Source organism: Enhygromyxa salina, from assembly GCF_002994635.1.
GTDB lineage: Bacteria > Myxococcota_A > Polyangia > Nannocystales > Nannocystaceae > Plesiocystis > Plesiocystis salina_B.
Map to the genome: position 1 here is coordinate 1 of NZ_PVNL01000096.1, position 57,107 is coordinate 57,107.

Genomic DNA, 57,107 nt, shown 5'->3' on the forward strand with positions numbered 1-57,107 from the left:
GATCGATGATCGAGCCCGAGCCAGGCACCAGCGTCCCGCTTCCCCGCCCCGGCCCCGAGCAGCGCTCGCGCTCGATCATCGATCTGCGTGACCCCTTCGATCGGCCGCCGCCACGCCCTCGCCCGCGTGGCGAGCGACAGCGCGACGACATGCGCATGCTGATCCCGGATCTCAAAGATCCCTTCGCGCAGGGCGCCCGCCAGGTCCGCTCGACCACGCTCGAGCGCCACGTGCCCAACGACATCCGCGATCCGTTTCGCGCGCGATCGCAGCCTGAGCGCTCGCCTTGCACCAAGACCACGGAGGACGGCACAGTCGTCCAGGCCCCAAACAACAGCAAGGGCACCAACCAGCCCTCCGGCGCGCCACCGGCCTGTAAACAATCAGAGCTCGATCTGCACGATCCGTTCACCCGCGAAGCCGCGCCCTGAGCCTCACGCATTGCGCGGCACGAGCAGCGAGCGACGAGTCACATCGACCGGTCCATCCCCGCCGCGATCGCCCGTCCTGAAGCTGGGGAATTCCCGTATCCTCCAGGCCATGATCTCTCGCTCGTCTGGCTTTGTTGGCGTCCCCTTCTTGCTCGCGCTGTCGCTGCCGCTCGCGGCTTGCAACGATGATGTCCCGGGAGACATCGACTCTGGCAGTGACACGAACGGCGAGTCCGATGAGACGGCCGGCGAGCAGGAGTTCGTCGAGGCCGAGTTCCTCGTGCGTGAGAGCGTCCGCCAGCTGCACATCACCCACGCCGAGCCAGGCGTCGAGCTGCGCGTCGTCGATGCCAACGGTGAGGAGGTCGCTCGCGCCACCACCGACGCGCTGGGCAGCTTGATCTTCCGCTTGCTCGAGCCCGGCACCGGCTACTCCGTCGAAGAGACCGGCTCGGTTCCCCGCGAGGCTGCCCGCGATCTGCTGGTCATGTCCGCAGAGAACAGCCTGCCCGATCAGGACTTTTACGACAGCCAGGTCCTCGAGCCGGGCTACCAGTACATCACGACCCGCGACGGCACCCAGCTGGCGGTCTACGTGTCGCTGCCCGGCCCGATCGAGGACGGCCCGTACCCGACGATCGTCAATTACTCGGGCTACGACCCCGGCCAGCCCGGCGGCTCGCTCGGCGATCAATTCGACCTGGGCGGTCTCGACCTCGAGACCCTGTGCCCAACCTTTCCGGTGATCTGCAACGCGCCCAACCACCCCTCTGGGATCCTGGCGGGGTTCCTGGGCTTCGCCAGCGTCGGCGTCAACATGCGCGGCACGGGCTGCTCGGGCGGCGCGTACGACTTCTTCGAGGAGCTGCAGGTGCTCGACGGCTACGACGCCGTCGAGATCGTCGCCTCGCAAGACTGGGTGCTCGACAACAAGGTCGGCATGGCCGGCCTGAGCTATCCGGGGATCAGCCAGATGTGGGTGGCCCAGGCCAACCCGCCCAGCTTGGCCGCGATCGCGCCGCTGTCGATCTTCGCCCACACCAGCGACTCGACCCTGCGCCCGGGCGGCCTGACCAACTACGGGTTCGCGCTCAACTGGGCCGAGAACGTGCTCGACGGCGCCCAGCCCTACGGCAAGGGTTGGGAGCAGAGCCTGGTCGACGGCGGTGACACGATCTGTGAAGAGAACCAGCTGCTGCATGGCCAGTACGTCGACGTGCTGCAGAAGGTCGCCGACAACCCCTACTACACGCCCGAGGTCTACGACGCGCTGACGCCCCTCGAGTTCGTGGGCAACATCGACGTGCCTGTGTTCGTGACTGGTGCGTGGCAGGACGAGCAGACCGGGGGTCACTTCGCGCCGCTGTTCAACGCGTTCTCGGGCTCGCCCATGGTCAAGTTCACCATGTTCAACGGCGTCCACGCCGACGGCTACGTGCCCGAGCACCTGATCCACTGGGCCGCGTTCTTCGATTTTTACCTGCGCGAAGAGATCCCCATGATCTCGGATCCACTGCGCAACATTGGGCCGTCATTGTTCGGCGCGCTGCTCGGCGACAACGTCGAATTTCCCCCCGATCCCTACGCAATGTACGGCTCCTACGACGAGGCGCTCGCGGCCTTCGAGGGCGAGGATCCGATCAAGGTCAAGTTCGAGATGGGCAACTCGACCGACTACGAGACCGGGATCCCACAGAGCGCGTGGGAGATGAGCTTCACCGAGTGGCCGCCGGCCGAGGTCGTGCCCGAGCGCTGGTACTTCCAGCCCGACGGCTCGCTCTCGCTCATGGCCCCGCCCTCCAACGGCGGCGGCTCGAGCTTCCACATCGACAGCAACGACGCCGACACCAGCACGCTGCCCAGCGGCGACATCAACACCCCGCTGCCACCGTGGAACTGGAAGCAAGACGAGACCGACACCGCCGCGGTGTTCCTGAGCGCCGAGTTCCCGACCGACGTCGTAATGGTCGGCCCAGCCAGCGCCGATCTGTGGATCCGCAGCAGCGTGGGTGAGGCCGATCTCGAGGTCAACATCTCCGAGGTCCGCCCCGACGGCCAAGAGATGTACGTGCAGAGCGGCTGGCTGCGCGCCAGCGAGCGCTCACTGGCCGCCAACTCGACCGATCTCGAGCCGGTCCAGACCCACACCGAGGCCGACCTGCAGGCGGTGCCCGACGGTGAGTACGTGCTGGCCCGCGTCAACGTGTTCCCGTTCGCCCATGCGTTCCGGGCGGGCTCGCGGATCCGCATCTCCGTCGACACCCCCGGATCCAGCCGCGCCGAGTGGCTGTTCGAGCTCCACGCAAGTCAGACCGACGACGCGCGCATCGACATCGGGCACTTCGGCGGCGGCGAGAGCTCGATCTTGTTGCCAGTGATCCCCGGGCAGGTGGTGCCGACCCTGCTGCCGCCCTGCCCGTCGCTGCGCGGCCAGCCTTGCCGCGATCACGTCGACTTCACGAACACGCCCGCGAACTAGCGCGAGCGGGCATCCAAGGCGGGCGTCGGCGGCTCTACAGGTCGCCCGCCTGCCCGCGACCGGCTCGGTTCAGCGCGTTGCAGAGGTCCCGCAGCTCCGACGCGATCCGCAGCCGTCGCATCACCCCCGACGGACTCATGTCCAGCTTCGCGTCCAGCCTGTGCTCGGGTCGCAGATCCGCCAGGTCGCTCGCACGCTGGAGCCTGGCGCGCACGTCCTCGGGCGCCATCGACACCGGGCTCATCGATCCTGCTCCTCGAGGTTCTGAATGTCGAGCGCGTCCTGGGGCCGCCCCGCGGCGGCCTTCATCTGGATTAGCGCCTCGCGAGAGATCACCCAGACCGATGCACCATCGAGCTCACTCACCTCCAGCGGCTTGCGGGACGCCCACACCGACTCGAGATTCTCGTTGACCAGGAGCAAGTCGAGCGTCAGCAGCGTACCGTCGTCGAGCTTGCTGACCCGCTGCAGCTGCATCCCGTCCCTGAAGGTCATCGGCAACGCCCGGAATCGAAACCCGAGAGGCTCGACGGCCGCCATGATCGGGTCAACGGCCTCAGGCCGAACGAGTAAATCGATGTCTTGCGTAGCCCGCGGCGCGCCCCAAACGGCGACCGCGAGCCCGCCGACCAGGCCGTATTCGATGCCGGCGGCGTCGAGCGTCCGAACGATGCCAGCGAGCTGCTCGAGCAACGTCATGACGCCATGCTACCACGACCCCGAGGGCTTGGATTGGCGGCCCTAGCGTCAGCGGGCCGTTACGCGGACCTTGGTCCGGCTGAGCACCATCATGGTGATGCCGCCGCCGATCCCAAATACACCGACGAGACCCGCGCCTGCCCAGACCCCGTTGGCGTTGGACCTGGGCATGTCGACGAGGAACGGCCCGGCGACCATGAAGCTGCTGGCGACGACCGCAGAGATCGCCAGCACGTAGCCGCCGATCGCCATCCCCTTCGAGCCAGGCTTGACGCTCAGGTCATAGCCAGACGCGTTGCCGGGCAGACGAAACCGATTCGAGCCCCGGTACTTGTCACCCGCGACGAAGAACTCGCCGCCAGGGTTCTTCAGCACCATGTCGCAGGGGCTCATGCAGATCTCGCTGAACCCGATCGCCCGCGCCGAGTAGTTGCCGCTGTACGCGACCGCCTCGCCGTCGATGTGATACAGCACGACCGGCTCGCTGCCGCGGGTCTGGTCGATGTGGATCGTGGGCCCCTCGACCGGCGCGGGCGAGGGACTTGGCGTGCCCCCGGGCTGCGGCTGCGCTTCCGGCTGCGGCTGCGCTTCGGGCTGCGGCTGTACTTCGGGCTGCGGCGGCTGGGGCTGAGGCGGAGGTGGCTGCGGCTGCGGCTGCGGCTGCGTGATCGAGACCCGCTCGAGCGTGCCGTCGCGGATGATCTCCGAGATGTCGACCCACAGCACCCGCTTCGCTTCGGTGGCGCCGGCCGGCAAGATCACCACGTAGCCACCAGGCATGTACTCGACGATCTGCCCCTTGATGAACCCACCCGAGTGCAGCCGGACCTCGTCCAGCTTGGGCGCGGGCGCGGGTTCGGGCACAGTCCCCGGAGGGGGTGGGATCGCCACCGCAACGGCAGGGGCGATTGTGGTCGTTACCAACGCGGCGACCGTGAGCAGGGTCGTGATGATTCTGATTTTCATGACAGTCTCGCTGTCTAGAACGGAGACTCACCGGCGTAGACCGAGAAGCTCATATCGCTGATGTAGAGCGGAGGATCATCTGCCGACGCCTCCAGCGGCCCGTCGCAGTCGAGGACCCCGGACACGCGGCGATGATCTTCTTGGACCCAATCCACGATCTCCGACTCGGTGATCGTCACCAGACACGTGGCGCCCGAGCCAGTCAGGCTGTCGACGTGGAACCAGCCGCTCAGCGTCGCGGAATAAAAACTGACGATCGCGGCGTGGGTGCCAATGGTCAGATCCCCCTCGACCAGGGTGATCCGCAGCTCCACGCCGTCGTTGGCCGTCCATGAGAGTCCGCCGGGCACGATCAGCGAGGCGCTGCTGTTGGTGGTCGCCGTGCAGGTCGAGTTGTTCTCGCGCAGGGCGTAGGTGTAGTCGAGCGCGCCGCTCACCACGAAGTCGGCGGTGCACTCGTCCGGCACGCAGCCGGTTCCCAGCAGCAAGCTCGACAGCAAGCAGCTCGACAACAACAGGGGGCGGCCAACCGCGGAAGCTCTGGGTGTCACGAGCGAAACTATGCCCGGGACCGCAGGCGGCCACAATACCCCCCGTCCATACCCCGACTCCGCGTCGGCGACGCTGAACACGAGCGCTCTGCGGTGATAGCTCACGCGCCAGCGCTTGTCTGCGCGCCCCCAGCCCTTGTCGGCCTCGCTGCCCCCGTCCTACCGTCGCCACGCCCCATGTCTGTCCAGCTCGATAGTTACCTCGAAGGTGCCTGGAAGTCCGGCGAAGGCGCCCCCCGCAGCCTCATCAACCCGACGACCGAGCAGGAGCTCGCGCGCATCGTGTCGGTCAGTGCCTCGCTGCGTGACGCGATGGCCCACGGCCGAGAGGTCGGCGGCGCCAACCTTCGCAAGCTCTCGTTCGCCGCCCGCGGCGAGCTGCTCGAGACCATGGCCAAGGTGCTCCACGACGCCCGCGAGGAGCTGATCGAGGTCGCGATCCAAAACGGGGGCAACACCCGCAAGGACGCCAAGTTCGACATCGACGGCGGGACCGCGGTGCTGGCCCACTATGCCTACCTCGCCAAGCAGTTCGGCGAGCAGGCGTGGATCGTCGAGGACGAGCCGGTCGAGATCTACCGCGGCGCCAAGATCCGCGCCGAGCATGTGCTCGTGCCGCGCCGTGGTCTGGCGATCCACATCAACGCGTTCAACTTCCCGGCCTGGGGCATGCTGGGCAAGGCGGCGGTGTCGCTGCTCGCGGGTATGCCCGTGCTGTGCAAGCCCGCGACCAGCACCGCGTGGCTGGCCCACCGGATCTTCACGCTGCTGCTCGACGCCAACTGCTTCCCGGCCGGCAGCTTCCAGCTGTTGATGGGCTCGGCTGGCGACATGCTCGACCACGCAGGGCCCCAGGACGTGATCGCGTTCACGGGCTCGCAGGGGGTCGGCACCACGATCAAGACCCACCCGCAGGTGATCGCCGCGGGCACCCGGGTCAACTTGGAGGCCGACAGCCTCAACGCCGCGGTCATCGGCCCCGACGTCGAGTCTGGCAGCGAGCTGTTCGATCTGGTGATCCGCGACCTGGTCACCGAGATCACCCAAAAGGCCGGACAGAAGTGCACGGCCACGCGCCGGGTGCTGGTGCCCGAGTCCGCGCTCGAGTCCGTGCGCGAGGTCCTGTTCGATCGCCTGAGCGCGATCGCCAGTCAGACCGGCGATCCAGCCGACAAGGCCGTGCGCATGGGTCCGTTGACCTCCAAAGACCAGCTCGCCGACGCCCGCGCCGGGATCACCAAGCTGCTCGCCGACACCGAGCTCGTGCACGGCGACCCCGAGCGCAGCGGCGGCTTCGTGGGGGTCGAGGCCGGCAAGGGGTACTTCCTCGAGCCGATCGTGCTGCAGGCCAAGCCGGGCACGGTCATGAGCGCCGACGCGAGCTTCCACCAGCACGAGGTGTTCGCGCCCGTGACCACCCTGCTGCCGTATGACGGCGAGCTCGAGAGCGCGGCGAAGATCGTCGGGCTCGGCAGCGGCAGCCTGGTGACGACGGTCTACACCGATGATCGCAAGTGGCTGGCCGGGGCGGTCGCGGAGCTCGGGCCCTACCTGGGCCGGCTGGTGGTCGCGAACGAGAAGATCGCCAACGCCTCGATGTCGCCAGGGTGCGTGTTTCCGGTCGCCAACCATGGTGGTCCGGGTCGCGCGGGCGGTGGCGCCGAGCTCGGCGGCGTCCATGGCATGAGCCTGTACATGCAGCGCGTCGCGGTCCAGGGCGGCGCCAGCCAGCTCGCGCGACTGCTCGGCAAGTAGTCGGCGCGGCTCCGGGGCCACGAGAAGACCCGGTGGGGGTGCCGTCGCGGTCCGACGACACGCTCGCCGGGCGCCCTGGCGAGCCGTGAGCCGTGAGCCGTGAGCCGTGAGCCGTGAGCCGTGAGCCGTGAGCCCAGCCGGCTCAGGTGATCGGCACAAACTCGTCCCACCCGCGTCGCCGCAGGTAGTTGCCCCAGACGCCCTCGCAGACGCTGTCGTACTTGCACGTTCGACACTCGGCCCGCTTGTGCCGGGCGTTGTCGTCGAGATCGCTGCGCCGGATCTGCACGAGCTCCCCTGCCCGGCCGCCGGTTCGCTCGCCGAGGATCTCTTCGCTCAGCAGCCCATGCGTGTCCTCGTGCTCGTAGTGGACGTAGGCCTCTACGTAGCCGCGATTCACGTCGGGCATGCCCTCGGTCGTGCACAGCGGAATGTCGACCAACACCGCGTTGACCGGGTCCTCGCGCTGGCCTTGCTCGGCCAAGAACTCGCGCGCGACGGCGGCGATCTCGAGGTAGGTCGGAAACAGCAGATCAAAGTAGGTGTCCGCCCGCCCGTTCGCCTGCATGACGTTGAACACGACCTGGTCGACGCCGTGCGAGCGCAAGAAGCGATAGATCTCGCCCATGTGCGGGAGGTTGCGCCGGGTGATGACCGTGCTGGTGTGCAGCTCGATCCCGTAGCGCTTGAAGCTGGCGATCATGTCGAGCCCGCCCACGGTCTGCTCGAAGCAGTCGGGCGTGCGGGTCAGGCCCTCGTGGAGCTTTTTGGTGTGACCGTGGATCGAGATGTAGAACCGGTTCATGCCCAGGGCCATGAGCCGCCGGGCGTACTTCTCGTGGCTCAGCGCGCGGCCGTTGGTCATCATCGAGATGCAGCGGGCCCCCGCGTCTTTGGCCATCTTCACCCAGTGGTGCAGGCGCGGGTTGGTGGTCGGCTCGCCCGAGGTGAAGCAGACCTCTTCGAACTGCTCGTGCTGGCTCAAGATCCACGTGACGGTCTCGTCGGTGGTCTGCGAGTTGGTCACGTAGCGCTGCTCGCGATCCTCCTCCATGCAGAACACGCAGTTGTTGTTGCAGACCGCACCCGTGAGGATGTGAACCCGCGCAGCGCGACTGGAGATCCGCTCGGCGACGGTCTCCGACGTGCTCGAGCCGGCTGCTTCAGGCTGCGATGGAGATGGTTGATCGAGCATGGACGTTGAACCTCAAACCAAGCCAAAGGCGGACACAGGTACCTGCATCCGCCTGTTGCTCTCAGCTCGGGCGAGGGCTTCTCGCCCGCTTGCGAACGCGTTCGTGGACCGGGTCACGGTGGGCAGCGGCTCACCAGCTGCCGTGCGAGCCGTGCGAACCATGGCTGCCGTGCGAACCGTGGCTGCCGTGCGAACCGTGGCTGCCGTGCGAACCGTGGCTGCCGTGCGAGCCGTGGCTGCCGTGCGAACCGTGCGAGCCGTGGCTGCCGTGCGAGCCGTGCGAGCCGTGCGAACCGTGGCCGGGATCGCCGGGTGCTTCGAACATCGCGACCGAGCGCGAGGTGTCAGCGAACGCGACCGCGTTGTCAGAGATCTCGCGCTGTTCCGAGTTGAGCAGGGGGCTGGCTTTGCGCCCAAACACGGGAAGCTCGAGCTCGACGGGGTTCTTCGGATCGTTTGCCATTTTTAGAGACCTCTTCAGGAGTAAGGCTGAAGGATGCGCTCGAACCCTATCACGAGCGGCGGGGCGTTGTCGTGATTTGATCGGGACTCGACCACCAGATTTTTGCCTGAACCGACCAAAAACCAGCCACCTCACGCCCGGGTGGGTCGATCCCCCAACGGAAGACGGCGCCCGAGTGGGCGCCGTGATGGCCGCGGCTGCGCGGCTCCCGTGAGCGATGTCGCCGAATTACGCCTCGCTGGGCGCAGCCTCTAGATCGGACTCGAGCTCCGGGGTCCGCCCAGGCTCTTGAACGAAGTGCTCACGCGGTCGGATCGTCGTCCAGCGCTCGAAGATGGCCATGACCTCGGGGTCGTTCTCGGCCAGCTTCTCGAACAGGTAGTCCTGGATCCCCTTGTGAACTGCGCACACGTTGTTATCGCGCATCCGCCCAAACACCGAACCCTGCGCCTTGTAGTTGTAGGCCGCGTTCGTGCCGCAGTAGGGGTTATAGGCGCAGTTTACGCAATCGGGCTGCTGGTCGAGGTTGGTGGCGATCACCATCGCGCGGATGGTCTCGTGGCCAACGATCTTTCGGTACGGCGTGTCGACGTCACCCAGACAGAAGGTCTGATCCTGGGTGGCCGCGAGCATCCGCCCCTCGTCGCAGCTGTAGACCTTGCCGTCGTAGCTGTAGGCGAGCTGACCGATCCCGGCGCCGGCCGGGTTGCGGTTGTCGAGGAAGTTCGGGTCCTCGCCGCGCAACATCTTGGTCAGGAAGATCGCGGCGTAGCGCTCGAGGATCTCGACGCCCTGCTTGTTGAGCTCGATCATGTAGTCGACGGACTTGCGATAGAACTCGAGGTACTCGCCGCGCGGGTACTCGAGCCGCAGCCGCGCCCGCTCGGCGAACCCGAACGGATCGACCGGCCGCAAGAAGATGGTCTTGCAGCCCAGCCCGACGTAGGTGTCGACGACCTCTTTCCACTTGCCGAGCGTGGCCTTGGTCGTCGTGAGCAGGGCCTCGACGTGATACAGCGTGGGGTCGAGGCCGATCTCGATGTAGGCCTCGTTGACCCGCTTGATCCAGCCGGCCGCGGCCTGGAACGCGTTGTGGCTGACGGGCAGCTTGCGCTGGGCGTTGTGCAGCTCTTCCGGCCCGTCGATGCTGGTGCACAGCTGGACCTTGTTGGCCAGCAGGTACGCGAGCTTCTCTTCGGTGAGCAGCGCGAAGTTCGAGACCATCGTGAACTCGAGGCGCTTTTGGATCTCTTTGTTGCGCTCGGTCGCGTACTCGATGATCTCTTTGACGACCGGGAAGTTGACGAGCGGCTCACCGCCCTGGAACTCGATCGTGATGAACCCGTTGGTGCTCGACAGGGCCAGATCCACGGCCTTGCGCGCGGTCTCGATCGACATGTCGGTGTCGACCTGGTCCATGTTCGCGCGCGAGGCGTGGCAGTACACGCAGGTCTCGTTGCAGCGCAGCGTGACGACCATGACGTGCAGCAGCGGGCCGCCGTGGACGAAGTACTTGCGAGCCTTGACCCGCTCCGAGGCGGCCTGAACGTCGTAGTTGCTGCGCAGGAAGTTCTTGTCGAGCAGGCGCTCGTGCAGCGGCGAGTCGGGCGTGGACTCGCCACGGGCGAACTGAGTGAATTCCTCGACGGTGAGGATCAGCCAGTTGCCCTCGAGGTTGGTGATCAGGATCGCGTCGTCGCCGATCTGGCGCCAGCGAAAGAATGCCTGGGTACCGGGGCGGGGTTTGATCTCGGCGAGGTTGATCGGCTTCATGACATGGCTCTTCTCGGTTCGGGGGAGTTCAGCTGACGCCGCCGCGGTCGACGGTCAGGCCCAGCACGAAATTGCCGAATTCACCGACGATCTGGCGGGCGGCGGCCTCGTGCTTGGGGGTGACTTGCACGACCCAGTGGGCTTCGGTCTCGCTGAGCGCGAAGTCGGCGAAGCGGCTCCAGGTCTTGACCGCCTCGTCGATGGCCTCGCCTGCGTAGACCTCGCGATCGAAGCGAAGCTCGGTCACGCCGAGGCCTCCTCGGTGTCGGCCTTGGGCTCGGCGTCGGCGTCGGCCTCGGCCTTGGCCTCGGGGCTGGGACCGGGGCTGGGCCGCCCGTGCTTCTCTTCCCAGGACTGCGCGATGCCGAGCGGGTCGTCGAGCGCCTCGTCGGTGAAGTCGAAGTCGGCGAGGTCGTCGAGCGAGGGCTCACCCATGGCCCCGGCGATCGCCTGGACGGTCACGGTCTCGATCGCGACCCGGTTGTCCTGCGTGACCTGGTGTCGCCAGGTACACGACAAGAGCTCGTTGGCGAACTCGCCGACGATGCGGCGCAGGGCCTCGACCTCTTCGACCGACTCCTTGGCCGACAGGGTGATCCGGTAGCTACCGGCCGCCGGGCGATCGATGAACACGTAGCAGCGATCGATGAAGATGTAGGAGGCGCCGTACACCGCCTGCAGCGGGTAGAGCTCGCTGTCGACCGTCATGCTCACCGAGCGATCCGTGCCGGAGACGGAGGCGATGGCCTCGGGGATGTCTGTGAATGAAGTCTGGTTTTCGCTGCTCATCTGAACTACCCGTTGGGGTCAAAAGTTCGCGGCCGAGGGTATCAGCTACGTCGCGCGGCATCACCCGGTGAGATCGCCGAAGCACCCTCGAGCTCGCGCCAAGCTCACACCACCCTCGAGGCCCGTGAGGGTTGTGACGCAACGTACACCACTGTCATGGTGACTGCGTGCCCTTCACGCGGACGCGCAACAGCCACTGGTTGCTCGCGTGCGGGCCGACCTCGTGACAGGCGATCGGTGCCAGGCCAAATTCCGCGGTGAAGGGCTCGAGCACCCGCGCGGCCTCTGTGGAGCTGTCGTTGCGGTAGTGCTCGAACTCGGCTCGGGACCGCTCCGCTCGGTGAGTCTGGTCCCGGGTCCGGGCCAGGCCGAACGCGACGTTGTCGACGATCGTCAGGGTCCCGCCCGCGCGAATGCGCGGCAGCAGCTCGGCGAGGATCGCCGCGGGCTCACGCAGGTGGTTCCACGCGCGCAGGATCAACACGTGGTCGAAGCGGCGCTCGGGCTCGAGCTCGAGCTCCTCGCCGCCGGTCTGGCGCAGCTGCGCCCACGGCCAGCGCTGGCGCAGCGCCGCGATCGCGCCCGGGTGGGGATCGACACCGAGGTAGTTGATCGTCCCGGCGATCGCGAGCGGCGCGAGGATGTCTTCGTAGGGTCCCTCGCCGCAGCCGAGATCCAAGACCTCGCCGCGCAGGTCCGCGAGCACCTCGCGGACCTTGGCGTCATCGCGGGTGAACACGTCCTCGAACAGCGGCTCGAACATGCCCGTGCACGCGCCAAAGCTGGGGCAGCCCTCGCACAGCGGGCTGCGGACCAGCTGGACCAGATCGCGGGCGAAGTCGTCGGGCGCGGGCTTGGTCGACACGTCGAGGTACAGCTGGCCGAGATCGTGCTTGATCTCGATGATCTCCTGATCGGAGAAGTCGCGGCTCTCGGCCCGAAACCTCGCGATGCGCTTGCCGTTGCGGACGAACAGATCGCGGCCGCGATCCCAGGGTGTGACCCCGAGGGGGCTGCGGTCTGCCCCCTTGGACAGACCGTTGACCAGCGGACAGTCGGCGTGGGTCGAGCCCTCGAACCCGACGCTGACCAGCTTCTCGAGCTTGTAATTGTACGAGTTCGAGCGCGGTCGATCCCGATGCGGGTGGACCTCGGTCGCGCCGTAGACCTCGTGGTAGCCCTTGTAGAGCCCCGGACACGGCCCCCGCAGCGCGCACCCGTGGCACGGGGCCGCGTGGGTCTTGTTGAGATCGTCGACCGGAAAGAAGTCGGGCTCGCCGACCTCGATCATGGTCCGATACGCGTGGGTCTTGAGGTCGTCGAAGCGATCTTCGTAGCCCGGCAACAGACACAGCGGGATCGCCCCGTGGCTGAAGCTCGGCCCCGGCTGGCCGAGCTCGGCGACCCGACGATCACCGTGCTCGATCGCCTGCATCACCCGCTCGGCGACCAGCTCGACCCGCGGCATCAAGTGCTCGAACAGCTTGTCGCCGCCGCCCTTGGGCTCGACCATGGAGAACTTGACCTCCACGTCCGGGTAGGGCAGCAGCGCGTCGACCAGGCCGATCAAGTGCTCGACGTTGTGGCGGGTGATCACACAGTTGACGGCGAAGTCGAGCCCGCGCCCCGACAGCTGCGCGACCGCCTTGTAGGCCGCATCGAACGCGTCGCTGCGGACCATGAGGTTGTGGATCTTTCGGGTCCCGCCGTGGAGCGACAGGTACACGTAGCGCAGCCGCCGAGCGATCAATTTTTCGACGAGCTCGGGGTAGGCCAGCATCTGACCATTGGTGACCAACCCAAAGTCGAGGCCCAGCGACGCGGTGAGCGACGCCCAGTGGACCAGCTCGGGTCGGATCGTCGGCTCGCCACCCGACAGCACGACCATCTCGTGACCGAGCTCGGCGGCGCGACGGATCTTGTGATCGACCTCGGCGGTCGACCCCTGGATGTGGCGGACCTCGAGCGTGTGACAGAACGAGCAGTGCTCGTTGCAGGCGTAGCCGACCTTGATCAGCGCCTTGGTCCCGCTTCGCGATCCGGACGACGCTCCCAACGCATGCGCTCGCTCGCGCTCGCTCGCTTGGCCTGGGCGACTCACGTCCGCGCAGTGTAGCGGAGGGAGCCGCGGGTCAGTGGTTGGCGTCCTCGAACACTCCCCGAACACGCCCCGGACATCCATGGCGGGGGCGATCGCCCAGACCGCGGCCGGGGCGATCCCCGCGGATCCGCGCATGCACCAGTAAGTCTGGCCCTGTGCGCATTCGACCGATGGGGATCAATGCTGGATCCGCGCGTGGGATCAGCGCGAATGGCCTGCGAGCCGCCAGTCATTCGCCCGCGCCGATCCTGGCAGACCGCCCCAAGACCCTGTCAGTCAGGTCCTGCGTGCACCGACGGTCCCCCCACCCGCGGTCGCTCGCAACCCACGCCAAACGCGGACTCACCGGCAGTTGGGGCTCGCCCCGACCGCTCGAAATTCGCGGCCGTGCTCTGAACTTTGCTTGACGCGGAGGGCCGTGCCGGGCTAGCGTCGATTCCGCTGGAGTCCCATGACGTACGAGCAATCGACCTTTGAGCGTAACTTGATCGGCCGTCGTCAGGCCCTCTGCACCCTCGCCGGTATCACGACGGCTGTCGCTGGCATTGCCCTGGTCGGCGTGGGCACTGCTCGCGCCGCTGGTTTGTCTGTCGACGGTGGTGAAGAACAATCTGCGGCGAACACCGTGACCGCGCAGGAAGCCGTCCAACAGATCGAGTACGACGCCGCCACGGCGCGCGAGCTCGCGATGGTGGAAGCGCTGATCCCCGCCGGCCTCGACATGGGCAGCTGGTCCATCGAGAAGGTCCAGGCGCCTCGCCTCGGCGCGATCGCGGTGGTCATGCGCACGCCCAGCGGCGACGCGTTTCAGGTCGACATGCTCCGGCGTGACGCGAGCGCGGCGGGCCTCGCCGACACCAAGCACTTCAGCCTGTTCATCGCCAACAGCGGCGACGGCTCCACGTCCACGGACGAGTGGCAGGCGCGCGGTGTCAAGGTGCTCGCGCACCACATCTCGCGAACCGAGCGCAGCGGCGCGCCGCTCCCCGAGCTGATGACCTTCAGCCAGCGCGAGCGCCAGCACCCGTTCGGCAACTACGGCGTCCTCGGGTAGGCTGAGTCGCCCACGGGACAACTCCCGCTCCAACAACAAAACCGCCGGGCCCCGCTCGGCGAGTACCCACGGCGAGACTCGGCTCGCCGTTTGTATCTCCCCAAGTGCCGTCTTCAGAGTCCAGGGCCATCGTCCGGCTGAGCTTCGCCTGCGACAGCGCGTGTGTGTTCTGCGGGCAAGATGGCCGGTCCGATCCGCTCGAGGTCGACGAACAGCAGCTCGCCGCGGTCCGCGAGCAACACGATGAGCTGACCTTCGTCGGCGGCGAGCCGGCCCTCGATCCCCGGCTACCCCGGGCGATCGCAACGGCGCGCGCGCTCGGGTTCACGGCGATCGGGCTGCAGACCAACGGCTGGGCGCTGGCGACCGAGCCGGGCTTGTTCGACTCGCTCGTCGAGGCGGGGCTCTCGGATCTGCACCTGTCGATCCACGGTCCGACTGCAGAAGCCCACGACTTTCACACGGGCCGCCCGGGCAGCTTCGCCAACTGCTTGGAGATCCTCGCGCGCGGGCAACGGGCAAACCTCCCGGTCGTCGTCACCACGATCGTCACCCGCTCGAACCTGCGTGAGCTGCCCAAGCTGCCGCCGCTGCTCAAGCGTCGCGGTGTCTCGGCGTGGCTGCTGCAACCCGTTCGCCCCTATGGTCGCGCCGCCGATGGCTTCGCGCGGATCGTCCCGCGCTTCGGCATGGCGATCCCGTGGGCACTGCATGCGCTCGAGCAAGCGCGACGCCACGCGCTCTCGGCCTGGATCCGCGGCGCGCCGCTGTGTTCGCTCGGACCGTTCGCCGCGGCCGCCCTACCCGACGAGACAGCTTCATCGCCCGGCGCCTACGCCCCCGCGTGCACGCAGTGCCCCGCACGATCCCGCTGCGGTGGCGTCGATCCGGCTTACCTCGCGGTGTTTGGTGGCAGCGAGCTACGGCCTGGACCAGCGCGCCCGATCGGGCCGTTCGATCAGGGCCGCCAGCGATTGATGCGAATGTTCGTCGGGGTTGGCGAGCTGGTCGAGCGGCCTCCGCAGCTGCGCTCCCCCGCCGCGCCCGAGGCCAAGGGTGAGAGTCAAAAGGCCCTGCGCCTGCCCGTGCTCCCGAGCGACAATGATCGCGAGCCGTGATGCCCACGCCCAAGCTCGCGCCACGTGATCTGACGATCCCCGAGCCCGGCTCGAGCACCGCCCGCGACGCGCTGTCCGGTTCGATCCGCAAGGCGATGCAGGATCTGATGCGGCTGAGCACCGGTCCCGATCCAGAGCTGCGCGCGTTCAAGCCCACGCTCAAGCGCCTCTTGTCCGAGTCCCCTGGCGCCGTCGCCAGCGTGCTGCGTACACCCACGGTCTCGGGCTTGCTTCGCTGCTTGCGACGCCGCGCCCCCGAGCTCGAGGTCTCCGCTGGCGTCGCTGAGCTGCTCGCAACCATCCACACCGACCTCGCGTTCGCTGGCGCCCTGCGTGAGCCGGTCTCGCAGCGGCGCTTGCCCAAACAAATCGTGAGCCTGCCTGCGCGCCGCGTCATCGAGATCCCCAGCGAGGTCGAGCGCGCCGAGTTTCACGATCACGCGCTGGTCTTGATCAGCAAGCGCGGCCGGACCACGATCGCGCTCGAGCAGGCTGCAACTGACGAGTCGAGCTTCGTCGAGATCACCAAGGGTCTGCTGTTGGCCCGCGTCGACAACAACCCGCTCGCCATGTCCGAGGCCCACCCCGACAAGGCCGGCAACCGCCTGGATCTCGGCGGCCACCCGACCCGAGAGTGGGCCGACACGCTCAGCCGCGGGCTCGATCTGATCGATCAGTACATGCCCGAGCTGCGCGCCGAGATCGATCTGTTCCTGCACCAGATCGTGCCGGTCGGCTACGACGCCCACACCCACCTCTCGGCCTCCTACCAGGAGGTGATCGGCACGGTCTACATGACCTTGCACCCGCAGCTGATGACGATGGTCGAGGCCACGATCCACGAGTTTCAGCACAACAAGCTGCACGCCCAGCTCGAGCTCGATCCGCTGCTGCACAACGCCTTCCACCCGCTCTACAGCTCGCCGGTTCGCCCCGACCCGCGGCCGCTGCAGGGCATACTCCTCGCCGTTCATGCGTTTGTTCCGGTCGCCCGGCTGTATCAGCTGATGCGCGAGGCCGGGCACGAAGGCACCGATCGGCCCGACTTTCAGCGCCGCTACGCGCAGATCCTCGCGGGCAACCATGAGGGCACGAGCGTGTTGCTCGAGCACGGTCAACCGACCGACGTCGGCCTCGGACTCCTCGATGAGCTACGCCGCTGGGACGCGAACCCCTGGTAGGTGGGGGGATCCGCAACTTCTGGTGGGGGTCGTGTTCGGGGGTCTATCTGTGGTTCGGGGCGGCGCGCACGACCCGTGAGGGTTTGTTGTGCGCGCTTTCGTTTTTGAGAGGGCGGCGACACGCTTGGGATTGGGGGGGCTGTGCTTTGTTGGTAGCGGATTGTGGGCGTGAATTGAAAAAGGGGCCCCGAGAGGGACCCCTTTGATCGGGCTGTGATGTGGGCGGTCGGGCTAGTTGTCGACGCGCTGGATCGCCAGCTGGTAGTTGTTGCAGGTGTTGTCGTTCTGCACGCGGAACACCCGGATGTAGACCTTGTTCGGCCACGCGATGTTGTTCTGCGGCGCCGGGGCGGCGTGGTTGTCGAAGAACCACCACTCGCGGGTTGGCGGCGCACCGTTGCCGTACTGAAGCGCGAGGCTGCCAGCGAAGGCCACGCCCTGGCACGAGCGGAACACCTCGAACCGATAGTCGTTGCCCTGGTTGACCGCGAAGCTGACGCGGATGCTGCCCGTGTTCGGGCGGATGCCGGCGGCGTCGTTCTCGTTGAAGTCGACCGAGTACCAGTCCTCGCGGCCGTTGCCGATGAGGTTGTCGAGCTGCGGGATGGTGCCGACGACGGCGTTCTGAAGCTGGTTGCCCTCACCGATCGCGCCGAGGTAGCCCTGCGGCGCGTTGGAGCAAGCCGCGAGGCTGCTGGTGCGCGAGGTACCCTGGCACTCGCAGCCGTTGTTCACGACCTGGTCGAGGTCGAAGTACTGCTCGACGCAGCCACAGATCTTGCAGCCGTCGACGCCGGGCTCGGGCGGCTCGCAGCACCACCCACCCATGGGCGAGACGTTTGGAGCGACGACGCCCATTGGCGGGCACATCTCGCCGGGCGGGGCGTTGTCCACCTCGCCAGCGCAGTTCTCTGCGAGGCCGTTGCAGATCTCTTGAGTGTCGTTGAGGCCGACGTTGGCGTTGGCGTCGTCGCAGTCCGGGCCGGGCTTCTCGGGGCTGTATTGATCGCAGCCGACCCACACGTTGTCGTTGTCGTCGTCGCTGCAGTTGGCGCAGCCATTGGGCGTGAAGACGTTGAAGTCAGCGTCGTCGCAGTCGGGCCCGGGCTTGCCCTCGTCGAAGACGTCGCAGCCAACCCAGTAGCCGTCGCCGTCGGCGTCGGCACAGTTCGCGCAGCCGTCTACGGTGTGGTTGTTGAAGTCGCTGTCGTCGCAATCCGTGCCCATCGGGCAGTTGTTGCCGTAGCCGTCTTGGTCGAGGTCGAGGCACTCGCCATCGCCGTCTCCATCGCCGTCTCCATCACCGTCGCCGTCGCCGGGATCCCCATCGCCATCTCCGGGATCGCCATCGCCATCGCCGGGATCGCCATCGCCATCTCCGGTGCTGTTGCTGTCCGCCGTCTCGTCGCCTGTGTCGCCTGTGTCGCCCGTGCCGGCGGTCGTCGACGCTGAGGTAAACGTCGTCGTCGCATCTGCCGTTGCATCGTCATTGCAGGCGGTGCCGACCAGTGCGAGGGAGAGGATGAGGCTAGTGGGGAGCGTGCGAGAAACCATGGCGTGGACGTCCAGTTAACCGAAGGGCCGGCTCTACTCATACCAGAAACTTGCCGGTTATTGGTCGCGATTCTCGATCGAATCCAACACGTTGCTCGCCATGTTGCCCGCCACGCTAGCGCTGTTCCCGCTAGACCGGTCTCGGCTGTCACATTCTCGCTCAGACACCGGTTCAGGTCGCGTCCGTCGGCCAATCACATCACTCCGGCGACCGCCCGGACGCCCGCGCTTTCGCGCTCTGGTGCTCGCGTTCCGACCGTCGGTCCAGGGTCGACACCAGGGCATGGGTGGGTCAGTGAGCAACCCGCGCGACCTCGCTCTGCGCGCGACACATCGACCGGGCCGAGATCTCACGAGCCGACAGTCGAACCTGGCAGACCGAACAGCCGATCCCGGGACCCGAGATGGGCCCCCGCCCACAGCCTGGCCAAAGCATGGGACAAGCAAGGCGCGCATGCCCGGCCTGCTCGACGTGATCCTTGGCTACGACTGCAACGTCGCCTGCGACTACTGCACGATCACGCCAGCGATGCGCAAGCGGGCGCTCACGCCCGCGGCCGTGGTCGCGGCGATGCGACGCGGCCGCGCGCAGGACTATGATCGGATCGCGTTCACGGGTGGCGAGCCGACGATCCGCACGGATCTCGTCGCGCTGATCAAGGCCGCGCGCCAGCTCGGCTACGACGACATCAAGCTGCAGAGCAACGGGCTGTTGTTCTCCCCGGCCAACGTGGCGCGCCTCGTCGACGCGGGGGTGACTCGCTTTCACGTCTCGATCCACACCCACGAGCCCCAGGCCTACGACGCGCTGGTCCAGCGCGCGGGCGCCCACGCGCTGATGGAGCAGGGTCTGCGCAGCGCGGTGGACTCGGGTCGCCACGTGGTCGCGGACGTGATCATCAAGTCCGATACCTACCCTCGCCTGGCCCAGGCGATCGAGTGGATCGCCGCGCGCGGGGTCAACGAGGTCCACCTCTGGTATGTGTCGCTGACCGACGGCAACGCCGAGCACGTCGAGAGCATGCCGCCGATGACCGAGGCCATGCCCGAGATCCGCCGCGCGCTCGCGATCGGTCGCGCGCGGGGTCTCGAGATCTCGTCGTTGCACATTCCCCGCTGTCTGCTCGGCGAAGACTGGACCCACGCGTGGGATCCCGGCTCGATGCGCGTCCTCGTCGTCACCCCCGACGCGACCTTCGAGCTCGAGGACAGCCGCCTCGCCGGACAAAACCACGTCCCGGCGTGCGCGGGCTGTCGGTTCGAGGGGATCTGCCCGGGCGTGCGCGACGACTACCTGGCGCGGTTCGGCGACGCCGAGATCGCGGCCGCGCGCGACCAAGCACCGACGCTCCCGGGCGTCGTTCGACTGCCCACAATCGCGTCGCGGTAAATGCCTACCCCTCGACGCCCTCTTCGCGGAGCCGCTGCTTGACCCGCTCCGAGAACCCGGCCGGCACCGACTCGTGGCGGCGCGGATCGCTGAGCGGGCGGACCAGATCTTCGGCGGAGATCAACCATGGCGGCTCCGGGACCTGATCGAGCTCATAAAAGCCCCCACAGAAGCACGCGTGCGGGCAGGTCTTGCAGACCGGCTTGCGAACCCGCCGCTCGGCCAGATACTCGGCGAGGTTCACCGTCTCGTTGTTGACGAACACCATGTGCCGCTCGAGCTTGGCGAGGTCGCCCTGCATCAGCTCGCGGTGCTTGGGCATGAAACAAAACGGCAGGTTGATGACCTGGAACCGGATCTTGCCGGCCCACGCGTCCATCACCGCGACCGCGTTGTCGGCTGCCAGCTGGGTGTCGGGAGCGACCCAGCTGGTCGCGCGGCCAAATGGGGTGAGGAACTGGATGTTCATCCACCGCAGGCCCAGGTCCCAGCACAGCTGCGCGAGCCGATCGACCTTGTCGTGGTTGCCCTTGGTGACCGTGATGTTCATGCCCAGCTCGACGCCCTTGGGGGCGTAGCGCAGGCAATTGCGGATCCCGTCGGTGGTCTGCTGGAACGCCTCGGCGACGCCAACCTGCTGCGCGTGGGTCCGGGCGTCGTGGCCATGGACCGAGAACAACAGCGTGGTCAGCCCCGAGTTGACCAGCGACGAGGCGTACTTGTCGTAGACGCAGCGGCGCCCGTTGGTGGTCACGTTGACGCGCTGGTAGCCCATCGCCCGCGCCGACTTGATCAGCGGGATCAGCTCGGGGTTGAGGGTGGGCTCGCCGCCGTCGAAGTCGACCATGACCACGCCCTGCTTGCGGTACTCGAGCAGCTTCTCGCGCTGCCGCGTGGGGTGACCGTCGAGCTGCGTGCGGGTCCCGACCGCACAGAAGGTGCAGTGGTTGTTGCACACATAGGTGACGTTCATGATCAGCTTCTTGGCCCCCTGCGAGGCGTTCAAGCGCTGTTGGAACGTCCACATGAAGGTCTCGAGCGTGGCCTGATCGACGCCGTCGCCGGTGCCATCGCCCGAGCAGTTCGAGGGCGCGGTCTGAAAGTACGGGCCCCAGTCTTCGATCGTCGGGATCACCGGGAGCTTGTGCCCGCTGCGCGCCTCGGCGATCGCGGCCAGCTCGGTGCCCGGCAGCGGGGTCGCGTACTGGACCGCCGGCCAGGCCTGAAATTCGTCCCACAGCCGCAGCGCAAACCCCAGCGTGCCGTTGATCTCTTCGGCGCGCTCGCCCGGCAGGCCGATCATGTAGTGGATCATGAGCGGCACGCCGGCCTCATGGGCGTGCTTGGCCGCGTCCTCGACCGCGCGCAGATCCAGGCGCTTCTTGACGACCTCGGTCACGACCCGCTGCACGCCCGACTCGGCGCTGACGCTGAGCATGTTGACGCGACCGCGCATCTGCTCGAGGTGGCGCGGCAACAAGTAGTCGGCGCGCATGCCGTTGGGGCAGTCAAACTTCAGATCGAGCGCGACCACTTCCTCGAGGAACACGTCGAAGTGGCGCTCGTTGACGTTGATGAGCTCGTCGCTGACCTCGAGCCGCGTGGTCCCGAGCGCGGCCATGAACCGCAAGTACTCGCGCAGGCGCTCGGGCGAGTACCTGCGCTGCAGCTTGGGCTCGCGGGCCTGCGGCTCGGGCCCGCCTGACTCGGCGTCCGCGACCCAGGGCTTGCGCGCCTCGGGGTTGCTCGAGCAGTGAATGCAGGTGAACGGGCAGCCGCGGCTGGTGACCAGCGGCATCGTGCGGCCGTCGATCGGGAAGGTCCACACCGGCCGCCCGAGCTCGGCGACGACGCTGTGCTTGAACTGATCGTAGGCCGCAAGATCGACCCGCCCCCAGGCCGGAAACGGCAGCTCGTCGAGCTTGGGCGAGGCCCCCCGATGGCTCCCGCGCGGCCGCGCACCGGGCTCGTTTGGGTTCGCGAAGTAACTTGCGAGCAGCTGCGGGACCGTGACCTCGGCCTCGTATTTAATGTAGGCGTCGACCTCCGGGTAGCTGGCGAGCACCGCGTCGCCCGGGAGCTCGATGTAGTGCTGACCCGACTGGTAGCAATCGGCGAGCAGGATCGGCGCGGTATCAAAGCGCGCACGCAGACCCTCGAGCAGCGCCGCGAGCACGTCGTCGCGATGTGGCGGTCGATGAAACACCGTGTACGCCAGCACGATCGCGGCGAAGTCCTGATCCGCCGCGAGCCTCAGCACCTGGGCGAGCGCCTGCTCGACCTCGACACCGAGGTGCGCGCGACCGTCCTCGCGCCACCGCAGCTGCGCGCCCGGGAGCGCGAAGCTGTCGACGAGCTCGACCTGGGCTGGATCGAGCTCGCGCTCGAGCACGGCCGCGAGCTGCACCGCGCCTAGATCCGCGAAATACGGATAGTCGATGAAGTCCCGCGCGACGCTGACGGGCGGGTGGATAACCAGGACGCGGGGTTCGCCCATCGTCGCGCAGCATATCACGCCGTGCAGGCCGGACCGTCGGGCCGGAAACCGTCAACCTCACGCGTCTGGGCTCAATCGGTGAGGGTAGTGAGAAGCCCGACCTTCGCGCCTGGTGCATGAGCGGGTTCGGCCCTCGCGCAGTCGCCATGCTTCGACGCCAGCACGCGCGGGCGAGTATGATGCCGGCGATGGACGGCGGAACTGCGCAATCCCAGGCTCTCAAGGAAGTCGAAAAAGAAGACGCCGCGCATCAGAAGCGCAATTGGGTCCGGCTCACCTTCGACTGCAACGACCACTGCGTGTTCTGCCTGGACGCGCACACGCACAACGGCACCAACCGCTCGCGCGAGGAGGTCAAGGCCCAGATCCTCGATGGCCGTCGCAAGGGCGCCGAGCGGCTGATCCTGTCGGGCGGCGAGCCAACGATCCACCCGGACTTCGTGCAGTTCGTCAAGCTGGGGCGCCTGGCCGGGTATAAAAAGATCCAGACCGTCACCAATGGCCGGCTGTTTGGCTACAAGGAGTTCATCACGCGCAGCATCGACGCCGGGCTGGGTGAGATCACCTTCTCGATCCACGGCGTCAACGCGCGCATCCACGACGCGCTGGTCGGCAGCAAGGGCGCGTTCGAGCAAGAGGTTCGCGGCCTCCAAAACGCGCTCGACGACGGCCGCGTGATCGTCAACATCGACGTGTGCGTGAACCGGGGCAACGTCAAGACGCTCCCGGATCTGCTCGAGAAATTCACCAACATGGGGGTCTACGAGTATGACCTCCTGCACGTGATCCCGTTCGGCAACGCCTACACCGAGGGCAAAGAGACGCTGTTCTACGACCTCGAAGAGATGCGGCCGTACTTGCTGAAGGCGTTCGAGTACTCGAAGCGGCCGAACATGCACATCTGGCTCAACCGGTTCCCGGTCCCGCACCTCGAGGGCTACGAGAACCTGATCCAGGATCCCTACAAGCTCAACGACGAGATCCGCGGGCGCAAGGAAGAGTACGAGCTGCTGATCGACCACGGCGTCCCGCTGGACTGCCGCAACCCGCATCGCTGCTCGCACTGCTACCTCGAGCCGATCTGCGACGAGCTCGAGGACGTGCGCGCGACCGTGGCGACCTCGAACTTCGAGGTGATCCGCTACGACACGGAGTGGGACGCGGCCCAGGGCGCGGTGTTTGGCGGCGATCCGGCCTCGGCCGAGCGCAGCAAGACCCGGCGCAAGATGGTCGAGATGCTGGCCGACGCCGAGGGTGACGGCAGCCAGATCGCGGCCGAGGCCGCCGCCGCTGCGTTTGGGATCCCCCAAGATCAGGTCGAGCACCGCAAGCTGCGGCTGCCGCTGCTCGGGGTCGGTCCGGGCAGCGCCTACAAGAAGCCCGAGTACCCGCCGCTGCCCACCCAGATCGAGCGCGCGGGCGCCAAGTCGCTGTGGTTGGTGTCGCCCGATCTCGCCCATGCCCAGGCCGACGCCGAGCAGATCGACCAGCTGTTCACCGGGACCACGCAGCTCGAGCTTCAGCTCAGCGACTACGCGGGCGTGGCCGAGCTGCTCGCGGCGTCCCCCACCCTGTTCGGCAGGCAGGTCACCCGGGTGATCGTGCGAACGGCAGCCGACGCCGAGGCCATGCTGGCCGTCGACGCCTCGTTCGAGGTCTGCGTGGAGCTGTCCAAGCACGTCGAGGCGTGGCTGCTCGAGGTCGCGGCGCGCGAGCAGGCGCCCGCCCGCCTGGCCCTGCGCCAGCCCACCTACGAGCGCCAGACCGAGTCCGGCGAGCTCGACCTCGACCTCCCGGTGTTCTTCTCGCAGTTTCAGCACGCGGTGCCGGTCGACGACGTGCCCAGCTGCGTGATCGGTCGCCCGGCTCGCACGCGCCGCGAGCAGCTCGACACCAGCATGATGAACCTGCAGGGCAAGCTCGAGATCTTCCGCTACATCAAGCGCTACATCATGGATCGCTACTGGCGAAAGTCGCTGCGGTGCAAGACCTGCGTCTACACCCAAGACTGCCGGGGCATGCACATCAGCTACATCCGCGCGCATGGGTTCGCGCTCATGCAGCCCGTCGAAGCCCAGTAGCCAACGCCGTCCGAACCCGGGCCCGCGGACCTGAGAGAGAACTGCCTCGTGAACACCAACACGATGATGCGCAGGCGCAACATTCGAGTGACCGAGCAGCTGCTCGGTGAGCTCGACGCCAAGCGCTACGACTCGGCCTTGACCCACCGGATCCTCGCGGCCCCGAGCGCGCTCCCTCGCCTGCTGCGGGCCTGCTACCTGGCCCAGAACCACCAGTACGGATCGGCCCGGGCCGACGTCGAGCGGGCCCTCGAGGTCGGCCGCGGCAACCCGGTCGTCGAGCTCGTCGCCGCGATGGTGCTGTACTCGACCCGCGACTACCAGCGCGCGCTCAATCAGTTCGAGAGCGCCGCCAAGCTGTCGAGCAACGCCGCGCACCGGGCCTATCAGCAGATCATTGGCGCGGCCGGGAGCCTCGGTTGGGAGCACGACGTCCGCCGGGCGCTCGAGGCCGGGATCGCGGCCGAGCCCGAAGATCCAACCTGGCACGCCCAGGCCGTGCGCTTCTTCGTGCGCGGCCGCTACTGGCAAAAAGCGCTCGAGCACGCGCTGCGGGCCCTCGAGCTGGCGCCGGAGGCCTCGCGGATGTGGATGGAGGCCGCCGGGCTCCACGCTCAGCTCGACCAGCGCGAGCCAGCCGCGGCCGCGCTCGCCCGGGCCCTGGCCAACATCCCGGCCGATCAAGAGCTCGCGTATCAGCTCGAGGGCGCCCGCGTGGCGATCGACGCCAGCGAATTCCCGACCGCGTTCGCGTGCCTGAACCGGGCGATCGAGCTCGAGCCGAGCAACCCCGATCACCACGTCAAGCTGGCCGAGCTGCACAGCTGGCGCGGCGACGACGAGCTCGAGCTCGCCCGCGCGCAGACCCAGCGCGCGCTGGAGATCGATCCAGAGTATGCGCCGGCCGTGCGCATGCAGGGCGCGCTGCAGGTCCTGTCGCAGCAGTACGACGAGGCCATCGCGAGCTTGAGCCGCGCGATCGAGCTCGACGCCCAAGACTACCAGGCGCACGTGTGGCTGAGCGAGGCCTACCTCCGGACCAAGCGCTACGACCAGGCCCACGCCCAGCTCCACCATGGGACCATGAACGCGGGCGGGTTCTTGTTCGTCGCGTGGCTGCTGCGCTACCTGATCGTCTCGTACGACGAGCAGACCCCGCCCGACACCAACATCCCCAATCGCCGCACCGAAGAGTTCGACGATGTGATCCGCGAGCTGTGCCCCGCGCTCGCCGAGCGCTGCCTGAGCTCGCGCAAAGACGCCGACATCGTCGCCGCGGTCGAGGCCGCGATGACGGCGCTGCGCGGCAACCGAGGGATCTACGCCACCCACGTCGTCGACGGTCAGCTGACCCGCCTGCACGCCCGGACCGGGTGTCGCCACGAGTCGCGCTGGGTCCTGCAGCTGCTGCGCGTGGCCCCCGGTGACGAGTGCATGGCGCTCTATGATCCGCTCGTCGACAAGTACCCGGGCTCGTCGCTGACCTACTGCCACCGCGGCGAGCTCAAGCTGTGGCTCGGCGACTATGAAGGTGGCAAGGCCGATCTCGAGCGGGCGATCGCCGAAGTCAGCGGCACCCGCTGGGCCTACATCGGGCTGTCGACGCTGGGGCTGGTCAACGGCGACTACCAGTACACCCTCGACATCAACGCCAAGGGGATCCGGGTCATGAACGGCACCGAGGGCCCGGCCGTGTACGTGTATCGCGGCGAGGCCAAGCGCAGGCTCGGCATGCTCGACGAGGCGATCGTCGAGCTCGAGGAGTCGGTCAAGTGGCACCCGGCGCGGGCGAGCGGGACCATCAACCTCGCGCTCGCCTACCACGCCAAGGGCATGCTCGAGCCGTTCGAGCCGCTGTGGCGACGCCTGCGAGACGAGCAGGCTTCGGGGCTGCTGTCGGACGCGGCCTACGAGCTCGACGTCACGATCTTCGGTGACGACGGCTGGGAGCCGGCACTCGACGTCAAGGTTCGCGTGCTCGAGCACGCCCTGAAGATGATGGGTGGCAACCGGTCTTCAGGGCTGCTGAGCTACTGGACCCGCGATCAAAAGATGCGCTTCGTCCAGCTGTGGCCGCACTCCGGGCACGGTCCACACGAGCGCGACCACGAGCACCTCGAGCAGGCCAAGCGGATGCTGCTCAAGGCGCTCGCGCACTACAAAGGCCCGCGCGCAGTCTGAGCTGGCCAGCCGATAATCCAGGACGCGCGAGTTTCTGGATGTAGTCTGGCAACACAGGTTGCCCCACCAGGTGTGACACCCCGCGCCGTTCGCCGAGCATCTGCCAAGCACCTGGGATTGCAGGTGAATTTCTCCCGGGACGTGGCACTGAGTCCGGGTCCAGAACATGCACAGCCGGTTCGCATGTCTCTCATCGCAGTCGCCTCCAGCATCGTCATCCTCATCATCGGCGGCCTGTGCCTCGTCTACGGCGAAGGCTACAGCTTCGACCTTCGCGGCAAGCAGAAAGGCCGCGTGGCGGGTGGCCGCCGCGCGAGTGACCGCTGAGGGTTGACGGCTCTACCCGACGACGGTGCCCGGCGTGCCGCCGATACAGGTCCAGTGGAAATTGTCGAGCAGCACGACCGAGTCCACGATGTTGTCCTGAATGTCCATGATCGCAAAGATCACCGTGATGGTCTCGCCCGCCGTCACGCCGGCGTTGGTCTCGAGCCAGCGGGTGCCCGCGTGACCTTCTACGCCGGTCCCGTCGAGCTCGGGGGCCGAGCACGGCAGCGGGCAGTCGATGTCATTCGGGGCGTCCTTGAAGTCGAGGAAGCCGGCGTTGAGTGACAGCGGCGCGCCGAAGTCGTCGAAGGTGATGTTGCCGGTCCACTCTTCGGACTCGAGCCACGCGATGTAGATGTCGTTGTAGGCCCAGCCGTAGAAGTTGGGGTACTCCCACGACATGAACGCGACGTTGTAGGCGAAGCCGTTGACGGCCTCGGGCACGTCGATCCGAAACCGCATCTCGGCGTAGTCGAACGCGCCCGCGGTGTTGTTGAACTGGGGCCCGATCGTGCCCGAGCAGTCCCCGGTGCCGACCAGGTTTGGTTCCTGGACGCAGTCACCGGCGACCGCGTTGGGCTGCATCGGCGCCGGTAAGTTGCCGGGGTCGTTGCCGGGGAGCGTGGTGTTGCCCGGGGTGCCCGGCATCACGATGTCGTAGGCGTTGCCGGTCGAGAGCGCGACCATCTTGACGCCCTCGAGGATTGGATAGGTCGGCGGGTTGTGGGTGCCGAGATCTTCGGTGAGCACCTCGAGCGCGTCGTAGTGGCCGTTGTAGTCGAGGATCGCCTGAAACTCGCCGGGGCAGTTGAGCCCGAGCGCCCGCCAGGCTCGCTGCTCCTCACTCGGGAAGTCGAGGTGGTCGCAGGGCAGGTGGTTGGGCACCAGGCAGATGTCCGGCGAGTCGGGCATCGTGCTCACGTCCCACTTGGGATCGGGGATCGGTCCCGTGTCTTCGGTCGGGTCGCCGTCACCCTGATCACCGTCGCCCGTGTCACCGTCGCCCGTGTCACCGTCCCCCGGGCCCGTGGTGTCGTTGTTGTTCGTGGTGTTGCTGCTGCTCGCGGTGTTGACACCCGTCTCCTCGTCGCGGCCGCCCGTGTCATCCGAGCATCCGAGCAGCGCCACCACGAGGCACGCGCACACGGAACTCGGAACCGTTCGGCGCAGCGAAGACGCGACCTGCGAAGACTCAACCTGCAAAAATTCAAGCTGCATGATGGAGTGTGATCGTCACGCCAAACGGCGACGGATTCAAGGGTTGTTCGTGGATCGTCTGCCCGCGCACCGCGCCTTTCGAGCCTTGTGCCCAGTGACACCCGCGGGCGGACGAGGGGATTGGTTACAATCCGCGCCGGATGAAGTACCGCACGCTGCCTCGCACCGATCTGCAGCTGTCCGCGATCGGCTTCGGCTGCTGGGCGATCGGCGGCAAGTGGTGGGGCGACGACGTCGACGACGCGCGCTCGATAGCGGCCATCCACGCGGCCCTGGACCACGGCATCAACTGGTTCGACACGGCGCCGCTCTACGGCCACGGCCACGCCGAAGAGCTGCTCGCCAAGGCGCTCGGGAGCCGGCGCCACGACGTGATCATCGCGTCCAAGGTCGGGGTCCGCTGGCGCCACCAGATCAACGACCACGCGTTCAGCGATCTCAGCCCGGACCACATCGTCGAGGACTGCGAGTGCATCCTCCGGCGACTCCGCCTCGACACGATCCCGTTGCTGCAGGTTCACTGGCCGTGTGAGTGCGACACCCCGCTCGAGGCCACGCTCGAGGCGCTGATGGCCCTGCGCGATGGCGGCAAGATCCGCCACTTCGGGCTGTGCAACTACGCGAGCCGCCCGCTCCAGCAAGCGCTCACCTACGCGCCCGAGCTGGCCTCACTGCAGACGCCCTACTCGATGCTGCGTCGAGAATTCGAGTTCGCGCTGCGCGACGTGGTCGCGCCCGAGGCCGAGCAGTCGGTCGGGATGCTCGCCTACGAGACCCTGTGCCGGGGGATGTTGACCGGCAAGTTCGGCGCGGCGCCGCGGTTTCCGAGCACGGATCTGCGCCACAACGACGAGCGGTTCCGCGAGCCGCTGTGGTCGCGCGCGCAGGGGCTGGTCTCGGCGCTGCGGGTGGTTGGCGCCAAGCTCAACGTCCCGCCCGCCGCGCTAGCCGTGGCCTGGGTCTTGCGCCAGCCCGGCGTCAGCGTGGCGATCGTCGGAGCCAAGCGGGCCGAGCAGGTCGCCGACCACGTCCGCGCCCTCGAGCTGCTCGGCCGCGAGAAGATCTGGACCGCCCTGCAGCCCCACATCGACGCCACCCGGGTGTGATCGCCCCCGGGATCGAGCTTCCCGCCGGTCACGCCGTCGTGCCATGATGGCGCTCAGGAGCAGCATGAGCGAGCACGACCAAGACGATCAATGCACGCAGGGTTCGCGCGGCAACGGCCCCGACACTGGATTCTTGGACTTCGAGCTGCACAAGGTGATGTTCGACGAGGCCGAGTCGCTGGTGCGCGAGGCCTACCGCGAGCTGATCAAGGACGCCGCCAAGCGCCGCCTCGAGCAGCGCTGGGGGGAGCGGATCACCGCGCTGGCCAACCTCGCCGTCGACGAGGCCATGGCCGACGCCGACGCGAACTTGCAGATCCAGGCGTTGATCGAGGCGCGAAACCAGGCCCGCCAGAGCCTCGATGCGCGGGTGCAAGGGATCGTTCGCGGCGAGTCCAGCGCGATCGCCGACCCGCCCGATCCCGACGCCGACGCCGACGCCGACAGCTAGATCTCCGCGTGGTCGCCCATGGATGCGCTAACATGGCGCGGTGCGAGCACGAGGGTTGATCATGGCGCTGCTGTTCGTTGCGATCCTCGTTGCGATCGCGTGGCTGACCGGCGAGAGCAGCCCGTTCGCGGACAAGCCGGCGGCGACGACGAACTCGGCGGCGCCCTAGCGCACAGCTTGCAGTTCACACTCCGGCAGGCTCGGGTTCAATCGGCCCATGCGAGGGGGCCTGCTCGCGCTCTTGATTGCGTTCGGCGGCTGTCGATCCAAGCCAGCGCCTGCTGGCGAAGGACGCAGTGAAGTGACCCAGCGCAGCTTCGAGCGGGAGGACGAGCGCGCGCAGATGATCTCTCGCCAGCTCGAGACCCGTGGCATCGACGACCCTCGCGTGCTCGCGGCGATGCTCGCGGTCCCGCGCCACCGGTTCATGCCGGCCGACGTCGCGGATCGTGCCTATGAGGACCGACCCCAGCCGATCGGTCACGACGTCACGATCTCGCAGCCGTACATCGTCGCGTTGATGACCCAGCTTGCGCAGGTGGAAGCCGGCGAGACCGTGCTCGAGGTCGGCACCGGCTCGGGCTACCAGGCGGCGGTGCTGGCCGAGCTCGGGGCGACGGTCTTCACGATCGAGCGGATCGGCGCGCTCGCGCGGCGAGCCGAGGCGACCCTGCGCGAGCTTGGCTACACGAAGGTCGAGGTCCGCCACGGTGACGGCTACGCGGGCTGGGTGGAGCGGGCGCCGTTTGACGCGATCCTGCTGACCGCGGCACCGCCCAGCGTGCCCGAGGCGCTGACGGATCAGCTCGCGGTTGGCGGCAGGCTGGTCGCGCCGGTTGGCCGTGATCGTGGGTGGCAGCAGCTGGTCGTGATCGAGCGCAGCCGCGAAGGGTTGGTCCGCGAGCGGGTGCTCGACGTGTCGTTCGTGCCGATGCTGCCCGGAACGACGCCGGAGTGAACGCTCGATGGCTCGTGGCTGTGCTCACGCTCGGAAGATGTGTGGGGCGGCCTGTAGCAGGTCCGCCATGTTCGGCGGCGAAGCGTGCTGTTATGGTCGCTCTGATGCCGGACTTAGACCAACTTCGGCGCATCGTGCGGGAGCAAACCGGGGACCCGCTCGGCCTCCAGCACGACGTCGAGGCATCCTTCGCCATCGCCGATGCCGCTGCGCGGCGATTCCTGACCTCAGATCACTCCCGCGAAGCACTCGAGGAGTGGCGCGCCGTGGTCGAGGAGCTCGAGCGCGAGAAAGTCGGCGGCGATGAGTACGTAGCTGTCGCTCGCCGGCTCGCTCGCCGCTTGCTGGTCGATGCTTGTGAAGCCTGGTTGGCGGGCGGCGGGCACGGCACCCCAGCTGAGCACCTCGCGCGTGTGCTCAGTCTGGAGAGCGACCAAGCGCGTCACTCGGACGCACTGGCGGACGCACTGGGACCATCGCTGGCGACCATGCTGCTCGATCTGGCATGGCGCCCCCCACTCAGGACGGAAGGTCGAACAGGTTGAGCCCGTGCTTTCCGTAGACTTCCGCGATGAAACTGAACGCACGTGTCAGCGCCGCGACATCGTCCAGACCGAGATACTCACCTCGGTGAAAGCCCATGGACGCGTACCGAGCCCGCAGGCTGGCATTGTAGGGTTGATTCGCTATTGCTCGGACTCCGCGGCGACGTAGCTCAATCACGCCCACGTGCAGCACGCACGCGACGAGCAGCGAATTACCGACATCGAGATCACGCTCCCCCCACCCAACGCTCGTGTAAGCATCTCGCTGCCCCTTGGTCGCTCGTAGCGTAATAGTGGCGACGCGGCCACGGGGTTCGATGGCGAGGTGGAGCACCAGTCGACAAATCGATGCTGCATACCCGAGAAAAAAATGTTCGTCGCCGTCAGCCATGAGTTCGATCCGATCGACGCGGCGCTCGGTCGCCCTGACCACGGCGATGAGTCCCTGCTCCAGTCGCTCACGCAGACACCCCACCAGCGCCAGACGGTCAAGACTCGCGGCCGTCTCCATCGCCAAGATGCTGGAGACGACCAAGCCAATCTCAGATTCGTGCTCATGCTCCACGGTGTCTACCTAATCCCAGTCTCGGTGCGGCCGTCAACCAGCACAAACTCCGCATATAACACCGTCGATGTTCGTGATCTTGCCGTTGGCAGACACATCTTCACCCTGCGTCCCGACATATTTACCGGTTGATTCGCGGAAGGCTCACGCGCAGTTTTGCGGGCGGGGAAGGCGAACTATGAGTGTGCGCGGGGTAGGAACAGGCACATCTGCCTTCTCATGTACGCACCGACTCCTGTTTCATCCCGGTAGATGTGCGTAGAGTTAGAATCGATCCGTCGATGCAAGGCGACGACCACACGCTCCCGGCCGATCTGCCGCATTGGATCGCCCCGTTCGCCTCCGCGATCCAATGCGAACCCCGGGCGACGACCCGCCCCATCGCCGCAGCCGAGACCGCCGGCTCGCGGGGCTGCCGCAGCGCTCGTCGGACAACCCGGCGATGTCGGCAATCTCAGCCGCGAGGTCGAACTCGGCGAGATCTTCGGCGAGGGCGGCATGGGGATCGTCCCGCTTGCGACCCAGCGCTCGATAAACCGGCCCGTCGCAGTGATGACCGCTCGGTCCGAGGCGCTCCACACCTCGTGCTGACGCTGACGCTGTTCATCGCGTGGCGGCCGGCCTCGATCCGACGGATCCCCGATGAGTCCCGGTCTGGGTAACCCCCTCGGCGCCGCGTTATCCTCACGCTCGTGGCTGAAGAGCTGTACCTGCGCCTGTTCGCCGAGCTCAATGAATCGCGCTTCGACTCGCCTCAGACCGAGTCACTGCTCGCAGAGCTCGGGTCGCGGGCCGTCGCGTTCAGGGCGTTCGCCCACGTTCGCCGCCGCGCCTGGGGCCGCGCCCGCGCCGACTTCGTGCGCGCCCTCGACCACCACGGTGAGGTCGATCCCGTGACCGCGTGGATCTGCGGCGCCGGACTGATCGCAGCCCGCGACTACGATCGCGGCCTCGCGGCGCTCTCGCAGGCCGCGGCCACTGCCGCGCCGGACGACGAGGTCGGCGTCGCGACCCGGGCCCGCAAGCTCGCGCTCAAGTACACGACCTTGCTGGGCTGGTCGCACGAGGCTCGCGAGCTGCGTGAGTCGATCGCCACTCTCGACATCCACGGGGCCAAGCACCTGCGCGCGCACTCCCTCGAGCTTCAGCGGCGAGCGGCGATCCGCCGCCGGGCCCAACAGGCGCTCGAGGGCCCGCCAGAGACCAGCGCTCGCAAGGCGTTCGCGCTGCTGTTCCGCGACGGCCCCGACGCGGCGGGCGAGGCCCTCGACACGCTGCTGCGCCGCCACGGCCAACACCCGGCGCTGCTCCGCGCCCGCCTGCGGCTCGAGCTGCTGCTCGACCAGCTCGAGGCCGCCGAGCAGCGGGCCGCGGCGCTGTCCGACGACAACGCCGCGGCGCTGCGAACCGAGCGGGCCGCCCTCGCGCTGGCCTGGGGCGACGCCAACCAGGCCATGCTGCTGACCCGCGAGGCCGGCGACGATCCACAGCTGCTGTACCTGCGCGGGCTCGCGACCCGCCTGCTGGTCGACGATCCAGGCGAGGCCGCCGAGCTGTTCGAGCGGGCCCGCGTCGCGCTGCCGAGCTCAGTCGCGATCAACCTGGCGCTGGCCGTGACGCGCCACCTGCAGGATCCGCACGGCCTCAACGCCGGGATCGAGCGGCGCTTCGAGGAGCTGCTCGAGTGGGCCCCCGGGCTGCTCGCCGACGCGGCCGCGAGCGCGGGCGTCTCGCTGTGGACCGACGACGGCCCGGCCGCCGAGCGCGAGGTCAAAGCGAAGATCCTCCAGCGCGCCCACGGAATGCTGACCAGCGAGCGCGACGTCAACCTGTCCACCTACGCGCGCCGCGGCGCCGGAGATCAGCTGCGCCTGCGCCACGTCGCGCCCGTCGGTGACGGTCCCAGCCACTGCGCCAAGATCCACCAGGACGAGGACGAGCTGATCTCGCAGTACGAAGCCGTGCTCGTGTGGGCGATCGGTGTCCGCCCGCCGCAGCCCGAGCAAGCCGACGCGCGCCGCAGCGAGCACGAAGCCGAGCGGCGCGACGACTCCGATCCCACCGAGCTGTGGACCCCGCGCTACCTGAGCCATGAGCAGATCGAGCAGTTCCTGCGCGACGGCTTCATCTTGCTGCCCCGCGCGTTCGATCCCGAGCTGGCCCACCGCTGGCGAGAGGACGCCAAGCGACGGCTCCGCGACGAGCCCGAGCAGTGGGTCCGTGGCTATGATCCAAGCGACGAGGCCCGCTCGCTCGCGAACTTCTCGGCCGACGATCCCAGCACCTGGAACCGCTCGCGCATCGACCTGCTCGGGCCCGAGACGCTCGTCATCGAAGAGTTCTCCCCCACCGCGTGGGCGGCGATCTGCGATCTCCTGGGCGGCCCCGCGCGGATCGAGACCAAGAGCTGGGGCAACTACTTGATCTTGAACCTGCGCGACGAAGACCCCGACGCCAAGGATCAACCCTCCGGCCACGCGACCAGCTGGCACATCGACGATCCGAGCCCGGCCACCCGCGTCGATCGGATCCGCAACGGGCTGGTCTGCATCGCGCTGTTCGACAAGTTACTGCCGCGATCGGGCAACACCTGGCTGGCCCTGGACTCGGTCGCGCGCGTGGCTCGCGAGCTGGCCGCCCACCCGGCGGGCGTCGACTTCGTGACCGACCGCGGCAGCCGGATCACCAAGCTGTGTGAGCGCTTCTACGAGGTCGTGGGCGACGCGGGTGACATCCTGCTGCTCCACCCGCTGTTGATGCACTCCGCGTCGCAAAACCGCAGCGGCCGGATCCGGTGGATGGCCAACCCCATGGTGTACATGAAGCAGCCGCTGGACATCACGCGACCGGTCGAGCAGCTGTCGCCCGTCGAGCTGGCGATCCACCGCGCGATCCACCAGGCGATCCAGGCCGAGTGAGCTCAGCGATGAAACCGGCCCGGTAGTGCGTCGTGCCCACGCACGTGCTCTGCCGCAGACGATACACCCGGCCGTGGTCGGCGAGCGATCAGTGTCGTCCCTGGTCTCGACGCGCTCGGGCAGGGTCGAATCGAGTCATTCGTGACCGCGCGACTCCGGCATCACCGCGGCGCGGAGCAGCGCGTAGTCATCGGACAGGTAGAAGCTGAGCAGCGCGGCGACCCGGACCGCGAGATCCTCGAGTCGCTTGCGCTCGCGCTCGTCGTCGGCGCGCAGCTCCCGGGTCACCGTGGTTCGCAGCCCGTGGCTCCCAACCAACGGCCACAACGCGAGGTACGCCGGGTGGACCGTGAACATGGCCCTGATCGCCGCCCGCGGATCCCCGCACAGCACCAGTCCGGCTCGGTCGGCGCTCAGCTGCATGACCCGATGCGCGGCGATCACCTGGCTGTTGTCGCTCGCGAGCGTGTGCGCGTCGCGACCCTCGAGCTTCTGGCGCCAGCGCGTGATCGCAGGCGCGCCGACCTTGTCGAGCAAGTGCCGGGCCGGCGCCTTGAGGCCCTTCAAGATCGGCGCGGCGACGATCAACATGCCGAGCCCGGTCAGCCCTAGCCCGACGGTGCCCGCCCAGACCTCGTGGCCGGTCACCCGCGTGTGCGAGTAGCGAAGGTGCGCGAGCTCGGCCCCGACCGCGAAGCGCAGCGCGGCCTCGTCCAGGAACGCGTCGCTGTTGGGGTTGAGGTGATCGCCGCCGACCAGCAAGAACGAGGTGCCGCCCTCGTAGGCCCGCAGACCCACCGACTTGTCGCCCCGCGACACGAACACCTCGACGCCGCCGAGCCCGAGCGCCACGGTCGCGTCGGTCAGCGCGCGGGCCAGCGCGGCGTTGCGCGCCAGGTTGGCCCGCTCGCAGTAGCTCTTGAGCACCGAGCAGTCGGGCACGGCGACCTTGGCGAGCGCGCCCTGCAGGCGGCCAAGCACGCCGTCGACCCGGGCCGCGGGGTGGCGCAGCAGCTCGAGCTGCTCGGCGTCGAGCGAGCGAACCCGATAGCGCTCGAGGGTATCGCCCAGCTCGGCGCCAGCGTCTGTGTGAACGCTGGCGTCCAGACCCGAGTCAGCCGGGCCCGCCGCCAGCGCGAGCTTGGGCGCGAAGCCGTGGTCATCGAGCAGCTCCCGAACCCGCTCCGCCCGGGCCAACAACGGGTAGTCGGTCGTGCGCGGCTCGGTGCGATCAGCCCCGCGCACGCGCAGGTTGTCGATCAGCTGGTCGACCCGCTCGAGCACCAGCGGCTGCAGCCGCGCGAGCTCGGACAGCGCGACGCCGTGTTCGTCACCAAGCTGGGCGTGGGCGGCCGCGGCCAGCTCGTACAGCTCAATCCGAATCCGCTGGCCGCCGCGCGCTGGCGACGGGGGCAGAAGATCCTGCAGCTGCTCGCTCGGCAGCAGCCGGCGCCGCTCGGTCAGCAGCTCCAGGGCTTGGTTCGCGCGGCCGAGCGCGAGCAGGTGTTCGGCGAGCACGAAGTCGAGCAGCGCCGCGTCAGTCGGGTCGTCGTCGAGCTGAGCTTGCAGGATCGGACGCAGCTCCTCGTGCAGCGGCAGGCCCAGCTCGAGACCCGCGCGACCGAGCTCGCACAGGTGCTCGACCAGCACCTCGCCAAGCTCGGGGCCGAGCTCCCAGTCCCGCCACCAGTCGACCAGCGCCAAGCCGAGCTCGGCGGTACCACCGTCCGCGTGCTCGACCAGCTCGCGCAGGGCCTCGAACACCGGATCCGACAGCCCGCCCACCTGCGTGGTCGTGGGCACGAGCGCCGCGACTGGCGGATCCCCCGGCGGCCGTTCCGAGCGCCCGCTGGCGTCGTCGTCACGATCGCGCGGGTCGATCAACAGCGCCCGGGTCAGGCGTGCGAAGGGATCGTTCGGGGCGAGCTCCTCGAGGATCGCCGCAGCCCGAGTGATCGCCTGGCCGCCCCGGCCGTGCCGCCACAGCGCCCGCGCCAGCCCCCGCAGCCGCGCCACCCCGCGCCGCCCCGGCAGCATGGCCAGCTCCTCGAACGATCGACCATCGCCGAGTGACAGGCGCAGCTGATGCTCCCCGCTGCGCGCCACCGAGCGGCCCATCGTGCTCGAGATGATCTCGAGCGGCGCCTCGGGCAGCGTCACCGACCACGGATCCCCAGCGGGCGAGATCGCGACCAGGCTCTGGCGACGCTCGGTGATCACCAGCGCTTGTTCGCGCTCGACAGCGCCGAGCACGGGCGAGTCAAAGCGGTGGCGCTCGTCGCTGAGCTTCCAGACCAACAGGCGCTCGTCGGGATCGAGCCAGCGGAGCAGCCAGATCCGCTCGACCGGGCTCATCTCATCGACGAACGGGCCCGACCACGCCCATGGGCCGTCAGGATCGTCAATTCGGGCGCGGACCGCCTGCTGCTCGGACCGCTCCGGGCCGCTAACTTTCGATCGGCCAAACGCCCGGCGGATCCGCGCGAGCCCGATGATCCGCAGGGCCTGCTCCGCGTGACCTCGGGGCACACCCAGAACCCAGCGATCGATCTCGAGGCGATCGCCCAGCAGCCGCGAGCGATACCGGAGCCGACGGCCGGCGCCGAGCAGATCGATCACCGCGACATCCGGCTGCCCCGGCCCGTGTGGCAACACCGAGACCTGCAGCAGCACCAGGTACAGGCCCGAGGTCGTCAGGCACAGGCTCGCCGATGACCGGTTGCCGTTGCCAAGCTCGATCTCGCCGTTGAGTCGCAGTTCCTCGAGCAGCTCGCCCCGGCCGGCCTCGTGCAGGCGACCGGCGGCATCTCGTCGCTGACTCGAAGCTTCGGGCATGGCCTGCCATGGCCTACCACTCCGACAAACCAGTTGCATGGCCGACGTGCAGATCCCCTCTCCCACCAGGTTCGCGGGCAGTTGTCACTGTCAATTATTGCGCCGGATCTGCCGCCGATCACGAAATGTTTGCCGGCAATGCCGCTCCGCTGGATTCGCCAACGAGCATACGCTGGCCGCGATGCCCCTGACGCAAGCAGCTGTCGGGACTCGAGGCGTACGAGATGACGGTCGAACACCTAGCGTTGATCCTCGCGGGTTTCTCGATCGGAGTCGCGGCCGGTGAGAGCTACCTGCTGATCCTTCGTCGTTCGCTGCGCAAGCTGATCGACCAACGCGAGAGCGCGAGCACGCTGTGGAGCGCGCCTGCCCGTGTAGCGATCCCGGTCCTCGCCCTCGCGCTGGTCGCCAAGTGGCACGGCCTGGCCCTGGTCGGCGCGGTCGTCGGCCTGCTGCTCACCCAGTTGACCGCTCAGTTCACGGCACAGTTCGCCGCCAAGACGTCCGCGCGGCCCCTCCCCCGCAGCGCGCCCACGCCCCGTCGGCTCCAGGCGCCACGATAGCCGACGGAGCGGTGTCGACGCGGAGACTGCTGGCGCAAGTTCACAGCCTACCCGCAGCACGCCGCGGGTCGAGCTAGCCTGAACGTGACACCGCTCAGTCTCGGTCACGGCTACGAACTGTAGCGACCGAGGCCTCGGTGAAACTCGTGACTGCCGCCCAACCACGCGTGCAGCCCGGCCAGGTATCGCCAGAGGTCCGGCGAGGGAATGCTGGTCGTGAGCTTTGCTCGCGCGTCCTCGAATGTACGCATGGTCTCGTCGTGGAGCGCGGCGGTCTGGTCCACCGCCTCCTGCAGGGAGCAGCCGCGCTCCGCTGCGATGAGGACGGGTAGCCCCCCATCACCGATCCCCGGCTCGCGCTCCCTGGCCATCGAGTAGATGTCGTTGAGGATGATGCTCGCATTGGCGGCGAGCATGGTGGCCCGGCGCACCGCAGGCAGGAAGTAGAGGGCGCCCGGCACCTCGTAGCCGCCCACGACGTCGACCAGCGTCATGCATGGCGCGAAGCTGTTGAATTGTCGTGTGGCGAGATACTCCCAGACCGGAGGGTGCCCACCCTGCATTCGCCAGCCGGCTTCCCAGTTCATCGGGATGAACATCATCAGCGCGGCCGTTCGAACGCGGTCCACCTGGACCGGAGTGCCAAACTGCGCGACACGGTCCATGTAGGCCGCGAGCCCGACGCGGACGGGGTCGGCCCGCATGGCCTGCTCGAGCTGGGCCGCATATTCGTCGTCGACGATATAGACCGGATCCATCGCCGGCTGGGCCAAGGCCAAGCGACAGCCGAGCTTCGCCGCGTCGGAGCCGGTCCGCTCGTCGTCGCAGTACTCGTCATCGAGGGCAAACTCCACCGCCAGGCCCTGGGCGGCCAGGAGCAGCCGATCGGGGTCGTCGGTGTCAGGGTGGACCAACATGGCGAAGCGCCCGTAGTTGCTCTCGCGGAGCTGGTCGAGCTTGCCAGGGTAGATGCCGATCCGCTCGGCCCAGGCGACCAGCCGGTGGTTGACCTCCGCCCCGAGCGGCTCATTGATGCGGACCGGAGCCGGACAATGCAACTCGGGGATGGTGATCTCCGAGGACGACTTGGCCCCGGAGTCCGCGGAGCGTTGGGATTGCTCGGTCTGTGCAGTTTGCGGCTGGCGGGCGCCCAACATGGCGGCCAGACGCGCGGCCGAGGTGCCTAGTCCCGTGGGGCCCGGATTGAAGAGTTCTCGCATTGACGGCTCGCTTGCAAGGGTCGGGGCGGGTGTGACCCGTTTGTGCGCCGAGCGAACGTACGCTCCCGCGCCGGTACCACCCAGGCCGTGCACTACCACGCTGAGGAACATGCGACAACGCTCAGCGGCACTCGACCCCGGACATGTCACGATCGACGCCGACGAGATCGCGGCTCGTCGTCCCGAGGCTCTGGCACCTTGTCGAGCAAGCAGCAAGGAGCCACACGCTTCGCATCCAGCGGCCGTGAGTGAGCACGGCGCAGCGTAGCTTGGATGGGGCGCCGAGGACATCGGGTTGACCGTGATTGCTTCATGTCAATTTCGGGTCAAATCGAATCATGCCGTCAACGAGTTCAACCGCGCCATGGTCAACCCGCACCCGGCCGGGTGCCCACGCTCGATCCGCGGCGCAGCTGAGCTGCGCGAGCGGCCGCCACAACATGCCCAGCGTCACACCAGCGACGACGGCGCTCAGCCCGACTGACATGCACGCCGCGAACAGGTCATCGAGCGCGAGCGTCGCGGGGCTCGTCCACGCACCCGCTGCCCGGCCCAGCAACAGACACACCAGCCAAGCGCCACACCACACACGCTCGTGGTCGCGCCCGCCGAGCTTGCGGGCCGCAGCCAAGCTTCCGGATCCCAGACACAGGGCCGCGAGGGCGAGCGTGCACACACAGCCAGCGACAGACCATCGACCTACAGAACCGTCGACGAACGCCCACTCGACACCGAGCGCCAGAGCGAAGCAGCTCAGCGCAAGCAGCACGAAACCCAGGCCAAATTTGACCGCGATCGAAGGCTCCAGCACGTGGCCCCGGAGCACACGCCACAGCCCACATACCAGCGGGGCGAGCACCAACAGCGGGGCGAGCACCAACAACTGCGCCGAGGCGATCGTGCTCACCGCGTGCTCGAGGCGACCAAACGCGACCCAAAAGCCCAGGTTGAACAGGGCCAGAACGATTACCAGGATTCCACTTGCCATGATTGCACCCTCCTCGGCCTCCCAAGAGGCCGGACATTCAACGAGCCAAAGCGCTCAACGGTAGATTATGCGCGTGTGCGACGAAGCAACAAATGCGCCGTCCGGTCGCGCTCGCGGCTATCTTTGACCGCGTATTCGAACAAGAGCTCGTAGCCAAACTCCGCCAACCATTGCTGTAGCGCCGCGACGTCGTAGCGACGCGAGTACAGCACCGAGCAGCGCTGCCCGGTTGGGCTGATGTCCACGTCGTGGACAAAATTGTGTGAGCGCGGGACCTCGCAGGTCACCCCGCCGTCGCGCGGGATGATCCGCATGTTCGACTCCAGCGGCGACCCAACCGAGGCCCGAAAGCGTCGGTGTGGGCCCTCTACCAGGGCCCTGCGGACGGTTTCTTGGGTGTCGCCTTCACCGCCGTTGGCCAAGGCATACAGCGCGTCGTCCTCGATCCGGGGCTGGCGCACCCCGACCTCGAGCCACAGCAGATCACCCGGTCGCAGCACCTGGCCCAAGGTCCGCTCGACAAACACCGTCTCGCTCTTGAGATTGCCAAACGTGCCGCCGAGGAACAGCACCAGGCGCCGGTCCTCGTCGGCCTCGGACAAATGCCCGGTGAAGCCAATGTTACCATCCTCGAAATCCGAGCAGGACGGGCGCACCAGGAAATGCGGCCAACGTTCGGGATCTACTTTTTCGCGGATCAGGTTGCGGGCCTTCTCCGAGGCCAGCCGCAGCAGCGGGATCGACACGTCGACCGGGGTGTAGGTCAGCCAGTCGATCAGCCGGTGCCCCGACTCGGAGTGGCCAATTAGCAGCTCGATCGCCCTCGCCTCTTTGGCGCCGTCGCCGGGCCCGAGGCTGATCAGGTCAATGCCGCACGACTTGCCCTCGCTCCAGCGCAGCGCGGCACCAAGCTTGGCCGCGCCGCCAGCTCGGGGCGCGCCGTCGAGCGCCAGCGACAGCGCCGCGACAAAACCCTTGCTCAGCAGCGTGTTGCCGTAGCCGGTCGCCAGCAGCTGCGTCCACGCCATCGCCCCGGCCGGGTGGTAGTACAAAAATTTGTGGCCGAGATAGACCGAGTCCCACTTCTCGCGCAGCTCTCTCTCGAGATCTTCTGGGCCGGCGCCCTCCTCGATCACGATCGGACACAGCGACGGCTCGCCGACCAGATCCACGCCGCGGCGCTTGCTCAGGAAGTAGATGCGGGCGATCACCTCTTCGAGCTTGCCGCTGTTGAGCGCCTTGACCTTGCCGGTCTTCCAGTTTTGGATCGTCGTGGGGGTCACCCCGAAGATCGACGCCTGGGCCTCGTTGGTATGGAAGCCGTGCAATTCCAAGAGGCCGAAGATCAGGTCGAAGACCTGACTGGTTGGGCTTCCCGGAGACGACATGCCGGTAGTTTACTGATCCAAGTGGTGCTGACTCCAGGAAGATTTGCGGTGCGGCGATCACAACATGGGGCACCGCGCGCAACCCCTTCAGACGCCCTCCGCGCTCACCTGGAGTGTCCGGTTGTGCGTCAGCAAGCTGAGAACAGCGTTTAGTGGGTGCTGTGGATGTTTGCGTGCGAACCGTGAAGTTTGAGTCCCGACGCCCGATGTTGAGAGCAGATGATCGTGGACCGACCCTGGCGAGCGTCGGCGCCCGTCGCCACGGCCTCGAACTGGGTCGAGGTCAGCCGGCCGGCACGACCACATCGTTGAGCGAGATGGAGTTCCCACCCGCCGGGTAGCCATACGACGAGAAGCTATCGAGGCCCCAGACCGTGAGCCCAAATGGACCCTCGCTGGTCGCGGTGTGCAGGCCATTCTCGCACCCGTTGACGCCAACATCCGCGCGCACGAGATCCACGGTCGTGACCTCGAAGGCGCCATCTAGACCGACCGACTGCCAGTCGCCGATGACCCCCAGGCAATCGACGGTGACGTCGGCGAATCCCTCGTCAGTGGCGCCCCGTGTGAGCACCAGGTTCGTCGTCGCGTAGGCCGGATCCGTGAAGAACACATAGCGCTGGAGGAATTGTGCCGGCGGCAACATCAGCACGAATTCTTCGTCACCGAGCAGCATCGCAAACCCGGGCGCCGTCGCGCCGGGCCGGGTGCCGCCCACGAGGTTGGCGGTGCCCATCAGCTGGGCCATCGAGAACGGGTGCTGATCGTCCTGGCTCGTGACCCGAAACCGCTCGGTCGTGGTGAAGTCGACGATCTCCCCGAGCTCGAGGGTCGCTGGGGCACCGACGAGCGGCGGATCAAATTCGAGCGTTGTCCCGTCGACGGCGCCAACGAAGCGGTACGCGATGTCCTCGGGCTGCAGGTCGGCGCGCCGCGTCTCGTACGGGGCCGCCACGTAGAGGTTGCCGAGCGTGGCCACGGAGGTGTTTTGCTGATGCGCCGACTCGCCGCCGGGGTTGGGCGTGGGCTGCAGACGCAAGAAGCGGTTGCCAGTGTGCAGCGCGATCGGCTTGTTGCTGAGCACCCGCGTGCCCGAGGGATCGCTGTCGTCTTGTGGCACCTCCCACTGCACGAACTCGCCGGCCGCGAGCGTGACCTGGCCGGAGTCGCCTTGGGGGATGCCGACGAGCCCGTCGCCTGCCAGCAGCTGAGCGGTCGGGGCGACCTCGACCATGGTGTCGTCCTCGAGCGCGACGATCTGCAGCCACAGCGGCCCGGGCGGATTGTGGGTCCCGGGCGGGGGCGTGATCGCAACATAGTTCGTGCCCCACACGCTGGTCGGATAGAGTAATTCGGCGCTGGGAATATACGAGTACGCGCCGCCAAACGGCATCATGTCGTAAGCGGTCACCGGGATATCGGTCGTGATCTCGAACGCCGCCGAGCGGCCTGATGCGACGAGCTCGGTGCTCGCCTCGACCGCGGTCGGGCTCGGACAATACAGCGGGGTCATCTGCTGGGGATGGACCGCGTTGGGCTGGTGCGACAAGAACAACACGGCGACGGAGTCCGGGGGCAGCCCCTCCTGGGGCAGGCCTGGCCAGGCTTCGGGAGCCAGCCCCGGCGTGACCACGCGCGCAAAGATCGACACATCGAGGTCGACCCCATCGCGCGCGACCTGCAGCTGCACCGAGTGGTCCCAACTGTTGGTCAGGAAGGTCGCAAAGCAGGGCGGCGGCGAGCCGACCCAGGACGGTGGCGTCGGGACGATGAAGTGACATCCAAAGTTTGCCTGGCTGCTCGCGGCGGCCTGACACGCGGGTACGCACTCACCGTCGTCGCAGCCTTCGTCTGGCGCGCACTGCTCGACGACGTTGCCAGATCCGTCGACCACGGCGCGTAGATCCTGGCTGCACCCGAGCTCGCCGAGCCCCATGTCCGTCACGTCGACGTCGAACTTCAGCCCGCCCTCGGTGCTGGTGTCCGCGGTCTCGTCGGTCGCGTCCGTCGTCGACTCGTCCTCGCTCGTCGCCGTCGTCGAGTTCGTGGATAGCGTGGTCGACACGCTCGTGCTCGAGTCGCCGTCCGTGCCCGCGCTCGCGCAGCCGAGACCCAGGGCGACCAGTAACCAGGGAGCGGAGCGGGGAGACGCGACGAAGCTGTCCATCGCGCGCCTATATCATGCACGGCGAGCGCTGGGACGCTTTTTGCCAAGCCCACGGACCACCACGTGTTGCTTTTAGCATCGGGATGCGGCGCTGATCGCTGCCCGTCGATTCCTCGGGCTGTTGCGGGCGCGGCCAAGTGCGTGAGAGTCTCCTCTCAGACGGAGACGGAGCAGCTGCCATGGCACACAAGATCTACGGGATGAGCTTCGGCTCTGTATACCCTCACTACGTGACGAAGGCGGAGAAGAAGCGCCGCACCAAGGCCGAGGTCGACGAGATCCTCAGGTGGTTCACCGGCTATTCGCAGGAAGAGCTCGAGGCGAAGATCGACGATGGGACGGACTACGAGTCCTTCCTCGCCGAGGCCCCGTCGCTCAACCCCGATCGTACCCTCATCAAAGGTGTCGTGTGCGGCGTTCGCGTCGAAGACGTGGAGGAGGAGACGATGCGCGAAATTCGCTACATCGACAAGCTCGTCGATGAGCTCGCGCGCGGAAAGGCGATGGAGAAGATTCTACGCTCGGAGCAATGAGCCCTGGACCTCGGTCGCGCATGCTCCGTACGCCTCCTACGGCGCGAGCCCCCACACCTGAATCACCCCGTCGGCATCGATCGTCGCGAACTCGTCGCCCTCGTTGTCCGCGAAGTCGCCCACGACCACCCGCTCGCTCGCGGGTGGCTCGGCGAGGGTCGCCAAACAGCCGAACCCAGCGTCGCCGACCTCGACGAGCAGGGTTCCGCTCGCCATCGCCAGGATCAGCCCAGACCCGTCCAGCCCGAGCCCGTCGACGCGAGCGAGGTCGGACAGCTCGCCGGCCATGATCCCACCGGCGACGTGCTTCGCACGGGGGAACTCGAGCAGGCCCTCGATCATGCGCAGCTCGACCGTGGACCCGTACTCGACGGTGAACACGAACGCCCAGGTTGGGTCTTGGACCCGCGGGACGCCGATCGCATGGCAGACAGCGCCACCCAACGGCAGGTGCGCGGCGAACAGGTACCCGGCCGTTGGCGAGATCGCGAAGAACCCGCAGCTCTCGGACCCGCCCCCGTCATGGTCTTGGATCAGGACGTCTGCGAGGCCGTCGCCGTCGAAGTCGCCGGAGTGGATCGCCAGCGCGTCGTTGATGCTCGGGAAGGTGTTGGGCAGCGGAAACTGCTCCACGATCGGGGTCTCGTTGGTCAGCGCCTGGATGTACACCGCGTCCGCGTTCGTGCGGATCGCCGCGATCTCATCGCCGTCGACCGCCGACCAGTCGATCGCCCGTGGGTGCTCGAGGCCCGCGAGGGTCCGAGCCTCCGGCCCCAGCAAGCTGCCATCGCCAGCCCCGAGCAGGATCGCGCTGTGGTCGGGCGTGGTCGAGCTCGCGAACACGTCGAGGTGCTCGTCCGCGTCGAGGTGGGCCGCGGCGATACCGTCGATGAGTGGATCGACCGCGACGCTCGAGCTCGCGAGGCCGTCGACGACCACCAGCGAGCCCGGCTGGAGTACGAGCAGCTCGTCGTCCCCGTCGCCGTCGAGGTCGGCGAAGCTCAGGTCGAGGATCGTGCCCTGGGCCGCGTCGGCGATCGGGATCTCGAGCAGCGCCGGCGGCTCGCAGTCGGCCAGTGGCTCGAGCTCGAAGCAGGTCCCCGACTCCGGCTCGCAGATATCGCCCAACTGGCACTGCGCATCGCCGGCGTTGTAGCCAAAGCAGTCGGGATACCAGTACTCGTAGTCGTCCCCGTCGCCATCCCCGTCTCCGGTGGTGGTCGGGTCGCCGTCGCCGTCGCCGTCACCGTCGCCGTCGCCGTCGCCGTCGCCGTCCCCGTCCCCCGTCGAGGTCTCCGTCTCGTCCAGCGGGATGTCCGCCCCCGGCTGACAAGCCGAGAGCCAAGCGGTGAGTGGCACAATGTTCCAAAGGCGTGGGTTGAAGCGCATGGCGAATTCTCTCGCTTGGGGTGTGCCACCACGGGAGCGAATCGATCACGCAATTCGAGCGGCACTCGGTCCGGACCGCACCCGCCGATAGATTGACATATGCTGCAAGTCATTGACCGGGCTTGGTCCGAGATCAGAAACGGCAGCCTGACGTGACCCTCGGGGCGATCAATCGTCTCTGGCACCAGTCGGAGAATGTGCACGTACTTCTGGCGGCGCCCGGTCTTGTTCGCGTCCAGCTTGTCCACCGACTCGAGCACGCTCGACGCGGAGAACTGCCAGTCCCGGTCGAGACTGGACTTGCCTTCGGGCGCCATTCCCCATCTTCCCACGCCTCAATGAGGGCAGAGCGCAGCGCGCTGATCGGACAGCGAGGCACGCGCGGTCTTGACCTTCCCTCGTAAACCGCTTGCAACCGCCCGAACATCATCGCACTATGACTACGCTTGCGCGTCCTCCGCACAGCGTTCCTACTCTTGGCAGCCTTCGTGCTGCTGAGCGTCGCCGGTCCGTCATGGGCAAATTTGTTCGACGACGACGACCAGTCGGTGACGAGTGAGCAAGCGGGCGAGCGCGAGCGCGGCGAGAGCAAAACTGAAGAGCACAGCGAGAGCGAAGACGACGATGACCCGTCGCTCGAGCCCGGGCTGATCGCCAGCGCCCGCGCGCCATCCGTCGTTCACATCGCCTATCAAAAGCGGTCGCCGCGTCCCGGCTACTCCGATCCCCCCCTCCGTCCGCCCGTCGCCGTTCGCGGCTGAAGGCGGCTCGTCGCGCGTCGATTCGCGCTGACGACATCGGAGCGTGTGCCCATTGGTGGGCGCGCGCGTGTGGCTCATGAGTACGAAGACGGTGATAGCGATGATCCCAGACGACAAAAATCCAATCGAAGACGACGGCATGACCCGGACCGGACGCCTGTGCGGCGGCCTGCGCAACGACCTTCGCCGACGCCTGCCCCACTACCTCAGCGACTGGCGCGACGGCCTCCACCCCAAGGTCGCCGGCTCGACGCTGTTCTTGTTCTTCGCCTGCCTGGCCAACGCGATCGCGTTTGGCGGGCTGACGGGGCTGGTCACGGGCGGCGAGATCGGGACGGTCGAGATGATCGTCGCGACCGCGGCTGGCGGCATCCTGTTCGCGCTGTGCTCGGGCCAACCACTGACGATCCTCGGCGGGACTGGGCCAATCGTGATCTTCACGGGCTTGCTGTACACGACCTGCGTCCAGCTCTCGCTGCCTTTCTTGCCGGTCTACGGCTGGGTCGGGCTGTGGTCCGGGGCGTTCCTGGTCCTGCTGGCGATCACCGACGCGAGCTTCTTGATGCGCTACTTCACGCGCTTCACCGACGAGATCTTCGCGGCCCTGATCGCCGTGATCTTCATCGTCGAGGCCGTGAAGTCAGTCGCGCTGGGATTCACCGAGGACGGCTCGGACATCGCCGCCGGGTTGCTGGCGCTGATCTTGGCGGTCGGGACCTACCTCGTCGCGCGCACGCTCAAGGGCTTCTTGCGCACGCCCTTTCTCCATCGGCGGGTCCGCGAGCTGGTGTCCGACTTTGGCCCGGCGCTGGCGATCGCCGCCATGACCGGGATCGCGCTGCTGTTTCCCGACGTCGACCTCGAGGGCGCCGCGATCCCCGAGACCGTTGCGACCACGTCCGGCCGCCCGTGGCAGGTCGATCTGATGGCGGTCCCGGTCTGGGTCATGTTCGCGGCCGCAGGCCCCGCCCTGCTCGCGACGATCTTGCTGTTCCTCGATCAGAACATCTCCACGCGGCTCGTCAACGCCAAGAGCCACAAGCTCACCAAGGGCCCGGGCTTTCACCTCGACTTGCTCGTCGTCGGCGGGATCACGGTCGCGTGCTCGATGTTTGGGCTCCCGTGGATCGTCGCGGCCACGGTCCACGCGCTCAACCACGTCAAGAGCCTCGCCGACACCGAGGTCGTGGCCGAGGGCGGAGCGATCCGCGAGCGGATCGTGTCCGTCCGCGAGAACCGTGTGTCGCCCCTGATGATCCACGTGCTGATCGCCGGCTCCATCCTGATCCTGCCGCTGATCAAGCTGATTCCGATGGCGGTGCTGTTCGGGCTGTTCTTGTACATGGGCTTCGCCACGCTCAGCGGCAACGAGCTCGCCGATCGTGCGCGGCTGTGGTTCACTGATCGCTCGCTCTATCCCGAGACCCACTACGTCCGAACCGTCCCGCGCCGCAAGATCCACCTATTCACGATGATCCAGCTCGGCGGGCTGATCGCGCTGTGGGTGCTCAAGACCAGCCCGCTTGGGCTGCTGTTCCCGATCTTGATCGCGCTGCTCGTGCCCCTGCGCCTGGCGATGAAGCGGTTGTTCACCGACGCCGAACTCGAGGCCCTCGACGGCGAGGAGTCGGTCGAGGACATCGAGGACGATCATATGATGGCCGGCGATCTCCACGCTTAGACCGTATGGATTGACCGGCCCACAGACGCACACTTTGGGTTCACCGTCTTCGACGGTGCGATGACGGGCGACCACACTGGGGCAAGAGTCTCGCGCGAGGCGCCGGACCCGAGCACGACGGCGACTCGATCGAGAGCGGCACGAGCCTCTATTGGCCAGGGGGAGAATTTGCGGGCCGGGTCCGACACACGGTGAACATGCGCCCATCCACCCGGTCGGGCTCGGCGGTCGGGTTGCGTTGTTACATGATCGAAGTGTTCGAATTGTGCATTGAGCCAATCCCCTGATTCGGCGGCGGCACCGCTGAGCGTGTCGGCGCTCTTGCCTTGGCGGCTCAGACGACGACACCGACACGACAACGAGATGCCCGCCAGCATCGGCGACATCGACGTAGGCAGCCCCGTGTCCTCACTGTTCGTGTCTTCAATCACGTATGCGCGGTATTCCGCAACGTTCGTTACTGGAAGCATGGGCTTCGGGCGAGCCTTCGTCGCTGACCATGATTTTTTTCATCATCCGGTTCGGGACCCAATGTTCGACGTGGTCGGCCGAGCGAAGTCGAGTGAAACGCCAGCCGATATGGGTCACCCGGCCGCAGGTCCGAGCATCGATCACGATCCAGTCGCCGATCCGGCAACGCCGCCGTCGAGCCATGAAGGGCCCGCGACGGGGCGTGTCGATCATCGAGAAGCCGACCGCAACCGCGAGGATGATGGCGAACACGATCCATGCGCTGGAGGCGAGGTAGCAGGCGACCAACATGCCATAGCCGGACCCGCCGATCAGCGCTGCCGCAGCGAACTGTCGATCTCGAGATCCCCATCGTGGCCCCGGCGTGGGGCGCGGTTTTGAGTGTTGTGATTGTCGACCAGGCCGCGTGGCCGCGTGGCGAGCACGGGCATCGGGTTGTTGATGCACCAAAGGAGACCGAGGCCTTTCTCGGTTGAGATGGACGCTGTCGACCCACGTGTCGTCGGCCCGCCACCAGCGAGGGGCTGGGCGAAATGTCGACACCGTAGGCGAGGCACAAATTGGCCGCCGACCCGCTATTGATGGGCCCACTGGCGACCGAGACTCGGGTGATCAGGCCCGCGTAGGCGGGCCGCGAGCCCAGCCTGGGTCTCCGACCTGTACGCCCACAGCCGGCGAACCAGCGTCGATCCACTGCTTAATCCACGGCTGTGGCGCGAGCGGGGCGTCAACGATGGGCGGCGGACAGTCTGGAATGTCGACGCGCGTCGATGGGCCCGCAAAGCGAGAACTCTCGACCCGTCGAGCCGGCAGCGCGTCAACGTCACGATCTTGATTCAGGTGCTCGTCCAGCTCCCGCGCGGGGCTGGACGGCGCGCATCCGACGACCCAGAGGATCGCCAGAATCGCCGTCAAGATGCGCCGAAACGCGACCACGGGGCCAACCTACACAACGCAAGGCAGTGGCGCAATGGGGCGAGCTGCGGGCCGCGTCCTGGCACGCGATACCTCTCGCCGCTATGCTCGTCGCCACGTGCGTGTTTGTTTTTCCATCTTCGCGGTTGGACTGCTGTGCTGTGCCTGCGGCCATGAGGAGGCCAGGGCAGCGCAGGCGCCCCACGCGACAGGGGCCGAAATTCACTTCGACGTCAACGATCCCAGGCCGTCGCCCGCGCGCCCCGCCGACGTTCGCTTCGTCGGCATGTGCGACGCGTCGGGCGCAGTCCCGCTCGATGCTCACGTGTTCGCGGTGGCCGACGACGAAGACAACCTCCTGAGGGTTTACGACGCAGACCGCGGTGGGGAGCCGCTGTACAGCAAGGACATCTCGGCTGATGTGAGCATCTTCCCCCGACCGGCGAAAGATCCACGCCGCCCGCCGAAGCCCCCCGCCGAGGCGGACATCGAAGCTGCGACCATGCACCAAGGCCATGCCTACTGGCTGACCTCCCATGGCACGAACAGCAAGGGGAAGCACAAGCCCGAGCGCCTGCGCTTGTTCGCCACCACGTCGCCCGACTACGGCAAGCCGCTGGCGGTGGTGGGGAGCACGTACATGAATTTGTTGGTGGATCTCGAGGCGGACCCCCGATATCGGTCCTTTGGTCTCGCCAAGGCCGCTCAGATCGCGCCCAAGGAGCCCGGCGGCCTCAATATCGAAGGGATGACCGACCGAGCGGCGGGCGGTGTCTTCATCGGCTTTCGGAACCCGACGCCGCAAGGAAGGGCCTTGCTGGTCGTGCTCGAGAATCCTTCCGGTGTGATCGACGGCGAGGCCGCACGTTTCGGTGATCCCGTCGTGCTGGAGCTCGATGGTCTCGGTATCCGTGGTCTATCGGCGTGGCGTGGCCACTACTTGATCGTCGCGGGCGACTACGCCGGGACCCAAGACTCTCGTCTCTACACGTGGGACGGCCAGAGCGAACAGCCGCAGCTGGTCGACCTCGATCTTGGGGACCTCAACCCCGAAGGCTTCTTCACGCCGGAAGACCGCGAGCAGATCATGCTCTTGAGCGACGACGGGACCGTCGAGGTCGACGGCATCGCGTGCAAGAAGCTGGACGACCCCGCTAAAAAGTCCTTTCGAGGTCGTTGGGTGCTCTAGAGCACCGACCAGTTTGAATTCACGACGCCAGGCACATCTGGGGCCGCTCCTGCCGTTGTCGACTCGGCGCTCGCAGTATGCCGGATACAGCTTCGGCCTCGCTCCTAGGCAGGAACGGCCCCAGACGCACCTGACGACGCGACTCCAAACTGATCGGCGCTCTAGATCGACTTGCTCACGCTTGCCAGCGCCATCGGTGCGTTCAACTCCGTGTCGGGGTAGTTCGCTGGCGCGTACGTGTACGCGCGGTTGCTGGCTGCGACGCTCGGCGGCAGCGGCTTCCTCGCCGTCTACCTGGCGGGCGTGGTCCTCGGCAACAGCAGGCTCGTCTTCAAGCGTGGGATCTTCCTGTTCCACGACGGGATGGCGTGGCTCAGCCAGATCACCATGTTCGTGGTCCTCGGGCTGCTGAGCTTTCCGTCGCGGCTGTTGGAGACGGCTTCGTCCGGCCTGCTCGTGGCCGCGGTGCTCGTTTTCGTGGCGCGCCCGGTCGCCGCCTTCGGGTTGCTCTGGCCGTTCGGTTTCAGGTGGAGGGAGCTGCTCTTCATCTCGTGGGCGGGGTTGAAGGGCGCGGTGCCGGTCATTTTGGGCACCTATCCGCTCCTGTTCGGGCTCCCGGACGGCTCGAAAATCTTCGACGTCATCTTCTTCGTCGTGCTCATCTCCGCGATCCTGCAGGGCTCGACCCTCGGCTGGCTAGCGAGGCGGCTGGGCATCATTCGGCCCGCCAGCACGCCGCCCCCGGCGTCGCTGGAGATCACCTCGATCCGAGACGTCGACGGCGACATCCTCGACTATCCCATCTCCCACGACAGCCCCCTGGCCGGAGTGGCAATCAGGGACCTGTCGCTGCCGGATGGGGCGCTCGTCGCGTTGATCACTCGCGACAGCCGCATCATCCCCCCGCGCGGCAGCACCCGCATCTGGCCGGCCGACCACCTCTTCGTCGTCATGCGCTCCGAGCTGCGTCCCGTGATCGACCGCCTGTTCGCAGGTTCGGGGCCCGCCGCGATCCCGCCGCGCGGGCTCGAGCTCCAGGGCGGTGCACGCCTCGCCGATCTCGCGGCGCTCTATGGGCTCGACATCGGTCTCGCGGCGGCCGATCGAGACGGGACGACGCTCGCGTCGCTCCTCCACGACCACCTCGGTGACCGGCGGGTCGAGGTCGGCGCGTACGTGGTCTGTGGCCACGTGCGCGTGGAGGTCACCGAGCTGCGCGACGGCGTCGTCAAGCGTGCGCGGATCGAGCGTGTGTCCGAAGTACACGTGCCGACCGCCGCGGCCGACGAGGGCTGAGCGGCGTCGCCCTGGCGTCGTGAATACAAACTGACTGGTGCGCGAGGAGGCCGAGCTCGACCGAAGCTCAGCTTCGGCGGCCGTCGTCGTTGGCGGCCCTGAGCCCCGGCTTGGACACGACCCGGCTCAGGTGCAGACCGAGGGCCAGCGTCGACGCGAGCAGGCCGAGGATGAAGGCGGCGCCGAGCTGGAAGTGCGTCAGCATGACGGCCCCCGAAGCGGCCGTGAAGGCCTTGTTGTTGAGGTCTTTGCCGACCGCCTCCTGGATGTCCGTGAGCCCGTTGAGCTCGGCTCGGAGATCCTCGAAGGCCGCGCGGATGGCCCCGTCGTAGCTCACGTCTTTGCCGGCCGCGAGGTCCGCGAGCAGGGCCTGCTCGAGGGTCGTGTAGTGCTCTAGCTGGCCCTCGAACTCGCGCAGCAGCTGGCTCTCGTCGTCGACCAGATAAGTCCGCTCGATCTCGGCGACGCTCGCGACGATCCCGCCGTGCAGCCGGCCGAGCTCGTAGTGGACCTGCGCCAGGTCGCCCCCGCCGTGGCCGAGCAGGTGCTCCTCGAGCACGAGTCGCCGGGAGTACACCTGATCGTTGAGGTGAAACAGCGACGTCGCCGGGACCAGGCGATCGTCGTGCATCGAGGTGCACGAGTCCTCGAGCACCCGCATGTACGAGCGCTCCCACAGCAGGCTGCCCAGGATCAGCAGCACGAAGATGGTCAGCAGCATCGCAAGCCGATTCTGCCGCAGGCGCTCCACCGCGAGTTCCAACATCGCTCAATGCTAGCAGGGATCCGTCACCCGCCGGTGGAAAACCTGCGGCGCAAGTCCAGACCGGGTCGAGCGAACTTCGCGCCGCGCGGTCGTGGTTGCACGGACCTGCATTGCTCGCCAGACTGATCGGGAAGGGCTCGTCCGGCGGACGAGCCCTTCCACTCGTACGATCACCAACGAGGATTCGTCGTGCTTCAGCCCCCACCTATCGTCATCACCCACGTCGACAACACCCGCCTGCGACGAATGCTGAGTGCGCCTCGCGCACGCGACACCGACGCCGCCGATGCGCTCGAGGAGGAGCTCGATCGAGCGAACGTCGTCGAGCCGACGGCGCTGCCGATCGACGTCGTCTCGATGAACTCGACCGTGCGCCTGCTCGAGTGCCGCAGCGGCCGCGAGCGCGAGCTGACGCTCGTCTACCCGCGTGACGCCGGTGAAGAAGGACGGGTCTCCGTGCTCGCTCCAATGGGCAGCGCCCTGCTGGGCCTGAGGGTCGGCAGCGAGATCGAGTGGCCGCTGCCCAACGGCCGCACGGCGCGGATTCGCGTGCTCGACCTGCGCCATCAACCCGAAGCCGCAGGCGAAGATCTGGCGCTTTAGCCACGCACCTGCGGATCAGAAAATCGGCATCCGGGGGGTCGACGTCGGCGACGGGCTTGGCCCGAGTCAGGGTCCTCGATCTCGAGCGGTTGTCGAGTGTAGTGGTGGCCAACATGTGATAGGAATGGCCCCGCATGGCCACCACCATTGACTCCACCGTGTCGTTGAGCAACGCGCAAGAAGCTGCCGACTGGCTCAAGACCGCGCTCCCTCAGTACCAGAGCACCGTCCGCATGGGCAAAGTCATCATCGTCGGCACCGGGATGGCCACGGGAATCGGCATCGTCCCCAAAGGCCCGAACCGAGCCAGGCTCAACTGGCAGTTTCCCAGCATGGGCGTGCAGATGCTGCTGACCCTGGCGATCGTCTTCACCGGGATCTTGCCCGGGCTCGTCGCGTTCTTGATCGTCTGGCTCTCGGTCAAGAGTGACGTCCAGAAGATCGAGCGAGACATCACCGCCGCCCTCGCTTCCGGCGCTCCGCCGCAGGGTTGACGCCGCCTGCGTCTGGCGGGCGTGGAGGCAAGCCGCGCCCGCACCGTGACGCCCGCCTGATGGTGTGCGATCGTTAGCATGTCCTGGACGCCGTCGAGGCTCTCAATGTGCAATCACAAACTTGGCGAAGCTGCGTGAGGACCCTGGACTACGCGACTCGCCTGGCGACCGCCGCCGAGGCCTCGTCGATCCTCGCGATCGAGGACGCGGCTGGGCGCAAATACGCCGAGGCCGGGCTGCCCGGGGATCTCGACGGCCTCGATCCATCCGTGGTCGCGGCTTCGATCACCGCGGGCACGCTGTGGGTCGTCGTCGATCGCGACGATCGCCCGGTCGGCTTTGCGCTGTGCCAAATTCGTGGCGACGCCCTCCACCTGCGCGAGCTCGACGTCCACCCCGATCACATGCGCCAGGGTCTCGGCCGTCGCCTCGTCGAGCTCGTGAGCGAGCGGGCGGCGACCTCGGGACTGGCCCGGGTGACCTTGACGACGTTCCGCGACGTAGCCTGGAACGCGCCGCTGTACCGCCGCTGGGGGTTTGCGACGCTCGAGCCCGATGCCCAGCCGGGCTGGCTCGTGGCAGTCCGTGCCGAGGAGGATCGCGGCGAGCTTCGCCGTTGGCCGCGGGTCGCGATGGCGCGCCCGATCTGATGAATCCGCGGGCGGATGTGCACCACGGGCTCGCGCTCGACAAGTGGAACGGTCGCGCGGCAGTCCTCGCGGCAGCCTACGAGGCTGATCCCAAACGCTCCCCCCCTCAGGTTTCCCAAGCCGCCTCCGCTGCCCGCCAGAGTCTGGATCAACAACCCTTCCAACAACACGATCGCGCAGCAAGATCAAATCCGAGCTGGTCGCCGAGCAGATCGACGCCTCGCTGCGCGGCAAGCCTTCGAGCTGAACCTGCGACCGTTCGCCACGTTCGACGAGATTCGCCCTCCGATCGGCGCTTTACTTGAAGCCGCCGCCCGGGGTGCTAGGAGCCTCGGGTGGGCCCGCGTGCGATCATCCTTCCGACCCTGCTGTCCTTGCTCGGCGCCTGCGCCGGGGCCTTGAACGACCCGATCGTGACCGAGGTGCATCGCCGCTCGACGTCGGACCGCGCGCGGGTGCTCGTCGTGTTGTTGCCCGGCGCCGGCGACCGCGTCGGGACCTACGAGAAGCACGGGTTCGTGCAAAGCATGCGCGCCTCGGGGATGGACGTCGACATGCTCGAGGTCGACGCGCACTACGGCTACTACCGCTCGCGCACGCTGATGGATCGGATGGAGCACGACGTGCTCGCGCCCAACCGCGAGCACTACGAGGCGATCTGGTTGGTGGGCATCTCCATGGGCGGGATCGGTGCGCTGCTGACCGCGTGGACGTTCCCCGACGATGTCGACGGATTGGTCCTGATGGCGCCGTATCTGGGCCGGCGCAAGACCTTGAAGCAGATCGAGCAGGCGGGCGGGCTCGCAGCCTGGGAGCCGCCTGCCGCGGTCGACGGCGAGAAGGCGTGGGACGTGGAGATCTGGCGGATGCTCAAGCGCATGAGCGAGACCCCGCGCCCCGGTGAACCCGAGCTGTACCTCATGTTTGGACGGGACGACTTTGGCGTCCGGGCCCACGAGTTGTTGGCGGCGGGACTGGCCCCCGAGCAGGTCAAGACTGCGCCTGGGGGACATGCGTGGTCGACCTGGACGACGCTGTGGAATCAGCTCCTGGCTGAACGGCCGATAGATGGCTGACGTTGTGATGGCACGAAGACGCAGATTGTTTGGGCATCGATGGCTTGACATGTGGTTTTGATGGAACACGGTCTTCGAGACTGTTCGCCCGAATTGGACGACAGAGGGAGATCGAATGAAGCGAGTCAAATATGTCAAGGTGGCCACGATCCTCGGCGCAATCGCCTCGTTGCTGTTCTCTGTCGCGCTGTGGTTCACGGGGCATAAAGATCAGGGCGTGTTCGTCGGGCTCTGGGTGCCATCGATCCTCTCGCTGGGAGCGTTCGCCCTGGCCGGGTGGGGGCGGAAAGATGGATAGCGACCTGTTCATCTTCATCACCGGGTTTGTGATCCTGACGCCGGTGGTGTCGTCCGTTGGAATCCTGATCTGGTTTGGCAGCCGCGCGCGCCCCCCCGATGGCCCCGGGCCTGACCACAGCAGCTGAGGCTGTCGTGTCTCTCGGAGCCCGCTCGCGGCGCCAGCCGAGCTCGCGCGGCGGTCGAGCTCCGACCAAGAACGACGGTCACGGGGGGACCGGTGTGCCGTCATACGCGAGCACCTTCCCCGTGTCCTCCGCCCGAGCCGCTCGATCACGTCGAGCAGGCCGCGCGCGGACGTCTCGGTCAACATCACGAGAAAGTTTGTGAGCGCGTCCCCCCAGCGGCTGCTCGTCCTGTTCGGAGATCAGCTCTTTGCGCCCTCGATTGTAGCGAAGGCCGCCCCCGACGCGGTCTTCATGCTCGAGTCCCGGCAGCTGTGTGACCGCTACCGTTATCACAAGCACAAGCTGATCTTGGAGCTGAGCGCGATGCGATCTCTGGCCGACGCCCTGTGCGACAGGGGGATCTCGGTCGTCTATCGTCGGCTCGAGGACGACGACGGGCGCCCGTTCATCGAGGCACTCGATGAAGCCCTCACGAACACATCCTACTCACAGCTCGCGTACTTCGAGCTCGAGTCACCCACGCGCGACCAGCAGCTCGCCGAGCTGTGTGCCGAGCGCTCGCTCGAGCGCGAGGTGCTGCCCAGCCCGATGTTCCTGACGGGGCACGCCGACTTCGAGCGCTACGTCGGGTCTCACCAGCGCCTGTTCATGGGCGATTTCTACCGGTGGCAGCGGCAGCGGCTCGGCATTCTGCTCGAGGACGATGGCCGGCCCGTTGGCGGCGCATGGAGCTTTGACGAAGACAACCGCAAGCGGCTGCCACACGATCTGACGCCGCCCGCGCTCTATCAGCCGCAGGCCACCGACCACACAAAGAGCGTGATCGATCTGGTGGACGGCTCATTTCCAGAGAACCCGGGCGACGCCGCAAACTTCTGGTTGCCGACGACGCACCGAAAGTCGCGGGCGGCGCTAAACAAATTCCTCGCGCAGCGTCTGCAGTTGTTCGGGGACTACGAGGACGCGCTGAGCAGCGAGCACACGTTCGTGTTTCATTCGGTGCTCAGCCCGATGCTCAACATGGGGTTGCTGACGCCGCGACAGGTGCTCGAGGCGGCGCTCCGCCACGCCGAGGCGAACAACACGCCGCTCAACTCACTCGAGGGCTTCGTCAGGCAAGTCATCGGCTGGCGCGAGTTCGTGCGCGGGGTCTGGCACACGCTCCCTGCCGCGCACTGGGACAAGAACTTCTGGAACCACAGCGCCAAGCTCACGCCCGCCTGGTACGACGGCACGACCGGGATCCCGCCGCTCGACCACGCGATCGGTCGGGCCCAGCGCCATGGCTACTGCCACCACATCGAGCGACTGATGGTGCTCGGCAATCTCATGCTGCTGTGCCGCGTGGACC

The 57,107-nt window shown here is 67.4% G+C and carries 51 protein-coding genes (1 of these 51 running past the window's edge); 29 read left to right on the forward strand and 22 right to left on the reverse strand.

The features are described 5' to 3' along the window. Positions 1 to 431: hypothetical protein (locus tag ENSA7_RS44055; RefSeq protein ID WP_181234030.1), on the forward strand; the 431-nt coding region annotated here is incomplete at its 5' end. Positions 432 to 540: 109 nt separating this feature from the next. Further along, a complete protein-coding gene (locus ENSA7_RS23460) occupies positions 541 to 2,910 on the forward strand; it encodes a CocE/NonD family hydrolase (RefSeq protein ID WP_106091566.1) in 2,370 nt (789 codons plus the stop codon). A 34-nt stretch (positions 2,911 to 2,944) separates the two neighbouring features. Here the strand turns inward: ENSA7_RS23460 and ENSA7_RS23465 are convergent, their stop codons facing one another. The 4 genes from ENSA7_RS23465 to ENSA7_RS23480 all read right to left on the reverse strand — a co-directional run bounded on the left by ENSA7_RS23465 (position 2,945) and on the right by ENSA7_RS23480 (position 5,063). After that, positions 2,945 to 3,154 carry a hypothetical protein gene (locus ENSA7_RS23465; RefSeq protein ID WP_106091567.1) on the reverse strand — a complete coding sequence of 70 codons (210 nt, stop codon included), beginning with the start codon at positions 3,152 to 3,154 and terminating at the stop codon, positions 2,945 to 2,947. Then, entirely contained in the window at positions 3,151 to 3,609 is a 459-nt protein-coding gene (locus tag ENSA7_RS23470) for a DUF6036 family nucleotidyltransferase (protein WP_106091568.1), read from the reverse strand. Before ENSA7_RS23470 ends, ENSA7_RS23465 begins: the two co-directional genes overlap by 4 nt. 48 nt (positions 3,610 to 3,657) lie before the next feature. After that, a complete protein-coding gene (locus tag ENSA7_RS23475) occupies positions 3,658 to 4,473 on the reverse strand; it encodes a hypothetical protein (protein WP_106091569.1) in 816 nt (271 codons plus the stop codon). A gap of 116 nt (positions 4,474 to 4,589) precedes the next feature. Next, positions 4,590 to 5,063, reverse strand: a complete 474-nt coding sequence (locus ENSA7_RS23480) for a hypothetical protein (RefSeq protein ID WP_146158047.1) — start codon at positions 5,061 to 5,063, stop codon at positions 4,590 to 4,592. Positions 5,064 to 5,303: 240 nt separating this feature from the next. On the opposite strand from ENSA7_RS23480, the gene ENSA7_RS23485 reads away from it, so the two are divergent. Continuing rightward, entirely contained in the window at positions 5,304 to 6,881 is a 1,578-nt protein-coding gene (locus ENSA7_RS23485; RefSeq protein ID WP_106091571.1) for a 3,4-dehydroadipyl-CoA semialdehyde dehydrogenase, read from the forward strand. A 142-nt stretch (positions 6,882 to 7,023) separates the two neighbouring features. Here the strand turns inward: ENSA7_RS23485 and hxsC4 are convergent, their stop codons facing one another. The 6 genes from hxsC4 to ENSA7_RS23515 form a co-directional block, all read right to left on the reverse strand. Further along, a complete protein-coding gene (gene hxsC4 / locus ENSA7_RS23490) occupies positions 7,024 to 8,076 on the reverse strand; it encodes a radical SAM protein HxsC4 (RefSeq protein WP_106091572.1) in 1,053 nt (350 codons plus the stop codon). A 130-nt stretch (positions 8,077 to 8,206) separates the two neighbouring features. Continuing rightward, a complete protein-coding gene (locus ENSA7_RS23495) occupies positions 8,207 to 8,497 on the reverse strand; it encodes a hypothetical protein (RefSeq protein ID WP_181234031.1) in 291 nt (96 codons plus the stop codon). 270 nt (positions 8,498 to 8,767) lie between these two features. After that, positions 8,768 to 10,312 (reverse strand): His-Xaa-Ser system radical SAM maturase HxsB, encoded by a 1,545-nt coding sequence (gene hxsB, locus ENSA7_RS23500; RefSeq protein ID WP_106091573.1) that lies wholly within the window; start codon positions 10,310 to 10,312, stop codon positions 8,768 to 8,770. A 28-nt stretch (positions 10,313 to 10,340) separates the two neighbouring features. After that, the gene (locus ENSA7_RS23505) at positions 10,341 to 10,559 is read right to left on the reverse strand and encodes an HxsD-like protein (protein WP_106091574.1); all 219 of its coding nucleotides are present in this window, start codon (positions 10,557 to 10,559) and stop codon (positions 10,341 to 10,343) included. Continuing rightward, positions 10,556 to 11,101 carry a His-Xaa-Ser system protein HxsD gene (gene hxsD / locus ENSA7_RS23510; RefSeq protein ID WP_106091575.1) on the reverse strand — a complete coding sequence of 182 codons (546 nt, stop codon included), beginning with the start codon at positions 11,099 to 11,101 and terminating at the stop codon, positions 10,556 to 10,558. The genes ENSA7_RS23505 and hxsD overlap by 4 nt, the downstream gene beginning before the upstream one ends. A 154-nt stretch (positions 11,102 to 11,255) precedes the next feature. After that, positions 11,256 to 13,202, reverse strand: coding sequence for a radical SAM protein (locus ENSA7_RS23515; RefSeq protein WP_181234032.1), 1,947 nt, complete (start codon positions 13,200 to 13,202; stop codon positions 11,256 to 11,258). Between the two features lie 625 nt (positions 13,203 to 13,827). Here ENSA7_RS23515 and ENSA7_RS23520 point away from each other — a divergent pair. The 3 genes from ENSA7_RS23520 to ENSA7_RS23530 all read left to right on the forward strand — a co-directional run bounded on the left by ENSA7_RS23520 (position 13,828) and on the right by ENSA7_RS23530 (position 16,555). Continuing rightward, positions 13,828 to 14,256 (forward strand): hypothetical protein, encoded by a 429-nt coding sequence (locus ENSA7_RS23520; protein ID WP_146158049.1) that lies wholly within the window; start codon positions 13,828 to 13,830, stop codon positions 14,254 to 14,256. A gap of 104 nt (positions 14,257 to 14,360) precedes the next feature. Further along, positions 14,361 to 15,374, forward strand: a complete 1,014-nt coding sequence (locus ENSA7_RS23525) for a radical SAM protein (protein WP_106091578.1) — start codon at positions 14,361 to 14,363, stop codon at positions 15,372 to 15,374. Next, positions 15,374 to 16,555 (forward strand): aKG-HExxH-type peptide beta-hydroxylase, encoded by a 1,182-nt coding sequence (locus ENSA7_RS23530; protein ID WP_106091579.1) that lies wholly within the window; start codon positions 15,374 to 15,376, stop codon positions 16,553 to 16,555. Before ENSA7_RS23525 ends, ENSA7_RS23530 begins: the two co-directional genes overlap by 1 nt. Positions 16,556 to 16,786: 231 nt before the next feature. On the opposite strand, the gene ENSA7_RS44060 is transcribed toward ENSA7_RS23530, so the two are convergent. Continuing rightward, the gene (locus ENSA7_RS44060; RefSeq protein WP_181234033.1) at positions 16,787 to 18,109 is read right to left on the reverse strand and encodes a hypothetical protein; all 1,323 of its coding nucleotides are present in this window, start codon (positions 18,107 to 18,109) and stop codon (positions 16,787 to 16,789) included. A 454-nt stretch (positions 18,110 to 18,563) separates the two neighbouring features. Between ENSA7_RS44060 and ENSA7_RS23540 the strand changes: the two genes are divergently transcribed. Then, the gene (locus ENSA7_RS23540) at positions 18,564 to 19,499 is read left to right on the forward strand and encodes a radical SAM protein (protein WP_181234034.1); all 936 of its coding nucleotides are present in this window, start codon (positions 18,564 to 18,566) and stop codon (positions 19,497 to 19,499) included. A gap of 4 nt (positions 19,500 to 19,503) precedes the next feature. Here the strand turns inward: ENSA7_RS23540 and ENSA7_RS23545 are convergent, their stop codons facing one another. Further along, positions 19,504 to 21,996 carry a radical SAM protein gene (locus ENSA7_RS23545; protein WP_106091581.1) on the reverse strand — a complete coding sequence of 831 codons (2,493 nt, stop codon included), beginning with the start codon at positions 21,994 to 21,996 and terminating at the stop codon, positions 19,504 to 19,506. 188 nt (positions 21,997 to 22,184) lie between these two features. Here ENSA7_RS23545 and ENSA7_RS23550 point away from each other — a divergent pair, with 188 nt between their 5' ends. The 3 genes from ENSA7_RS23550 to ENSA7_RS44065 all read left to right on the forward strand — a co-directional run bounded on the left by ENSA7_RS23550 (position 22,185) and on the right by ENSA7_RS44065 (position 26,585). Further along, the gene (locus ENSA7_RS23550) at positions 22,185 to 24,077 is read left to right on the forward strand and encodes a radical SAM protein (protein ID WP_106091623.1); all 1,893 of its coding nucleotides are present in this window, start codon (positions 22,185 to 22,187) and stop codon (positions 24,075 to 24,077) included. 48 nt (positions 24,078 to 24,125) lie between these two features. Continuing rightward, positions 24,126 to 26,258: a tetratricopeptide repeat protein gene (locus ENSA7_RS23555; protein ID WP_106091582.1), complete on the forward strand. Its 2,133-nt coding sequence runs from the start codon at positions 24,126 to 24,128 to the stop codon at positions 26,256 to 26,258. Positions 26,259 to 26,441: 183 nt separating this feature from the next. Continuing rightward, the gene (locus tag ENSA7_RS44065; RefSeq protein WP_181234035.1) at positions 26,442 to 26,585 is read left to right on the forward strand and encodes a hypothetical protein; all 144 of its coding nucleotides are present in this window, start codon (positions 26,442 to 26,444) and stop codon (positions 26,583 to 26,585) included. A 12-nt stretch (positions 26,586 to 26,597) separates the two neighbouring features. Here the strand turns inward: ENSA7_RS44065 and ENSA7_RS23560 are convergent, their stop codons facing one another. Then, positions 26,598 to 27,713, reverse strand: coding sequence for a choice-of-anchor L domain-containing protein (locus ENSA7_RS23560; protein ID WP_146158050.1), 1,116 nt, complete (start codon positions 27,711 to 27,713; stop codon positions 26,598 to 26,600). Between the two features lie 230 nt (positions 27,714 to 27,943). Here ENSA7_RS23560 and ENSA7_RS23565 point away from each other — a divergent pair, with 230 nt between their 5' ends. The 5 genes from ENSA7_RS23565 to ENSA7_RS42460 all read left to right on the forward strand — a co-directional run bounded on the left by ENSA7_RS23565 (position 27,944) and on the right by ENSA7_RS42460 (position 30,863). Further along, positions 27,944 to 28,909 carry an aldo/keto reductase gene (locus ENSA7_RS23565; RefSeq protein ID WP_106091584.1) on the forward strand — a complete coding sequence of 322 codons (966 nt, stop codon included), beginning with the start codon at positions 27,944 to 27,946 and terminating at the stop codon, positions 28,907 to 28,909. A gap of 64 nt (positions 28,910 to 28,973) precedes the next feature. Continuing rightward, on the forward strand, positions 28,974 to 29,360 hold the full coding sequence (locus ENSA7_RS23570) for a hypothetical protein (RefSeq protein ID WP_146158051.1): 387 nt from the start codon (positions 28,974 to 28,976) through the stop codon (positions 29,358 to 29,360). Between the two features lie 40 nt (positions 29,361 to 29,400). Beyond that, entirely contained in the window at positions 29,401 to 29,529 is a 129-nt protein-coding gene (locus tag ENSA7_RS45840; protein WP_280524029.1) for a hypothetical protein, read from the forward strand. Positions 29,530 to 29,577: 48 nt separating this feature from the next. Continuing rightward, positions 29,578 to 30,318, forward strand: a complete 741-nt coding sequence (locus ENSA7_RS23575) for a protein-L-isoaspartate(D-aspartate) O-methyltransferase (protein ID WP_106091586.1) — start codon at positions 29,578 to 29,580, stop codon at positions 30,316 to 30,318. Positions 30,319 to 30,422: 104 nt separating this feature from the next. Beyond that, positions 30,423 to 30,863 (forward strand): hypothetical protein, encoded by a 441-nt coding sequence (locus ENSA7_RS42460; protein ID WP_146158052.1) that lies wholly within the window; start codon positions 30,423 to 30,425, stop codon positions 30,861 to 30,863. Here the strand turns inward: ENSA7_RS42460 and ENSA7_RS23585 are convergent. Continuing rightward, positions 30,838 to 31,428, reverse strand: coding sequence for a hypothetical protein (locus ENSA7_RS23585; RefSeq protein WP_106091588.1), 591 nt, complete (start codon positions 31,426 to 31,428; stop codon positions 30,838 to 30,840). The two genes, ENSA7_RS42460 and ENSA7_RS23585, sit on opposite strands and share 26 nt — an antisense overlap. Positions 31,429 to 32,120: 692 nt before the next feature. On the opposite strand from ENSA7_RS23585, the gene ENSA7_RS23590 reads away from it, so the two are divergent. After that, positions 32,121 to 34,346, forward strand: coding sequence for a phytanoyl-CoA dioxygenase family protein (locus tag ENSA7_RS23590; protein WP_106091589.1), 2,226 nt, complete (start codon positions 32,121 to 32,123; stop codon positions 34,344 to 34,346). A 135-nt stretch (positions 34,347 to 34,481) separates the two neighbouring features. On the opposite strand, the gene ENSA7_RS23595 is transcribed toward ENSA7_RS23590, so the two are convergent. Continuing rightward, positions 34,482 to 37,181, reverse strand: coding sequence for a M48 family metalloprotease (locus ENSA7_RS23595; protein WP_106091590.1), 2,700 nt, complete (start codon positions 37,179 to 37,181; stop codon positions 34,482 to 34,484). Between the two features lie 224 nt (positions 37,182 to 37,405). Here ENSA7_RS23595 and ENSA7_RS23600 point away from each other — a divergent pair, with 224 nt between their 5' ends. After that, on the forward strand, positions 37,406 to 37,744 hold the full coding sequence (locus ENSA7_RS23600) for an N-ATPase subunit AtpR (protein WP_106091591.1): 339 nt from the start codon (positions 37,406 to 37,408) through the stop codon (positions 37,742 to 37,744). A 110-nt stretch (positions 37,745 to 37,854) separates the two neighbouring features. On the opposite strand, the gene ENSA7_RS23605 is transcribed toward ENSA7_RS23600, so the two are convergent. The 4 genes from ENSA7_RS23605 to ENSA7_RS23620 form a co-directional block, all read right to left on the reverse strand. Then, positions 37,855 to 39,075: a family 2 encapsulin nanocompartment cargo protein terpene cyclase gene (locus ENSA7_RS23605; protein WP_146158053.1), complete on the reverse strand. Its 1,221-nt coding sequence runs from the start codon at positions 39,073 to 39,075 to the stop codon at positions 37,855 to 37,857. A gap of 199 nt (positions 39,076 to 39,274) precedes the next feature. Next, positions 39,275 to 39,952, reverse strand: a complete 678-nt coding sequence (locus ENSA7_RS23610; RefSeq protein WP_106091593.1) for an MFS transporter — start codon at positions 39,950 to 39,952, stop codon at positions 39,275 to 39,277. A 65-nt stretch (positions 39,953 to 40,017) separates the two neighbouring features. Continuing rightward, positions 40,018 to 41,340: an L-histidine N(alpha)-methyltransferase gene (locus ENSA7_RS23615; protein WP_146158054.1), complete on the reverse strand. Its 1,323-nt coding sequence runs from the start codon at positions 41,338 to 41,340 to the stop codon at positions 40,018 to 40,020. A 283-nt stretch (positions 41,341 to 41,623) separates the two neighbouring features. Further along, complete coding sequence (locus tag ENSA7_RS23620) at positions 41,624 to 43,507, reverse strand: IgGFc-binding protein (RefSeq protein ID WP_106091595.1); 1,884 nt, start codon at positions 43,505 to 43,507, stop codon at positions 41,624 to 41,626. 179 nt (positions 43,508 to 43,686) lie between these two features. Here ENSA7_RS23620 and ENSA7_RS23625 point away from each other — a divergent pair, with 179 nt between their 5' ends. Continuing rightward, a complete protein-coding gene (locus ENSA7_RS23625) occupies positions 43,687 to 44,040 on the forward strand; it encodes a DUF2200 domain-containing protein (RefSeq protein WP_106091596.1) in 354 nt (117 codons plus the stop codon). Positions 44,041 to 44,076: 36 nt separating this feature from the next. Here the strand turns inward: ENSA7_RS23625 and ENSA7_RS23630 are convergent, their stop codons facing one another. Next, on the reverse strand, positions 44,077 to 45,399 hold the full coding sequence (locus ENSA7_RS23630) for an FG-GAP repeat domain-containing protein (protein WP_146158055.1): 1,323 nt from the start codon (positions 45,397 to 45,399) through the stop codon (positions 44,077 to 44,079). 506 nt (positions 45,400 to 45,905) lie between these two features. Here ENSA7_RS23630 and ENSA7_RS23635 point away from each other — a divergent pair. Both ENSA7_RS23635 and ENSA7_RS23640 read left to right on the forward strand, forming a co-directional pair. Next, a complete protein-coding gene (locus tag ENSA7_RS23635) occupies positions 45,906 to 46,190 on the forward strand; it encodes a hypothetical protein (protein ID WP_146158056.1) in 285 nt (94 codons plus the stop codon). Between the two features lie 76 nt (positions 46,191 to 46,266). Next, positions 46,267 to 47,871: a sodium bicarbonate transporter family protein gene (locus ENSA7_RS23640; protein WP_219908044.1), complete on the forward strand. Its 1,605-nt coding sequence runs from the start codon at positions 46,267 to 46,269 to the stop codon at positions 47,869 to 47,871. Between the two features lie 423 nt (positions 47,872 to 48,294). On the opposite strand, the gene ENSA7_RS23645 is transcribed toward ENSA7_RS23640, so the two are convergent. After that, positions 48,295 to 48,633: a mechanosensitive ion channel domain-containing protein gene (locus ENSA7_RS23645; RefSeq protein WP_106091599.1), complete on the reverse strand. Its 339-nt coding sequence runs from the start codon at positions 48,631 to 48,633 to the stop codon at positions 48,295 to 48,297. 679 nt (positions 48,634 to 49,312) lie between these two features. Here ENSA7_RS23645 and ENSA7_RS23650 point away from each other — a divergent pair. After that, positions 49,313 to 50,446 carry a DUF3616 domain-containing protein gene (locus ENSA7_RS23650; protein WP_244923884.1) on the forward strand — a complete coding sequence of 378 codons (1,134 nt, stop codon included), beginning with the start codon at positions 49,313 to 49,315 and terminating at the stop codon, positions 50,444 to 50,446. A 237-nt stretch (positions 50,447 to 50,683) separates the two neighbouring features. Further along, entirely contained in the window at positions 50,684 to 51,742 is a 1,059-nt protein-coding gene (locus ENSA7_RS23655) for a cation:proton antiporter domain-containing protein (RefSeq protein ID WP_106091600.1), read from the forward strand. A gap of 67 nt (positions 51,743 to 51,809) precedes the next feature. On the opposite strand, the gene ENSA7_RS23660 is transcribed toward ENSA7_RS23655, so the two are convergent. Continuing rightward, positions 51,810 to 52,508, reverse strand: coding sequence for an MCP four helix bundle domain-containing protein (locus tag ENSA7_RS23660; RefSeq protein WP_106091601.1), 699 nt, complete (start codon positions 52,506 to 52,508; stop codon positions 51,810 to 51,812). Between the two features lie 189 nt (positions 52,509 to 52,697). On the opposite strand from ENSA7_RS23660, the gene rnk reads away from it, so the two are divergent. The 7 genes from rnk to ENSA7_RS23690 form a co-directional block, all read left to right on the forward strand. Further along, positions 52,698 to 53,111 carry a nucleoside diphosphate kinase regulator gene (gene rnk / locus ENSA7_RS23665; RefSeq protein ID WP_106091602.1) on the forward strand — a complete coding sequence of 138 codons (414 nt, stop codon included), beginning with the start codon at positions 52,698 to 52,700 and terminating at the stop codon, positions 53,109 to 53,111. Between the two features lie 134 nt (positions 53,112 to 53,245). Next, positions 53,246 to 53,605 (forward strand): hypothetical protein, encoded by a 360-nt coding sequence (locus tag ENSA7_RS23670; RefSeq protein WP_106091603.1) that lies wholly within the window; start codon positions 53,246 to 53,248, stop codon positions 53,603 to 53,605. Positions 53,606 to 53,739: 134 nt separating this feature from the next. After that, positions 53,740 to 54,255 (forward strand): GNAT family N-acetyltransferase, encoded by a 516-nt coding sequence (locus ENSA7_RS23675; protein ID WP_181234036.1) that lies wholly within the window; start codon positions 53,740 to 53,742, stop codon positions 54,253 to 54,255. 335 nt (positions 54,256 to 54,590) lie between these two features. Continuing rightward, positions 54,591 to 55,331, forward strand: coding sequence for a serine aminopeptidase domain-containing protein (locus ENSA7_RS23680; RefSeq protein ID WP_106091605.1), 741 nt, complete (start codon positions 54,591 to 54,593; stop codon positions 55,329 to 55,331). A 115-nt stretch (positions 55,332 to 55,446) separates the two neighbouring features. Next, on the forward strand, positions 55,447 to 55,629 hold the full coding sequence (locus tag ENSA7_RS23685; protein WP_106091606.1) for a hypothetical protein: 183 nt from the start codon (positions 55,447 to 55,449) through the stop codon (positions 55,627 to 55,629). Beyond that, positions 55,622 to 55,756 carry a hypothetical protein gene (locus tag ENSA7_RS45845; RefSeq protein ID WP_280524030.1) on the forward strand — a complete coding sequence of 45 codons (135 nt, stop codon included), beginning with the start codon at positions 55,622 to 55,624 and terminating at the stop codon, positions 55,754 to 55,756. The genes ENSA7_RS23685 and ENSA7_RS45845 overlap by 8 nt, the downstream gene beginning before the upstream one ends. Positions 55,757 to 55,954: 198 nt before the next feature. After that, positions 55,955 to 57,107: the 5' portion of a cryptochrome/photolyase family protein gene (locus ENSA7_RS23690; protein WP_106091607.1), read on the forward strand. Its footprint extends 356 nt past the window's final position; only the first 1,153 of its 1,509 coding nucleotides appear in the window; it begins with the start codon at positions 55,955 to 55,957; its stop codon lies beyond the right edge, outside the window.

What these genes read in the sequence shown, in the direction of transcription:
- ENSA7_RS23460 (WP_106091566.1), top strand. Translation starts at nt 541, where the DNA reads ATGATCTCTCGCTCGTCTGGCTTTGTTGGCGTCCCCTTCTTGCTCGCG.
- ENSA7_RS23465 (WP_106091567.1), bottom strand. Translation starts at nt 3,154, where the DNA reads ATGAGCCCGGTGTCGATGGCGCCCGAGGACGTGCGCGCCAGGCTCCAG.
- ENSA7_RS23470 (WP_106091568.1), bottom strand. Translation starts at nt 3,609, where the DNA reads ATGACGTTGCTCGAGCAGCTCGCTGGCATCGTTCGGACGCTCGACGCC.
- ENSA7_RS23485 (WP_106091571.1), top strand. Translation starts at nt 5,304, where the DNA reads ATGTCTGTCCAGCTCGATAGTTACCTCGAAGGTGCCTGGAAGTCCGGC.
- hxsC4 (WP_106091572.1), bottom strand. Translation starts at nt 8,076, where the DNA reads ATGCTCGATCAACCATCTCCATCGCAGCCTGAAGCAGCCGGCTCGAGC.
- hxsB (WP_106091573.1), bottom strand. Translation starts at nt 10,312, where the DNA reads ATGAAGCCGATCAACCTCGCCGAGATCAAACCCCGCCCCGGTACCCAG.
- hxsD (WP_106091575.1), bottom strand. Translation starts at nt 11,101, where the DNA reads ATGAGCAGCGAAAACCAGACTTCATTCACAGACATCCCCGAGGCCATC.
- ENSA7_RS23530 (WP_106091579.1), top strand. Translation starts at nt 15,374, where the DNA reads ATGCCCACGCCCAAGCTCGCGCCACGTGATCTGACGATCCCCGAGCCC.
- ENSA7_RS44060 (WP_181234033.1), bottom strand. Translation starts at nt 18,109, where the DNA reads ATGGTTTCTCGCACGCTCCCCACTAGCCTCATCCTCTCCCTCGCACTG.
- ENSA7_RS23540 (WP_181234034.1), top strand. Translation starts at nt 18,564, where the DNA reads ATGCCCGGCCTGCTCGACGTGATCCTTGGCTACGACTGCAACGTCGCC.
- ENSA7_RS23545 (WP_106091581.1), bottom strand. Translation starts at nt 21,996, where the DNA reads ATGGGCGAACCCCGCGTCCTGGTTATCCACCCGCCCGTCAGCGTCGCG.
- ENSA7_RS23550 (WP_106091623.1), top strand. Translation starts at nt 22,185, where the DNA reads ATGGACGGCGGAACTGCGCAATCCCAGGCTCTCAAGGAAGTCGAAAAA.
- ENSA7_RS44065 (WP_181234035.1), top strand. Translation starts at nt 26,442, where the DNA reads ATGTCTCTCATCGCAGTCGCCTCCAGCATCGTCATCCTCATCATCGGC.
- ENSA7_RS23565 (WP_106091584.1), top strand. Translation starts at nt 27,944, where the DNA reads ATGAAGTACCGCACGCTGCCTCGCACCGATCTGCAGCTGTCCGCGATC.
- ENSA7_RS23570 (WP_146158051.1), top strand. Translation starts at nt 28,974, where the DNA reads ATGAGCGAGCACGACCAAGACGATCAATGCACGCAGGGTTCGCGCGGC.
- ENSA7_RS23575 (WP_106091586.1), top strand. Translation starts at nt 29,578, where the DNA reads ATGCGAGGGGGCCTGCTCGCGCTCTTGATTGCGTTCGGCGGCTGTCGA.
- ENSA7_RS42460 (WP_146158052.1), top strand. Translation starts at nt 30,423, where the DNA reads ATGCCGGACTTAGACCAACTTCGGCGCATCGTGCGGGAGCAAACCGGG.
- ENSA7_RS23595 (WP_106091590.1), bottom strand. Translation starts at nt 37,181, where the DNA reads ATGCCCGAAGCTTCGAGTCAGCGACGAGATGCCGCCGGTCGCCTGCAC.
- ENSA7_RS23600 (WP_106091591.1), top strand. Translation starts at nt 37,406, where the DNA reads ATGACGGTCGAACACCTAGCGTTGATCCTCGCGGGTTTCTCGATCGGA.
- ENSA7_RS23605 (WP_146158053.1), bottom strand. Translation starts at nt 39,075, where the DNA reads ATGTTCCTCAGCGTGGTAGTGCACGGCCTGGGTGGTACCGGCGCGGGA.
- ENSA7_RS23610 (WP_106091593.1), bottom strand. Translation starts at nt 39,952, where the DNA reads ATGGCAAGTGGAATCCTGGTAATCGTTCTGGCCCTGTTCAACCTGGGC.
- ENSA7_RS23615 (WP_146158054.1), bottom strand. Translation starts at nt 41,340, where the DNA reads ATGTCGTCTCCGGGAAGCCCAACCAGTCAGGTCTTCGACCTGATCTTC.
- ENSA7_RS23620 (WP_106091595.1), bottom strand. Translation starts at nt 43,507, where the DNA reads ATGGACAGCTTCGTCGCGTCTCCCCGCTCCGCTCCCTGGTTACTGGTC.
- ENSA7_RS23625 (WP_106091596.1), top strand. Translation starts at nt 43,687, where the DNA reads ATGGCACACAAGATCTACGGGATGAGCTTCGGCTCTGTATACCCTCAC.
- ENSA7_RS23640 (WP_219908044.1), top strand. Translation starts at nt 46,267, where the DNA reads ATGAGTACGAAGACGGTGATAGCGATGATCCCAGACGACAAAAATCCA.
- ENSA7_RS23645 (WP_106091599.1), bottom strand. Translation starts at nt 48,633, where the DNA reads ATGTTGGTCGCCTGCTACCTCGCCTCCAGCGCATGGATCGTGTTCGCC.
- ENSA7_RS23650 (WP_244923884.1), top strand. Translation starts at nt 49,313, where the DNA reads ATGGGGCGAGCTGCGGGCCGCGTCCTGGCACGCGATACCTCTCGCCGC.
- ENSA7_RS23660 (WP_106091601.1), bottom strand. Translation starts at nt 52,508, where the DNA reads ATGTTGGAACTCGCGGTGGAGCGCCTGCGGCAGAATCGGCTTGCGATG.
- ENSA7_RS23670 (WP_106091603.1), top strand. Translation starts at nt 53,246, where the DNA reads ATGGCCACCACCATTGACTCCACCGTGTCGTTGAGCAACGCGCAAGAA.
- ENSA7_RS23685 (WP_106091606.1), top strand. Translation starts at nt 55,447, where the DNA reads ATGAAGCGAGTCAAATATGTCAAGGTGGCCACGATCCTCGGCGCAATC.
- ENSA7_RS45845 (WP_280524030.1), top strand. Translation starts at nt 55,622, where the DNA reads ATGGATAGCGACCTGTTCATCTTCATCACCGGGTTTGTGATCCTGACG.